Genomic DNA, 46,183 nt, shown 5'->3' on the forward strand with positions numbered 1-46,183 from the left:
AGTGAGATTATATACAGGAATTTTGCCAACCGCCGAATATGGAGAAGTTTCGATTGTATTGTCTTGGATGGTTTTCTTTAACGTGGTACTTTCTTATGGAATGGAAACAGCATTTTTTAGATTCTATAGTGCCGAAGACGACAAGAAAAATGTAATTGCAACTTCTACCATTTCCATTTTTTGGACTTCCATTATTTTTCTTTTTGTTGCTCTGATTTTCAGAAATACATTGGCAAACCTTGCAGAAGTCGATGTTCAATATATTACGTATACGGTTTGGATTTTAGTTTTAGATGCTTTGGTGTTAATCCCGTTTTCTAAATTAAGAGCCAACCAAAGGCCAATGGTTTATGCGGCTATTAAAATTGGAAATGTGGTGATAAACCTATTGCTGAATATTTTCTTCTTAATGTATTTACCAAAATTAGCAGATGCAAATCCAAATTCAGTTTGGGATAACTTATATGTAGAAAACTTTCAAATCGCTTATATTTTCATTGCCAATCTATTAGCAAGTTTAGCCACATTTATTGTGCTTTCGCCTAATTATCTTTCGCTTGGACGCAAATTCGATATGGAACTTTGGAAAAGAATGATGAAATACGGACTTCCAATTTTGGTTGCAGGTTTGGCTTTTGCAGTAAACGAACATTTTGATAAAATTCTTTTAGGTTATTTACTTCCAGAAAATTTAGCAAAATCTGAAGTTGGTGCTTACTCCGCTTGTTACAAATTAGGATTATTTATGGTTCTTTTTGCAACAGCTTTCAGATTAGGAATTGAACCTTTCTTTTTCAGCCATGCAAAAAATGAAAACGCTCCACAGACTTACGCCGTAATTACCAAATATTTTGTGATACTTGGATCTCTGATTTTATTAGGTGTGATTGTTTTTGCAGACGTTTTGAAATATTTATTGTTAGACAACAAATCATATTGGGAAGCCATGAAAGTGGTGCCATTAATTATTCTGGCAAATTTCTTTTTGGGAATTTATAACAACTTATCAGTTTGGTATAAATTGACAGACAAAACAAAAATCGGAGCTTACATTTCTATTGTAGGTGCGATTGTAACTTTGCTTTTAAATTACTTCTTAATTCCAAAATACAGTTATTATGGTTCTGCAATTGCGACCATTTCTGCTTACGGAAGCATGATGCTTATTTCTTATGTTTTAGGAAATAAATATTATCCGATTCCTTACGATATGAACAAAATTGGTGCTTATTTAGGGGTTTCAATATTATTTTCAATTATTTCTTTTTACGGATTTAGAGAAAAATATTATGTTGGAATTCCGCTTCTTTTAGCTTTTATGTATCTCGTTTACCATTTTGAAAAAGATACTATTAAAGGAATAATGAAGAGAAAATAAGACGCTTTTAAAAATTTTATATTTAAAAATGAAAATACAAATTATCAATAAATCGCAACACGATTTACCAAATTACGAAACTATTGCTTCTGCAGGAATGGACTTGCGTGCCAATATTTTAGAACCAATTACGTTAAAACCTTTAGAAAGAACTATTGTAAAAACAGGACTTTTTATTGAATTACCAATTGGATACGAGGCACAGGTAAGACCTAGAAGCGGATTGGCAGCCAAAAAAGGAGTAACAGTTTTAAATTCGCCAGGAACTGTTGATGCAGATTACAGAGGAGAAATAGGTGTAATTTTAGTAAATTTATCTAATGATGATTTTGTAATCGAAAATGGTGAAAGAATTGCCCAGTTGATAATTGCAAAACATGAAAGAGCTGAATGGATTGAAGTTGAAACACTTTCTGAAACATCAAGAGGTGAAGGAGGCTTTGGAAGTACAGGCGTAAAATAGTTTTGTATTTAACAAAATTTAAAAAAAGAAAGACCAAACCCAATGAAGATTTTTTAGAATCTTCCCATAAAATCAAATAAAAAAATGAAGATAATTGTGCCAATGGCAGGCCGTGGATCAAGATTGAGGCCTCATACATTAACTGTTCCAAAACCATTAATTCCTGTTGCAGGAAAGTCAATTGTGCATCGTTTAGTTGAAGATATTGCTAAAATATTAAAAGAACCAATTGAAGAAGTGGCCTTTATTTTAGGTGATGAAGCTTTTTTTGGAGATGACGTTGTAGAAAGTTTAGAAGATTTAGCAAAAGGATTAGGAGCAAAAGCTTCAATCTATCGCCAGGATCAGCCTTTAGGAACTGGACACGCAATTATGTGTGCAAAAGAATCTCTTTCTGGACCTGCTGTAATTGCTTATGCAGATACCTTAATTAGAGCAGATTTCCAATTAGATCCAGAAGCAGATGCTGTAATCTGGGTAAAACAAGTTGATCAGCCAGAAGCTTTTGGTGTTGTGAAATTAAATCAAAACAACGAAATAATTGAATTGGTTGAAAAACCAAAAGAATTTGTTAGTGACTTAGCTGTTATCGGAATTTATTATTTTAAAGAAGTTGGAGTTTTAAGAAATGAACTTCAAAATGTTTTAGATAATAATATTCAGAATGGTGGCGAATACCAGATTAATGACGGTATCAAAGCCATGATGGCAAACGGAAAAGTTTTCAAAACAGGAAGTGTTGATGAATGGATGGATTGTGGGAACAAAGATGTCACTGTAGAAACAAACTCTAGAATGTTAGGATTTCTTCATAATGACGGAGAACATTTAGTAGACTACGGTGTAACTTTAGAAAATTCAACTATTATTCCTCCTTGTTATATTGGAGAAAATGTTGTCTTGAAAAATACTACAGTTGGACCAAATGTTTCTGTTGGAAAAGGGTGCCATGTAACAGATAGTACTATTAAAAATAGTTTGATTCAAACTTATTCTAAAATTAAAAATGCTAACTTAGATAACGCAATGATTGGAAATCATGTGAGTTATGATGGTAAATTTACCAGCGTAAGCATTGGAGATTATTCGGTTTTAGAATAATATAAAAATTTAAAAAGTTTCGTTTTTGTCTAAAATGTTATTTTTAAAATGATCAAAAAAAGAGTTTTTACAGTTTTGTTTTTTGCTTTATTCAGCATATCGTTTTCGGTTTTTGCACAGACAGAACCCGAAGATATTGCTATGGTAAAAGACGAATATCAGGACTCATTTTATGAATCATTAAAACAAAAAGGAATTGAAAATTACGATAAAGCTATTGTATCATTGGAGAAATGTGTTAAACTAAAACCCAATGATGCAGTGGCTTATTTTGAATTAGGAAAAAATTATCTGGCACTTAAAGAATATCGAAATGCACAAGATAATTTTGAAAAAGCGACACAGTTAGATCCTAAAAATAAATGGTTTTGGCTCGGAATTTATGATGTAAGTTATGAGACAAAAAACTATCCGCTGGCAATTGAAACGATTCAGAAAATAATTGTTTTTGACGAAGAATATAAAGACGACCTGATTTCGTTATACATGATTACCAATCAGTACGATAAAGCATTAACAGCGATTAATGAAATGAACGATAAGTTTGGAAAATCGTCTGATCGTGAAATTTATAAACAGCAGATTTTATCACAGGGAAAATATCAAAATGCAGAAATTGATAATTTGATTCAGCAGATAAAAAAAGATCCTAAAGAAGAATCAAATTATTTGAATCTTATTTTCTTGTATTCAAAGAATAACGAAAGTGAGAAATCATTGGAAGTTGCAAAACAGTTAGCCAAAGAAATTCCAAATTCAGAGTGGGGGCAGGTTAGTTTATTCAAAACTTATTTGGATTCGAATCAAGCAGATAAAGCAATAAAATCAATGAATACAATTTTGGCAAGTTCAAAAATTGATTCAAAAATTAAGCATAGAACCTTAAATGAATTTTTGATTTATACTAATAAAAATCCGCAATATGCTCCAGATTTAGAAAAAGCTATTGCTTATTTTGATAATGATAAAGAGGTTGATGTTGCGAAAGAAATTGGAAAATTCTACCATAGTAAAGGTCAGTTTGAAAATGCAATTAAATATTATGAAAAAGATTTAAGAGCCAATTCAGATACAGATCTTGAAACTAATATGTTACTGTTAGAAGCCTATTCTCAGACCAAACAGTTTGAGCCAATGACAAAAAGAGCAATGATGCTAATTGAAGTTTATCCAAGTCAGGCTCAGTTTTATTACTATGCCGGTTTAGGAAGTAATCAGCAGAAACAATTTAAAAATGCAAAAACCGTTTTAGAAATGGGTCTTGATTATGTTGTTGATGATGTAAAATTAGAATCAAATTTTAATATTCAATTAGGAGAAGCATATAATGGATTGGGGGATGCCAAGAAAAAAGAGGAATACTTTTTGAAGGCAAATGAATTATTAAAAAAGAAAAAATAAAAGAGAAATTCAGATGAAAAAATATATAACTATTCTGGTATTGTCTATTGCAGTAGTTTCTTGTAAAACGAAAGCAGTAGCGGTACAAGGTAATACAAGCCAGGTTGTTGCACCAAAAGAGGACAAGAAAGTAATTGAAAAGCACTACGACAATAAATTAGATTTTTCTACTTTATACATTAAAGCGAGTGCAAAATATGTAGATGCAAAACAAAGCCAAAATGTTACTGCCGAAATTAGAATAGAAAAAGACAAACAGATTTTGATCAGTGTGCGTTTCTTAGGAATTACAATGGCAAAAGCATTGATAACACCTTCTGCAGTAAGTTACTACGAAAAAATAAACAGTACTTACTATGAAGGAGATTTTACAAGTTTAAGTAAATGGCTAGGAACCGATTTAGATTATAATAAAGTGCAAAACCTTTTAATTGGAGAAGCTTTTGATGATTTAAGAAAAGGAAAATATACACAGACAATTGTAGAAAATCTTTTTAGACTGGATGAAGAAAAAGATGCTAATTTGAAGAAAACCTTCTTCTTAGACGCAGAAAAATATTTAATTCAAAAAGAAGAAATCTCTCAGCCATCAGAAAACAGAACGTTGCAAATTGCCTATTCTGACAGTAAAGTTTTCAATCAGGGAACACTTCCGACAAGTATAGAAATTAATGCTGTTCAGCCAAAAGGCAAAACAAGTATCAATCTGAATTACAATAATATTTCATTTAACGAAGAACTTTCTTTTCCTTATAGCGTTCCAAGCGGTTATAAAAAAGTTACAATTCAGTAAATTTGCAAAATAAAAATAGAAACATGCCAAAATTTCTCCTAAGTCTAGTTTTAATATGTGCCACTACATTTGTGTGGGCACAGGATTCTCAGCAAGAAAAACTGGAGCAGCGTAAAGCTCAAATTCAACAGGAAATTAGAGATAACGAAAAGATGCTTCAGTCTGTTCGAAAAAAAGAGAAATCTGCTGTGAATGAATATTTAATTCAAGCAAACAAAATCAAACTAAAAGAGAAATTAATCAATACTACAGCAAAGCAAGAAAAACTGATTAGTAATGATATGTATATTAATCAGGTTCAGGTTAATAAACTTAAAAAAGAACTAAAAGTCTTAAAAGAAGATTATGCTGAGATGATTTTAAAATCGTACAAAAGCCGTTCTGAGCAAAGCCGTGCGATGTTCATTTTATCTTCTGAAAGTTTTTTGCAAGCTTATAAAAGAGCTCAGTATTTAAAGCAGTATACCAATTTTAGAAAAAATCAAGGTCTTGAAATTCAGTTAAAAACAGCTCAATTAGTTGATTTTAATGCAAAACTGGATGGACAAAGACAGGCGAAAAAGAAAATTATCGTTGAAAACCAAAAGGAAAAAGTTACACTTGAAGCAGAGAAAAAAGAGCAGCAGAAATTAGTAAATTCACTTAAAAAGGATAAAAATAAAATTGCTGCAGATATTCGATCCAAACAAAGTGAATCCAAACGTATTGACAAACAAATCGATCGTTTAATTCGTGAAGCCATTGCCGAAGCTAATAGAAAAGCAGCTGCGGAAAGAGCCAAAGCAAATCCTGGTTCAAGCGAAGCAAAAGCTCCAGTTTCTTCTTCTAAAATTGTTTTGACACCAGAAGACAAAATTTTGGCAGCAGATTTTAAAGCAAACAGAGGAAGATTACCTTGGCCAGTAGAAAAAGGATTTATTTCTCTTGGATATGGAGATCAACCACACCCGTTGCACCCTTCAATTACAGTACACAATTCAGGAGTTGAAATCACAACCGAAGACGGAGCTAGCGCAAGAGCAGTATTTGCAGGAGAAGTTTCAAAAGTAATCGTTCTTTCTCCGGTAAATAAAGCAGTTGTAATTCAGCATGGAGACTTTTTTACAGTATATCAAAATCTAAGCTCTGTTTCTGTTAGTCAAGGAGATAAAGTAACGATTAAGCAAAATATTGGAAGGGTAAGAACAAGTGGAGATACCGGAAAAACAATTATTAAATTCTTGATTCTTCAAAATACTTCAAACAACAATCCAGAAGGATGGTTGCAAAGCAGATAAAATTTAAGGGAGCAAATTTGCTCCCTTTTTTATTTAATCATATTGCTCCAGAAAATACTTGATCATATCTGTTGTTGTGACAATTCCTTTCAGTTCTCCATTATCAACAACAGGCAATGCATGAAAATCTTGTTTGACAAAAGTCGTTGCGAGATCTTTGATAATAGTATCTGAAGGAAGTGTTTTAGGGTGCGAAGTCATTATTTGTGGAATAGTCAGCATGTCTAAAATAGCTTCGTCAACACCTTCTTGCCCGTCAAACAATGCACTAAAAGTTAAGCGGTTAATATCGGTACGACTAATAATTCCAACAACTTCTTTACCATTTACAACAGGAATGTGTCGAATAGAATTTGATTTTAGTTTTTCTACAACTTTTCTTAAATCATCATTTTGATTTACTGTAACAACAGTTTTAGTCATAATATGACTAATTGGTTCTCTTTTTTTCATGATAGATTAGTTTTAAATTCATATTAAAGATGTAAAATAAATCCCTCAAAAATCATGATCATTATCAGTTTTTAAACCATTAAAAAGAACCAAATAAAACCACTAAAATTTAGTATTTTTGCACTATGGAAACAAATAGACAGAAAAAAATAGGCGGTGTCCTTCAGAAAGATCTGGTTGACATCTTGCAAGGTGAAGTGAGAAAAAACGGAATCACTAATTTGGTGATTTCAGTATCCAAAGTAAGTGTAACTACAGATTTGTCTGTAGCAACAGTATATTTAAGTATTTTTCCACAAGAAAAAGCCAAAGAAACTTTAGAGGCAATAAAAACAAATACAACTTTAATTAAACATGATTTGTCACAACGCGTTCGTTTACAATTACGTCGTGTTCCAAATCTGGTATTCTTTATTGATGATTCTCTTGATTATATCGAAAAAATCGACAATGCACTTGCAGGAAAAGAAAACCCAATAGAAAACCGTGACCTTTTAGAAAAAAGAAGAAAATCGTAATTTGAATTTCCCTTTATACATAGCCAAACGTTATATTTTTAGCAGCAGTAAAAATAATGCTATCAATATTATTAATCGAATTGCCAGCATGGGAATCATTGTTGGTACGATGGCTTTGTTTGTGGTTTTATCGGTCTTCAGCGGATTAAAAGTTTTCAGCCTTTCGTTTACCAACGAAATTGACCCTGATTTAAAATTGACCAATACATACGGAAAGTCATTTTTAATTACGCCAAATCAGGAAAGTCAAATTAAGAAAATTGACGGCGTTGCTTCTTACACTAAGATTATAGAAGAACGCGTTTTGTTTTTATTTAAAGACAAACAACAAGTTACTTATTTAAAAGGAGTAGACAGTTCTTATGCAATTGTCAATGATATAAAGAAAAAACTTTTTAATGGTCAGTGGCTTAAGCCGGATAGTTTTCAGGTTGTAATTGGTTACGGATTAGCACAAAATTTCTCAATGGGAATTCTGGATTTTGAAAATCCGTTACAGATTTTTGCTCCAAAACCAGGAAAAGGAGCAATAGAAAATCCAGAGGAAGCTTTTAATAAAACAGATGTTCTGCCTGTCGGAATTTATTCTATTAGCGAAGAGTTAGATTCTAAATATGTATTTGCAGATTTAGGTCTAGCTCAAGAATTATTGATGTACAAACCGAATCAAATCTCTGGAATTGAATTTAAGTTAAAAGAAAATGCAGATGAAAATGCAGTTAAAAAACAACTTAATTCGATTTTTAAAAACAAGATTACTTTAAAGAACAGAGCGCAGTTAAACGAGTCTTTGTATAAAATGCTCAACACCGAAAATATTGTGGTTTATCTCATTTTTACTTTAGTAATTATTGTTGCGCTTTTTAATTTGGTAGGAGCTTTAATTATGATGATTTTAGAGAAAAAAGGAAATCTTAAAACCCTTTTTAATCTAGGAGCAGAAGTGGGTTATCTTAGAAGAATCTTTTTGCTTCAAGGTACTTTGCTAAGTTTTTTTGGTGGTTTAATCGGACTTGCATTAGGAATTATATTGGTGATTTTACAACAGCAATATGAACTAATAATGATTACACCAACATTGGCATATCCGGTTGTTTTTTCATTAGAAAATGTTCTAATTGTAATGACAACTATTGTTACACTCGGTTTTACAGCTTCTTTAATTGCAAGTAGTCGCGTAAGCAAAAAATTATTGGATTAATATCTTCCTAAAAAATATTACTATATTTGCTTTCTTAAATAACTACAAGCATATGATTGTTTCTGCCTAATCCTACTTTATTTTTTAGAATAATTAGGATACTTACGTTTTACTTTTTGGTTCAGATTTATAAATCTGAGCAATTTTTTTATTTATCCTAAAATATCATGACAGAAACATCTATAAAGAAAAGTTTATTTTCTAAAATTTTCACCACTTTAAAACAGGCCCTAAAAGGCGACGAATCATTTGATTATACTTCTGGAAGTATAAAAAAAGCTGTAATTCTATTAGCCATTCCGATGGTTTTAGAAATGATGATGGAATCGGTTTTTGCCTTGGTCGACTTGTATTTCGTTGGTCATTTGGAACACAGCAGTTTTGCTATTCAAACCGTTGGTTTAACAGAATCTGTATTAACCGTTATTTATTCACTCGCCATCGGAATGAGCATGGCCGCCACCGCAGTTGTAGCAAGACGAATAGGTGAGAAAGATCCAGTTGCTGCTGCGAAAGCAGGAATGCAAGCCATCATAATAGCATTTGCAGTAAATAGTATTCTAAGCATTTTCGGAATTATTTATGCCAAAGATATTTTGATTTTAATGGGCTCCTCTTTAGAATCTGCTGAACATGGTTTCCGATTTACTCAAATTATGATTGGTTCGAGTTTGTGTATCATGCTTTTGTTTCTCATAAATGGAATTTTCCGTGGAGCAGGAAATGCAGCAATTGCCATGAAAAGCCTTTGGATTGCCAATATTTGCAATATCATTTTATGCCCAATTCTAATTAACGGTTTCGGACCAATTCCAGCTTTCGGATTAATTGGTGCCGCTTTGGCGACGACAATTGGAAGAAGCATTGGTGTTATTTACCAAGTGTATCATTTGTTTTTTGGGAAAGGAATTTTAAAAATCAAGGTTTCTTATTTTGCTCCAGACTTTACACAAATAAGAGCTTTGGTAAAAATTGCGGCTCCTGGAATTTTACAATTCGTAATCGCTTCCTGCAGTTGGATTTTCTTAGCGCAATTAGTTGCCACAACAGGTGGAGATCACGGTTCGGCAGGATATCAGACTGCTTTGAGAATTATGATGTTTTTCATTCTCCCAGCTTGGGGATTGAGTAATGCGGCGGCAACTTTGGTTGGGCAAAACTTAGGAGCCAAACAAATTGAACGCGCCGAAAAATCAGTTTATACAACAGCGAGATACAATGTGATTTTCATGGCTACAATTATGATTATTACTTTAGGTCTTGGACAATATATTATTTCGTTTTTCACAAATGATGAACAGGTAAAAACGGTTGCGATCGAGGCACTTCGAATTATGAGTATAGGATTTATTTTCTATGGAATTGGAATGGTTCTCATCAATACGTTCAATGGAGCAGGAGATACCTGGACACCAACTGGAATTAATTTCTTCGGATTTTGGTTGTTCCAAATTCCATTAGCTTTTGTATTGGCAAAACATTTTAATATGGGACCAACAGGAGTTTTTATCGCAATTCCAGTTGCTGAAACTGCGATTACTTTAGCCGGAATCTTTTTCTATAAAAGAGGAAAGTGGAAACGAGTTCAAGTGTGATTTTGTGCAATATTTCCTAAAAAAATTCGTTAAGTCTATTTAACCAAAACAATAGATTTATGAAAACGAAAATTAAAATTTTAGCCGTTTTAAGTATAGCAGTACTAGGATTTATGGCCTTTAAACCATTAGATAAAAAAGTGGTTTTAATTGATGCAGGTCATGGAGGTTACGATGTTGGGAAGGATTTGTATGGATTTGAAGAAAAAGCAATAACAGAAGCCATCGCTAGAAAAATAAAAGAACAAAATAATAATGAAAATGTAGAAATTGTTCTGATTCGTGATGGTGATATGAGTATGAACCTCACAGACAGAGTTACAATAATAAATAAGTTGAAACCTGATTTGGTGCTTTCTATACATATTAATTCAAACTTGAATATGAAAGTTAATGGGGTAGGTGCATATATTTCCTCAAATAAAGCATTTTATGAGGAATCTAAAAAAATGGCAGTAATTGCGGTAGACAAAATTACTTCGACAGGAAAGCTTACAAAGCGATATGTATCAGAAGCTCCATTTCATATTTTAAAGTATGCAAATTGTAATATGGTTCATTTAGAGATAGGATTTTTATCAAATGAAAATGATAGAAATTATATTACAAGTGAAGAAGGACAAAATGAAATTGCTACTAAAATCTTAGAATCGTTAAAATAATAATGGGTTTGTATAGCCCAAAAAAGGTCTTCAATATTGAAGACCTTTTTAGTTTAAAGTTAAATATTTTACAAATTGATCTTTTACAAGAGTAAAATACTGTACATTTGAACGTACAATAAAACGTACTGAATTATGAAAGCAATTACAATTTCTACATTAAGAAAAAATATCAAAAACTATTTTGATGAAGTTTCAGAATCCTCTGAAATAATTGTTGTACCACGAAATTCTGAAGAAGATGCTGTGGTAATAATTTCGATGAAAGAATATAACTCAATATTAGAAACACAACATTTATTATCAACCAAAGCGAATAGAAAACGACTTTCTGAAGCTATTGAGCAAATGGAAAATGGAAAATTGACATCTTATAACATAGATGAATTATAGTTGACCATGGATATTTGTTTTACGAAAAATGGATGGGAAGATTTTGAGTATTGGATTGAAAACGATACAGACACAGTAATAAAAATAAAAGAATTAATTAAATCGATTCGAGAAAATCCTTTTAAAGGAATTGGGAAGCCAGAACCTTTAAGACATGATCTAAAAAGTTTTTGGTCGAGAAGAATTACGGGTGAACATCGATTGGTTTATAAAGTATCAGGGACAAGAGGAATCGATCAAAAGTGTATTATATTACAATGTCGATTCCATTATGACGATAAATAAAAAAGACCTTCATAATTTGAAGGTCTTTCTTTTTAGAGACCTTTGTCAAAGTTTCAAACTTTGACAAAGGTTAATCAATATGTTTTAAACAAACTCATATCCAGCGTAAACCTGTTCAATTTCTTTCATAATAGCAAATAAATCTTCAGAAGCATCAGTGGTAACTAATTTTTGTTTGAATTCTTTAAACGAGTGGATTCCTTTGAAATAATTCGTATAATGACGGCGCATTTCTACAATTCCTAAACGTTCACCTTTCCAATCCATTGACCATTGCAAATGATTTCTAGCAGCTTCAACACGATCAATAACCGTTGGAGCAGGTAAGTGTTCTCCCGTTTTGAAATAATGTTTGATTTCGTTAAAAATCCACGGATAACCAATCGCAGCACGACCAATCATGATACCATCAATTCCGTATTCGTTTTTATATTGTAATGCTTTTTCAGGACTGTCAATATCGCCGTTTCCGAAAATAGGCATTGTAATTCTTGGATTGTTTTTTACACGTGCAATGTGCGACCAGTCAGAATGGCCTTTGTACATTTGAGCGCGAGTTCTAGCATGAATCGTCAAAGCTTGAACACCAATATCCTGAAGTCTTTCAGCAACTTCATCAATATTAATAGAGCTTTCATCCCAACCTAAACGTGTTTTTACTGTAACAGGCAAATCAGTTCCTTTGATAACTGCTTTGGTTAAACGAACCATCAAATCAACATCTTTTAAAACTCCAGCTCCTGCACCACGACAAACTACTTTTTTTACCGGACATCCAAAATTGATATCTACTAAATCGGGTTTTACAGTCGAAACAATTTTAGAAGACATTTCCATTGCTTCTTCATCACCACCAAAAATCTGAATTCCGACAGGACGTTCGTAATCAAAAATATCCAGCTTCATTCTACTTTTTATAGCATCACGAATTAATCCTTCCGATGAAATAAATTCAGAGTACATCATGTCAGCACCATGCGTTTTGCATAATCTGCGAAACGGCGGATCACTAACATCTTCCATCGGTGCGAGTAATAAAGGAAATTCGGGTAATTCTATGTTGCCAATCTTGACCATCTTCAATATTTTTTGCAAAATTACAACATTTAGTTCAATTTGTGCCAAATTGAGGTTCAAAGGTTCATAGCGACAAAGGTTCAAAGGTTTTTTTATCAAGCTATTACATAGCCATTGTACCTTTGAACCTTTGCCTCTTTGTACCTAATACTAAGATCTATAGTCGAAAAATCTGATTGGTTTTCGACTCATCGGGTTAAAAACGATTGGGTTAAGAATTTCTTTTGGAACAAATTCTATTTTTGGAGTTACTCTCAATTTTGCTCTAAAGTGATCTTTTATTTCTTGTAAAAATTCTGGAGATTGATTTTTTACTGCAATTTTAATTAAGATTTCGTCTGTACCTAAATCATTCGTTGAAATTTCGATCAAGTGATTTTCGATATTATCAAAACTGCTCAAAACATCATTCATCGCTGGCGGATACAATGTTGTTCCTTTATATTTAATCATTTGTTTTTTACGTCCAACAACTGGTCCAACGCGCAACGTGTTTCTGCCGCATTCGCAAGGTTCTTCGTGAAACTGTACAATATCTCCCGTTTTAAAACGAAGCAAAGGCATTGCTTCAATTCCTAAGGTGGTAAAAGTAAGCTCGCCGATTTCGCCTTTTTTAACAGGCATATTATTTTCGTCCAAAACTTCAACAATGATTAATTCCGGATGATGGTGTCCGCCTTTTCCATGTTCACATTCTGTAAAAGCGGTACTCATTTCGGTAGAAGCATAAGTCGAAAACAACTTAATATTCCATTTATCTGTGATTTTTTTCGATAGAATGTTCATCGAAAAATCTTGTTCTCTCAAAGATTCTCCAATGCAAATCGCGCCTTTTATGCTCGAGTTATTATAATCGATTCCGTGAATTTCGGCGTATTCAATTAATTTCAAAAGAAAAGAAGGAACGGTAATCAAATAACTCGGATTGTATTTTAAAATCGAATCCCATTGCATTTCTGGAATTCCGGCACCAACACGAATTACACCAACTTTCAATTTTCGAAGACCAAGAAAATAAGCCAAACCGGCCATAAATTTTCTATCAATTGTCGTCATTAATTGTACTACATCGCCTTCTGCAATTCCAGCGCAAGCAAATGAAATAGCTTCATTATAAGCCAAACGATCTAAGTCAGAATCGGTTAAGCCAAAAGTTACAGGATCTCCTAAAGTTCCAGATGTTGTAGCGTAATCAATAATTTTATGTTGCGGAACGCATAAAAAATCATCGTTATATTGTTGTAAATCTTCTTTTGTAGTAACAGGTAAAAATTGTAAATCTTCCAGCGTTTTAACTTTCGAAATGTCAATATTTTGTCCTGCAAAAAGTCTTTTGTAAAACGGAGAATTCTTGCTGATATATTCTAAAAGTTCAACTAATTTTTGTTCTTGAAAAATTTTAATTTCTTCTAAAGAATTTTTTTCTATTGCTGGAATCATTTTAATTTTCTTTTGACTTTTTTTAAATATTTTTCAATTTCTTCTTTTTCAGGAGCCGTTGTAATTTCATGCTTTAAAGCTTTTTCAAAATTCAGCTTTGCCTGAAGAAATTCCTTTTTTTGGTAAAAGTACAATCCTGTCTTATAATATACAACCCAATAATCAGGGTTTAATGCTTGATAATTCTGAAAAAACTCAGGAGAAACGGTTTCTTTCTTTTCTAAAATCAAGTCTATTTTATGATCTTCAATTTTAAATTTTTTAAAATTCTGAAAAGCAGCAGTTTTCAAGAAAGGATCTTTGGCAATATTCAAGTTTTCTTTTTGAAATGATTTTGTTTCATTTCGGTTTTCATTAAAAATCGAATTCAAATCATAACAAACAAATTCGCCCAATTGAAACGGATTTGCAGAAACCCAAACTAATTTTTCTTTTGGTTTAAAGATAATTCCGTGATGCGCCAAAAGCTGATTTAGTGCTTTTTCATTACCAAAACCCAAAGTTTCATTTTTTAAACCGTCTTTATTTCGAAGAATTTCTGAAGCAATTTCAGGATTTACTTTTGGATTTTCAGACAGTAATTCCTGCATTCTTTCATAACGATATTCAGAATGACTGTTGGCAATTTGTTCCTGATTTCTTTTATCATCTTTGAAAGCTTCGCCTTGAAAATGATTGGAGCAAATTAATTGATCACTATTTGGAACATCGTAAACATCCATTTTATTGGGCGAAACTTCAATTAAAATCGCTTTGTTATCATTGGCACTTCCAACCATAATCGATTCAGAAACAAATACTTTTCTCTTTTTTGCAATAGCGATTGCTTCATCAAGATTTTTGGCGTACTGTAAAATTTCACGAGTTAAAATCGAAATCGGAGTTTTTGCAACAAGCGGAATTTTAGATTTTGAAGCGTTTATCGTAACCGTCAAACCTTCGAGATTCATTCCAGAAACAGCGCCAATCATTCCCGGCCAAGTCACCATCATAAATGGATGTCCTTCTTTAGGTTTTATAAAAGCCGCTATTTTATTTTCCGCGAAAGCGTCATTTACATAAAAATCAAAATTGCGAGCTAAGATTAAATTTCCATCTTCCGATTTTTCATTCCAAGCCGCAAAAGAAGAACAGCCAACCAAAGCCAAATCTTGCAGAGCATGTCCAATGTCGTGTGCCGCGTGCAAATACAGGCCACGCTGATATTGCGGTGCGATATTATCAAATTCGGTTGAAGTATATTGCGAAACGCCGTAAATTTCAGTTTGATATTCGTTTGGAACATTCAAATATAATTTACGATTGAACCATTTTAAAAACTGACGAAGTATTTTCTGTTGAAATTTTGACGGAACAAAATCGGTTATTTTAGAGAAAAAAATACGTTGTTGCTTTTGCAAAAGCGAATCGGTTAAAGCACCAGTTGTTAAACCAATTTCTAGAGGATCGCCTTCAGTGTACAATTCCCAAAGACCTTGTTTATTTTTTAAAAGTGAATTTTTTCCAGAGATAAAAATGCTATCTGAAACTTTTGTAACAACAGGTTTTGTATTATTGTAAGCCGTTAAATCTGGTTTATGATGTTTTGATTTTGATGTACCGCAGGAAGTCAGCAAGCTAAAAAAACCGATAAGGAAAAGATAAAGAATTCGGTTTTTCATAATAAAACTATTCAGATGCTTTTTTAATTTTTTCCAGCAGATATTCCTTTCCTACAATTTCTGAGCAAGTTATAACTGCTCCAACTGTAACACCCAAGACACCATGCATGTTAATACTTTGGCCTGTAAGATAAAGATTTTCTACCTTAGTTTTAGTCGGAATCATCGTTTTCATCGGATTATTTGAATCTTTAACATATCCGTACATATTCCCGCCATCTCCGCCAATGTAATCACGATAAGAAAGTGGAGTAGAAGTGTGAACCGATTTGATACAATCCTTTATTCCTGGAAATTTTTTCTCGATTTCGTCTAAAAACTTGGCCGCTTTTTTGGCTTTGAATTCGTCATAACTTTCACCTCTTTCATTTTCTTCAAAAGTAGTGTTGAAGGTGTTTTCCCAAGCTTTAACATCTTCATATTTCATGTACGTTAAAAAGGTCATTCCGTCTGCCCATTCTTCGTCTTTTTTTGACGGATTCATGGACGCCATAAAAGTTTTCGGCCACGAATTTTCGTCGTATTCATACGAAGTCCAAACATCATTGGCACTTTTAAAATGATAATAATTGTGGTTGATGTATTTGAAAGTTTTGGGTTTAAAAACAATATATAAACTAAAAGCTGAAAGGACACTTTCGAGATCTTGAATTCTGTTGAAAAAGGGTTTTCTGAAATTTTCCTGACCTGCCATTTTCAAAGTCGTTTTCGGTTCAATGTTCGAAATAAAATACGTTCCAGAAACCTCTGTTCCGTCTTTCATTTTTACCGAATTTACCTTTTGATTTTCAACTTCAAATTTCGTTACTTCTTTATGTTTGAAGAATTCGCCTCCGTATTTTTTCAGTTGTTTTAAAAGTTGTTTCGTTATCTGACTTCCGCCATTGATGCAGCGCCACGAACTTTCAATGTACGAATTGACCACAAGTGCATGAACGTAAAAAGGCGATTTTTCGGGAATTCCAGCATAAAGAAAATTAGAACCTGCGAGAACCGCTTTTAATTTTTCATTTTGTGTAAAAGAATCGATCGTATCTTTCGCGTTGAGCGTTAAAATTTCATCGTCATATTTTCCTTCCGATTCTAGATTATAAAGGGGAAAAGCTTTGCAAACCGTTTTTATTTTCTGGCAATATTTTTCGAGATTTTCTTTTTCTTCTGGAAAGTATTGTGTTAGATTTTCAATGAAATTTTCGAAACCCTGCGCATGCGGATATTCGGTTTTATCGTCATCAAAAGAAATAATATCAAAACCATTTTCGTCTAATTTTTTCAGATTCAAATGATCCATTATTCCGATATATTTGAAATATTGATGAAGATTCTGGCCTTCGCCTAAACCTCCGATATAATGAATTCCGGTATCAAAAATGGTTTTATCTCTTACGAAAGTCTGAAGATTTCCACCATATTGATTGTTCTTTTCGAGCACACAAACGCTGTAACCTTCTTTTGCCAGAATAACAGCAGAAACCAATCCGCCTAAACCGCTGCCAATTATAACTGCATCGTATTGCTCTTTCATCCTAATTTCTCTTTAATACAGTAATGCCATTTTCTTCTGAGACAATTTCAAAGCCAAAAGCAATTAATTTTGTTTTATAATGCAGACAATATATTAAAATTATGGAAGAAAATTTTGAAATGATTTTTTCAGGATTATCATTATAAGTTTCGTCAGAAATCAAAAGTAAATCATACTGGTTTTCTTCAGCAGATTCCAATTGATCCAAATAGGATATTTTTCGTTTGGATACGATATAGTTGGTTTTTGCTACCAATCGTTTTTCTTCATCATTTATAAAAGAAACTATTTTTCGCTGTGGTTCCTGCAAAGCCAATAAGACATCCAATTGCCCGTAATCATCTCCTAAATGCAGGATTTTTGCTTTTGGCTGAATGTGTTTATTTAAGTTGTAATAGGTTTCCAGATCTTGTTTTACATCTTTTTTAACGCTGTTTCCAACTTCAATTTCTTTATAATCGTAGCTGTTAATCAGCATTGTTTTGAAATACTCTGGACCTTCAAGTTCTTCACGTATTTTACGATATGCTGTTTTGAAAAAAGAACTAATTTGTTTGGTTCGATCGGTATAATTTTTTCCGAATGAAAGATTTTCAGGAGCAATTCTTTCTAAAATTGTAACCGTTAATTTCCCGTGATGAATAACAAAATCTCCTTTAGGAATCAATTCTGAAGCACCATGAATAACCACAGGAATAATATCTAGATTGAATTCTTCGGCAAGGAAAAAAGCACCTTTATGGAATCGTTTCACCACATTATTTTCAGAACGCGTTCCTTCTGGAAAAACCATTAATGAATATCCTTCGTTTACTTTTTTACGCAAATGTTCAACGCCGCCTTCCAATCCTTCAGAAACAGGATAAAAACCAGCTTTTCTAACAACACCGCCAAAAATAGGAGAATTGTAAACCCAGTCACTTACCAAGAAAATGATTTTTGGGCTTAACATTCCGATTGCCAGAATGTCTAAAAACGAAGAATGATTGGCGATAATTACAGCAGGTTTTTCAAAAGTTTCATTGAAATTATTAACGACTTTTTTGCGAATAAACGGATTCGAATACAACACCGATTTCATGAATTTTGAAACCACGTATCGAAATGCTTTCATTTTTGATTTTTTACTAAAAGGTAAAATTGGCATTAAAGTAAAACTGAAAATAGACATTACGATTCCGCCCAAACCATAATAAGCAAACGAAATTACACCATGCACAAATGTTCTTAATTGAAAAGGCGGATTTCCTTTTTTCGGACGATTCGAGAGAAATAATTTGAATAGAATTGGATAGAAAATGAAAGTTATAATCAACGCAGCAAAAACTCCAATTAAAGAAACCGCAGAAATAGATGTCAGTGCAGGATGTTTGGCGAAAATCATGGCACCGATTCCTAAAATGGTTGTGATAACCGCCAAAATAATTGAGGTTCTGTAAATGGCAATTTCGTTCACTCCATTCGAATATTCTTTTTGTAATGCACTGGTCATAAAAATGCTGAAATCAACTCCGTGACCGAAAATTAGGGTGCAGACAATCATACTGAAAATATTCATTTGAATGCCAAAAATGCCCATAATTCCAGCCGTTACAATTCCCGTAAAAGCAATTGGAATACAGCTGATAATAACCAATTCGATTCTTCTGAAAAAGAAAAATAAAATTAAAACTACAGCAACGAATGAATAATTGACAAGTGAATTGAAATCGGTTTTTAAAGTGCTGAAAAACGTTTCGTTCATTTGCTGACGATCGATTGCAATTACGTTTTCTTTTTTAGAAGCCGATTTTACAAAAGCATCACGTTGTTCTGGCGTGACTTTTACTAAAGTCGAAACAGTATAAAAACCATTTTTTTCTGTAATAAATTCTTGTAACTGAAGTGCTTTTATTTGAAGATAATCATTTGAAGAAATTGGTTTGAAGTCAGAATCTAAATGATTAAAAAACAAATTATAGGTCGTTGGTTTAAAGCCAAGTTTAGCACCTTCAGCAATTAATTCTGATGTAACGAATTGTTTTTTCTGTGAAGTCCAAAACGAATTCCATTTTTCGATTTTTTGAAGTTGTGCTGACTTGGAAAGCACAATTCCTCCAACGGAACTAAAGTTTAGAATTTTATGCTGTTGCTTTTCAGTATTTAAATTTTCGAAAAGTCGACTATTATGCTGTAAAGCTTCTTCCATCGTTTTTCCGTACGAAGCCACATAAATGGTTTTGGAAGTTAAACTCGTGCTTTCTTCCAATTGTTTTTCGGCCGCTTTAATTTCTTTTGGAATAAAATTCAGCTGTGATAAATCGTTATTAAAACCAACATCATTATAGGTAAAACAGCAAATAATGGTAATGATAACACAAAGTCCGATTAAGATTTTATTGTTGTGAAAAGAAAAATGAGCCATTTTATCGATCACATTTTTCTTGTGTTCTGCCGGATTTTCTTTTGGTTTGTATAAATGAGGAATAATTAAAAGAGAAAAAATAGCAGAAGCCATTACAATAACCGCAGCGAAAATTCCGAGATCATTTAATGCATCCGATTTTACAAAAAGCAGACATAAAAAAGCAACAGCAGTTGTAGAACTACTCATAATTACAGGCATTGTAATGTCTTTGTACAATGTTTTGACATCGCTGTTATGCTTGTAATGTGTGAGAATATGAATTGAATAATCAATTGTAATTCCTAATAAAATGGAACCAATTCCTAGTGAAATTGCTGAAATCTGTTCTCTGACGAAATATAAAAACGCAACCGCAAACAAACCTCCAAAAACTGTTGGAAGAAAAATAATCAACGGAATTAATACTTTTCTATAAAATAAAATCAGAATCAGCATTAAGGTAAACATCGCGATTGATGTTGTTAGAATAATATCTCCTTTAATCTGATTCGCATTGGCAACCGCAATCAAAGCAGAACCAAAATAACTGATCGAAGTTTTGCCTTTGAATTGCTGATTTAAATTTTCTTGAATTGATTTCAGTTTTTCGGCAAAAATGGTATTTTTTTCTGTTTCGCTCGATGGAATATTAGAAGTGATAAAAAGCAGTAATTTCTTTTTATCCTTTGTCATTACAAAACCATTTTCCAATGTAAAATCGTCACCAATATTTAATTGTTGTAATTTTTTTAAAGCGATAAACGAAATCCCAAACGGATCTTGCAGGATAAAATCTTTAGTGATAAAACCAGATGGAGAAATAATCGATTTATAATTTCCTTGAACAGTTGCTGCAATACTGTCTTTTTGCAGTTTTTGCTCGATGTTTTTATAATCATTATCATCTAAAAAAAGAGGCAGATTATTGTAAACAAAATCAATGGTTTCTTGAATATTTTCTTCGTCAATTTTTCCTTGAATTCCTGTTACATAAGGTTTGCAGGATTTTGAAACGCTGTCTGAAAAAGCAGTTGCCATTTCTTTCAAATCTTCAGCAGATCCGTTTTTTTCGAGTTTGAAAATTACGGTTGTTTTATCGGCAAAGTTTAATTGTTTAAGAACTTTTGCTGTAACATCGGTTTTGTCGTTTGTCGGAATAAGTTTGGTAATATCTTCTTCAAACTTTAATCTTGAAGCAAAAAATCCAAAAACAAGAAGCATCAAAACGGCCAAAAAAACCGAGAGAGATTTTCTTCGGGTTACAAATAAATGAATGGCGTAGAAATATTGATGCATGATTGTTGGTTAAGTTTTTCAGCCACGAATTTCACAAATTTATTTTTATTAAGTATTATTAATTCGTGAATTCGTGGCGAATTGACATAGAATTTTATTCTTTACGTTTCTTGCTAAAAGCCGTTAAAAGCAAATAACTTATTAAACCAACCGTTAGCGCCGAAACGGATGCTAAAATAAGACTTCCGATAATATATTGAGCTGCATTTTTTTGAATATCGTCAAACGTCATTGAACTATCTAAAATTAATGGAGCATCGCTAGTAACAAAAATACTTCCTATTTTTAAAGAACCATATATTATGAGCGGAATGAAAGGAGGAAAACTCACGTTAGAAGTCAAAAAAGCAATGACTTTATTGAGCCTGAATAAAGCTGCAAGTGTAAAAAGCAAGATGGTTTGAAATCCCCAAAAAGGCGAAAGTCCAATGAAAATTCCCAAAGCAATAGCAGCCGATTTTTTAAAATTAGAATCGGAACTTTCTAAAATATCTTCTAGAAAGAATTTTTTAAAACCTTTTTTTTTTGCTTTTCTAAAGAAATCTCTCGGTTTGATATACAACAAAGCGTTGGTTACCAAAACGGTATTTAAAATACTGATTCGAGTAAAATCCTGAAACGGACGAAAATGTGAAACTCGTTCTGCAGGATCATACAAAACCTGAATCGGAATATTTTTAACTACAATTCCTTTCCAAGCGGCGCGAACAATTACTTCAATTTCAAATTCGAATTTATTGGTATAAAAACGTTTTGGCAACAATCTCAGCGGATATAATCTAAATCCAGATTGTGTATCGTCTAGTTTGATTCCAGTTTCAAACTTGAACCAGAAGTTAGAAAATTTGTTTCCGAAACTGCTTTTTTTAGGAACATTTTCCTGAGTCATATTTCGGCTTCCAATCAAAAGCGTATTTGGTTCTTCTTGAATGGCTTCTAAAAAAACAGGAATATCAGATGCAAAATGCTGTCCGTCGGAATCGATTGTGATGGCGTATTCAAAATTCAATTCAAGCGCTTTTCTAAACCCGTTTCTGAGCGCACGACCTTTTCCTAAATTTTTAGGATGATGAATTTGCGTCAGCTGCGAATATTGTTTTAAAATTTCGCCGGTAGAATCGGTTGCACCATCATTAACAATGATAACATTTGTGGTGAAATCTAAAATAGAATCCAGTACTTTTTTCAGTGTTTTTTCATTATTATACGTAGGTACAATAATGCAAAAGTTGGTCGAATTAAGCAATTCTTGCTGTGATTTCATGTGGTATTTTTTGAGCTTATTTTACAAATTGTTTCTCTTTTTCAGAGAAACTTTTAGATTGTAAAACGAAGTCTTTAAGATATTCTTTCAAAGCTGCACCTTGTGCTGCATAATATGTTGTAATGAATTTTTTATCTTCTTTGATATTTTTCTTGTAGCCCGTAATACCAGGAACATCTTCCTGAACACTCAGTCTGATCATTCTCATTTCGATATTACTTGGGTCACTTTTTATGGTAGCTTCAAGAAGTTTTGCACCTTCTTTAAAACGCTCAATTTTTTCACCGATTTTTTTCTCAAACTTAGAATCCACTAAAATAGAAGCCGCTTTATAAGCCACTAAAATTTTATCATCATTATGAGAAACGCCAGCAAGTTTTGCCACAAACTCTTTAGCATTTGTTTCTGATTTTGCAACATCAGGATAAACTTTTCGAATAGAAGCCAAATCTGGCGCTCCCACAAAATTTACCCATAAAAGTAAGGTCATTAGTAATTTCATAATTATATTTTTTTGTACACATTGCTCAGTTTAAGAGCAGTAGTGTCGTTAAAGTAAGTCGTGTTTTTCACTTTTACCAAACCGTCTTCAGTAGTTGTAATATCAAGTTCCAAACGCAATTCTGGATTAACTTCTGGATTAATCAGCGCCATGAATTTTACATTTGCCAAAGACTGAATCATCAAGGAACTTTTAGTAATCGATTCTGTAAGCTCTTTGATAATTTGAATCATGCAAACACCAGGCATAATTGGATTTCCAGGGAAATGTCCTTTAAAAACCTCGTGTTTTTCATTGACTAAAATCGTAACATTATATTTTGAATCGGAGATTTTCTCTTCCGATAGTATTTTGTAAAAATCTTTTAAAATCATAATTTTTATTTTCCAAATGAATAGGAAACTCCCAACTGAAAATTCATATTTGTGTTATAATCTCCAAACAAATAATAATTATTGGAGTCATTTTGATAATAATCGCTGCTCAAAACATCAAGTAAACCTTTCTTAAATCGAGCTTCAAATGTTAAGCCTGAAGGCAGTGCATAAGCAACTCCCAAAACAAAACCAAGATCATTTTGTGCTTTTCGAACCGCAAGATTATCATTCAACAAAACATCTAAAGTTGGCCCCGCCTGAAACTGAATTCCTTGTGGCAGTGTAAACTTATTCATGATGGAAATAGACAAATAGTTTATTTCAAGATCTAAATGTTCTGTTCTATTCGTTTGCGTATTTTCATCAAAATAATTTCGTGCTACATTATTAGAACCTTGTCTGCTGTAATTAATTTCTGGTTGTAATGCATATAACTTAGTAATCTTAATTTCAGCAAAACCACCCGCATAAAAATCAGTTTTATAATCAGCATGCATTTCAGAAATGGTCGAAAAATTAAGTCCCGCTCTTAAACCGGGTTTAACACTCATTTGGGCTTTTAGGTTTAAAACTGTAAAAAAAACAGCAATAAAAAGTAATACTCTTCTATTCATGTTTTTTTATTTTGTCTTAAACTTATAACTGATACCAATTTGAAAAACCTGATTTAAAATTGCATCATCGGTGTAATATCCGTCGTTGTTGTAATAATCGTAGCCATAAATATCAACCAATCCTTGTTTAATTCTCGCTTCAAATGTAAGACCGTTTGGAAGTGTATAACCAATACCTCCAACTATTGCCAAGTCGAAATCTTCTGGCGAAGAATTGATGTAATTATCACCAACTTTTAAATCTAAAGACGGACCAGCCAACAGGTGAAAACCTCCACCATTAAAGTTAAATTTTGCAACCGCTCCAAATGTTATATAATTTAGCTCGTAATTTATATAACGATAACTGCCATCATTGAAATATTCTCTTCCTTCATCACCTTGTCTAGAATACGTAATCTCTGGCTGTAACGAGAAAAATTTATTGAATCTAATATCTACTAATCCACCAACATAAAAATCGGTTTTAGAATTATTGTCATCAATATTGGTTAATGTTGATAGATTCAGACCTCCTCTAAGTCCAGGACTTACTCTTACCTGCGCTTCTGATTTAATTCCGATGAATAAAACAAATGCAATTACAATAAATTTTCTCATTTCTAATTGATTTAAAGTTTATGGTTAGTTTAATTTTCTATTCTGATTTGAAATAATTCAGTTCGATTTTTAATTTAATATTCTGATGAATTATCTGAATCTTCTCAGCAAAAATATTGTTTTCTGAATTGAAAAGCAGTGTAAATTTTTCTTTTGTTTTAGAAGCATGAACGATCTTTTCTAATTTTTGCTCTTTTTTGGAGATGAAAATATAATTGTCTCGTTTGCCATCTTTTGATTTATAAATCTCTGCCGATTCATTTTCAAATTGTTCCTGAATCAAATATTGCTTTTTTAGAAGAAGTCTGAAATCTTCTTTTAAAGTATTAATCAATATTTTTCGGTCTAATTCTGAAACAATCGAATTGACTTTAAAAGCATTTTCCGAAATTTCAAAATCCATTAACTTGTTGCCGAATTCTGTTGTAAAAACAATTCGATGTGTCGTATCATTTATTTTCTTGGCAATGAAAATTCCCGACAATTCATTTCCGTAAACACTGATGTTGGTTTTGTAAACATAATCGGTTTTGGAATCGGAGAAATACGGAACTTCTACAGCCGTTTTGTCTAATTTTTTAGGCGTATAATTTTTGGTGACCGAGCCACAAGAAACTAAAACAATTGCCAGAAGACAATTAATTAGTAAAAACTGAATCGTCGATTTTTGCATTGATCACTTTATTTTTAAGTACAATTCGAGTATAATCTTCAGATGATTCTAAAAGTTTTACCTGAACAACAGTTGCTTCTTCTTTATCAAAAGTCAGTTCAATTTGTTTGATGTATTTTTTCAGCGTTGCATCTTTCGGAAGAAACTTAGCTAGATTTTGCCCTTTTAGTTTAAAGTACGAAATCGTAAATTCCTTATCATCAAACATATTTCCGCTCACACTTCCAACAATCAGTTTATTGATTCGAGCAAAGATTTTACTGTTTCCAATATCAACAGCACTTTTCTTTCCTTCATCATTAATTAGGATTTTTCCGTTTTTGAAAGTGATGCTGTAATTGTATGGTTTTTTATATTGCCATTGAAGCAAAGCAGGTTCTTTAAAAATCATTTTTCCCGAAGTTTCAATGTCTTTCGACAAAAAATCCAAATGTTTGTATTGAACAAAATCGGTACTTAAAGTTTTGATTTTTTTCGCCACTACATTGACGTCTTCTTTAAATTGTGCAATTTCTGAAGCAGTCATTTTTTGTTCTTGTGCAAACAAACTGCTTGAAATAAAAAGAATTAGAAGTGCTATTTTAATTTTCATAATTACTTTAATTTTTTTTGCCACTGATTAAAATGATTTCCACAGATTATTATTTGCTGAATTAAGGATTTAAAAATCCGCTTTTATCAGCGTCTTCGCGTAAGCGAATCCGTTTCATCTGCGTTCAATCTTCATAAGCTTTAAGATTCAAAAGTTCTTCGATCGGAACGACTTGATAATTATTTTGCTGTAAAAATTGCAAAAACTGTTCCAGTACTAACACAGAATGTTTTCCTGTATCATGCAAAAGTACGATTCCGCCGGGAGAAACGCGTTTTTTAATTCGATTCAAAATCAATTCCACATCTGTAGTTCCTCCGTCAAGCGAACGAATATTCCATCCAATAACTTTGTGTCCAGTGATTTTTAAAGCTCTTCGAATCGAAGGTGTCGTAACTCCATAAGGCGGACGAAAAAAGTTTATTTTTTTGGAAGTGAATTTCTCCAGAAGTTGATCTGTTTTCTGAAGCTCTTCGGTTATTTGTTTTGCATTATAAAAATCAAAAAATTTAGAATGCGAATACGAATGATTTCCAACCAAATGACCTTCTTCAATTACTTTTTCAATAATTTCAGGATGCGTTTCGATATTTTTTCCAATGCAGAAAAAAATCGCTTTGGCATTGAATTTTTTCAGAAGCTCTAAAACTTCCAAAGTATAAATGCTTGGACCATCATCAAAAGTAAGGGCAATTTTTTTTTCTTTTTCTAAAGGATTATTACAAAAAGCTTTTACATGATAATTGGATGAAATTCTAGAAGAACCAAAGGCATTTATTCCGATCCAGAGAAAAATTACAGCCCAATAAAACCATACATTTATTGGCATCAAAAAGTTTCCGAGAAACATTAAAAGCAATAAAAGGATAAAAAATATCGAGATGTTTTTATGCGTTATCATTTTGCAAGTAACGTAAAACTATGATTTTTCCCGCTTAATTGGTTGTACAATAAAATAGTTTTGTAAACTGGTTTTGCAACCGAATTTACTTTTATAATTTCTGGAATTTCCTGAGTTTTTAAAATTTTAGAAGCCATCCAAAAAGCAAAAGCCGAGGCTGTATCATATTCACCACTCAAATGTTTGTAATACAAAACAGGAGTTTGGGCAAAAGCATTTTCAGCTAGATTTCTATAATAATTTTCGAAATTCACATTTCCGTCAAAACCTAAAACTAAAGCATCAATATCTGAGACTTCCAAACTATTAGCTTTTAGAAAAGATTTTATTTCTGTTTCAATTTCATTTTCTTCTAAAGTATTGATAATCGCAACATCCAAAAGTTCGGCGTATGTATTGTCTTTTCTTTCATTTTCTAAAACAAAAAAACTTGCACCTTCACCATAAACGGCTCCGCTTGTAGAAGAAGTTAAAACATCGTAAGGAGCAGCATTATCTTTTTTAATTCTTCCGTTTAACTTGAAAAGGGCAGTCGTATAATCGCCGTTTTCATCTACACCGCCCACTAAAATTGAATTTGCTTCCTCTTCTTCAATCTGCATTTTGGCATCCAAAAGTGCCGACTCAAAAGAAACTGCACCATTCACATAAGTGAAATTATAACCTTTACATTGCTGTAAAAGTGCAATCTGTGCGCCAACGGTATTATGAGTAGATTGAATAAAAGAAGTTGGAGTTAAGAACTCTTCTTTATTATCTAAAATACTTTTCAGGAATTTTTCAGAATCTTCAATACATCCTAAACCAGTTCCGGTAATAATAGCATCGACATTCTCAATGTTTGCATCTTTCATGGCTAAAGCCGAAGCAACAATTCCGTTTTTTACACCTTTCGCCATTCTACGACTTGCAGCAGGCGATATATATTCTTTGTAAGCAGGCGAAACAATTGCCAGTACATTTTGATCATGATTTACAACAGCTTCTTCCAAAAAAACGGTATCAAATGTTTTTTGAGTCGAAATACAGCCTACTCCATTTATATATGTTTTCTTCATTAGCTTTTTGAAAATATAAGGGTTGAACAGTTTCCTCCAAATCCGAAAGAATTCGATAAAACATGTTCGATAGTTTTATTTTTTGCAACAGTTTGTGGCGTCAAATCAAATTCTTCCATTTGAGTTTCAAAATTCAAATTCGGATAAACGATATTGTTTTGAATGGCCAAAACACTGTAAACAGCTTCAATTGCAGCAGCGGCAGCTAAAGTGTGTCCCGTAAAAGGTTTTGTAGAACTGAAATCAGGAACTTTTTCGTCTTCATAAATACGACGTAAAGCTCTTCCTTCAGATAAATCGTTGTTTGGTGTTGCCGTTCCGTGTACGTTGATGTAATCAATTTCAGAAGGTTTTAAACCTGAAACTTCAAATGCTTTTTTCATTGCCAGATAAGCACCGTCTCCATTTTCTGAAGAAGCAGTTTGATGATAAGCATCATTTGCATTTCCGTAACCCGAAACTCTTGCCAGAACTTTTTTATTTTGTTTGGCAACAACTTCATCTGATTCTAAAACCAAAAAAGCGGCTGCTTCTCCAAGATTTAATCCTTTTCTATTATTATCGAAAGGTTTGTTGTAATCATCAGATAAGATCATCAAAGTTTTAAATCCGTTGATGGTGAATTTTGCCAAAGCATCGGCTCCGCCTACAATTACGCGATCTAATTTTCCTGTTTTGATTAATCTTGCACCCAGCATAATAGAATTGGCTGCAGACGAACAAGCGGTACTAATGGTGGTTACCATTCCTTTTAAACCTAATTCTTCCGCAATTTTTTCGGCAACATCACCGCCGTCGTGGCAAGTAATATATTTTACTAATTCTGGTTTTTCGAAATAATCGTAATAATGTTTTTCTGTCATGTCCATTCCGCCCACACTTGTAGCCGAAATAAGTCCAGTTCTAAACTCATTGATAGCAGTAATGCCGGCATTTTCAACAGCTTGTTTTGCTGCCAAAGTGCCAATCATAGCGGTTCTGGAGAAATTATTATTCTCGTTTAACTGAAGTTCACTGATAAGTTCATCGTTGGTTTTTTTGATTTCGCCAACTTTGATAACATCTGCATGAACAGTCGAAATATTTTGAATGCGAGAAACGCCGATTTTGTTTTCGATCAACGAAATATAATTTTCCTCAACCGAATTACCAATCGCAGAAATAATTCCCATTCCCGTTATAGCAACACCTCTTGTCATTTTAGATTTTAGATTTATGATTTTAGATTTTCTTGAACTTTGTCAAAGTTTTGAACTTTGACAAAGTTGATGTAGTATCTGAATTAGATTTTAATATTTCGGTTTAAGAAATCTAAAATCTAAAGTCTGAAATCTAAAATTTATTTAGTTCTATTTGCGCTGATATAAGCTGCCATAGTTTCGATAGATTGGAAAATAGTTTTTCCTTCTTTCGGATCAACTAATTTAATTCCGTAATCTTTATCTAAAATCACGATCAATTCAAGTGCATCAATGGAGTCTAAACCTAAACCGTCTCCAAACAAAGGATCGTTATCTGCAATGTCTTCAACTGCGATATCTTCAAGGTTTAAAGTAGTTATGATTTTGTTTTTTAATTCTTCTTTTAATGCTTCCATGATTATTTATTATATAATGTATTGATAGTTTCGTTTTTATATTCTGTGTTTTCTGTTCTACTAATGGTACAAAGAAAAGCTTTATAACTGTCATTAAAAAATTCTACCCAACCACACAAAACTGTATCTGCTTTATTCGTATTCAAAAGAATATTGGAATAATTCGACATAAATTCGGTGTTAAAGGTGTCAAATATAAAGAAAGAATTTTCACTTTTTAGCTGATGACGAATACTTATTTCGCCCAAACAAATATTTGGCAGTGTATAAACAAAAACCGCCGGACTCGGAAAATAGTTTTCTTTGTCTGAAATGGATTCCTGATATTTTACATCGGTATCTAAACTCGATGATTTATTGGCCAAAACCAAAGCGATATTATTTTCCTTTTCCGAAGAAACAATCGGACTCAAAAGCAGTTCTGATCCTAAAAAAGCCAGTTTGCTCAAAGCATCCATTTTGAAAAATTTTGGATACTGCATTTCAAAATTACGATACGCTTGTTTGGCAAAATCTGCAAAATCGGTTGGCTCGATTTTGAATACAGCAGTTCCGTTGAGAACAATTTCGTTGTTTTCGATTTTGATGTAGGATTGTATGTTGGTTTTGTTTGTCATTTTTTTAATTTAAACACGAATTTCACGAATTGACACTTATTATTTCGTGAAAATTTGTGTAATTAGTGTTTCACTTTCTCAAAAACCACAGCCGTATTACAACCTCCAAAACCAGAAGCTGTTTTCAGGAAATATTCAATATTCTTTTCTTCGTTTTTCTCAATCACATTTATAGATTCGCTTACGCCGATTTCATCAAAACCTTTAGATTCAAAAAGCTTATTTTGATTGGCAGATTCTATGGCAATTACAGTTTCTAATAATCCCGAAGCGCCTAATGTATGACCGTAAAATCCTTTTAAACTATTAATTGGAACGTTTTGTAAATCTAAACGATTTAAAGCAATCGCTTCCATTTCGTCGTTATAAGGCGTTGCGGTTCCATGTGCTGAAATATAATCTAGTTTGTTCGCTTCAATTTGAGCTTCTTTCAAAGCATTCTGAATACTTCTAAACAAACCTTCACCTGTTCTTGAAGGTCCCGAAATATGATTCGCGTCGTTTATTGAACTGTCGCCAATCACTTTTATTTTGGCATTTTTGGCTTCCGCCGAAACTAAAACTGCTGCAGTTGCTTCGCCTAAACTTACGCCGGTTCTGTTTTTAGAATACGGTTTGCAAGGCAGTTCGCTCATCGCTTGGAAAGCATTAAAACCAGACAAAACAAATTCTGAAACTTCGTCGCCAGCAACAACAAAAATGTTATCATAAAGTTCAGATTGAATCATTCTTTTAGCAACAGAAACGGCTAAAACTCCAGAAACGCAAGCATTTGAAACTACGATTGGTTGTGTTTGAAACTTGAAGAAATCGGCAACATTTTTTGCCAAAACATCTAAATGTGCGTTGTTAAAACTTTCCTCAGAATTGTGTTGTAAAGCTGTTACATTTCCTTTTGTAGTAGAAAGTATAAAAGCGGTTTTTGAATTTAATTCGACTTTAGCATTTTTGATAATAGGCTCTAAAGCTAAAATCATCATTTTTTCTAAACGGGAATATTTTGTTTCGGTGCTGATTTTTGCAAAAGCATTGTTTATTTTTTCATCATTGATAATAGAAGCATAAAACGAATTTGGCATTAAAGAAACATCATTATGCAACTGAATTCCAGAATCGCCACGAAGAATCGCTTCGATATTTGATTCCACATCAAAACCTAAAGGCGTGATACAATTCGTTTCGGTAATGTATATTTCTCTTATCATTTTCAATTTTAATTTTCTTCTCCTGCAAGGTTTTCAAAACCTTGTAGGTTTCTTTGATTTCGTTTTATTGATTTGTTTAGAAATTATACCTACAAGGTTTTGAAAACCTTGCAGGAAAACGTACTATTTCAACAACCCAACTTTCCTTTTCCATTCTTCATAAAAAGGAGGATTTGTCAGCATTAAATTTCCGTCTTTATCTAAAAAAACCTGAGTCGTTTCGCCAGTGCAAGCTACTTCTCCTTTATCATCAATAATTTTAAAACGATAAATCATTTTGGCGGCTGGCGTGTCAACAACCGTTGTTTCTATAGTAACCACATCGCCATAACGCAAAGACAATTTATGTTCGCAGGTCGATTTTACAATTGGCGTGGTATAACCCGTAGCGGCAATATCTAGATAAGTAAGTCCGTGTTCACGTCCAAATGCTTCGCGTCCATCTTCAAAATACGTGATATAGTTTCCGTGCCAAACAATTCCAAGCGGATCTGTTTCGTTAAAACGAATTCTAATTTCGTGTGAAACGGTCAAGTCTGTAGCCTCGTTAAACTGCTCTTTTCTTTTTATCATAAAATAATGCGATGGAAGTTGTAATAATGAAAAACAAAAATAACAAAGTTATTCTTGGAATGATTTCGACGAAAGAAACGCTACGAAGCAACACGTCATAAAAAGCTTCTAATCCCCAATTCATAGGAGAAGATTTTGCAATATACTGCATGACTTTTGGCATTGCAAAAACAGGAACCCAAACGCCTCCAATTGCAGCTAAGATAATCACACTTGTAGCGCCAAAAGGAGCAGATTGTTCTTGCGTGCTTGCAACAGTTCCTAATAAAATTCCGAAGCCGATTGCTGCAAAACCTGAAAATAAGGCTACAACACTGGTCAAAAAGAAATGTCCTTCGATATTTAAAGAAGGCAATCCGATTGATGGAAATAAGAAAACGGCAACGGCAACCATCATATAAAACTGAATCATACAAATGATCGAGTAGGTGATGGTTTTTCCAATAATCACAATCAAATTGGAAACAGGATTGGTTCTTAATCGAACAAAAGTTCCTTGTGATTTTTCTTTTACAATATTGATCGATAACGGAATAACAATAAAAAAGATAGCAAATAGTGTCCAAGCGGGAACGTTGTGTTGAACGGAATTCGGACGTACTTCTTTGTTGTTGATTCTCGGAATTATTTCTTTAAAAGAGATAAAACTTTTTTGCTCAAAATCGATTGTGTCTTCTCCTAATTGCTTTTGAAAAGTCGAATAAATCGATTTGGTTTCAATCTGCGAAATCATTTTGTCGATCGAACTCATTACTGCATTTTTGAAACTCATTTGAACTGCTGGATCAAAATACAGTTTTACTTCTTTTTCTTTAATGACACGTTGAGGTTCAGCAGTTGCAATGCTATCGGTCAAACCTAAATTGCTGACAATTTTTTCTACATTCTGATCCACTTTGGCTTGTAAATCAGAACTTAGATTTTCTGGAATTATGATTGCTAGTTGAAATTTTCCTTTGTACACATTTTCTTTGGCAATTTCTTCGGTAATCGGTTGATTGTCAATTTGTGTTACAACGGTAAAATAGTTGCTTTTTTCTAAATTTTCAAAAACGGTTTTCGAAACAGCTCCTTTGTCTTTATCGACCAAAAGAATCTGGATTTTTGAATCCGTAACAGCTTTAAAAGTGCTGTCTTGAATTAAGGTTACGGCAATGACCAAAACCAAAGGCATGACAAATAAAATAATCAATCCGCCTAAATCTCTTTTTAGCAAAAGGAATTCTTTTACTACCGACATCCAAATTTTATAAACCATCTCTCAAAGCTTTACCAGTTAATGAAATAAAAACATCTTCGAGATTTCGAGCCTCTTTTGTAGCTTCAATTAATGCCGACGGAGTATCTTGTGCATAAATTTGTCCTTGATCTAAAATGGCAATTTGCGTACAGAAATCTTCGGCTTCAGCCAAATGATGCGACGTATAAATAATCGTAGTTCCGTTTTGATTTAGAACTTTTAAATAATCAATAATAGCCGTTTTAGAATGCACATCGACACCAACAGTAGGTTCATCCAAAAACAAAACTTTTGGTTTATGAAGAATTCCTGCAATCAGGTTCACACGACGTTTCATTCCGCCAGAAAAAGTCTGAACTTGTTTATCGGCAAATTTCAATAAACCCAAAAGATCTAAAGCTTCAATTACTTTGTCTTTCAAGTCGGAACCTTTCAAACCGTACATGCTTCCAAAATAAAGCAGATTTTCTCTAGCTGTTAAAGTTGGATAAAGTGCATATTCTTGAGGAACAACGCCAATAATTTTTTTAATTTTTGAAGAATGATGCTGATAGTCTAAACCATCAATTGTAAAATGTCCTGAAGTTGGTTTTACCAATCCGCAAAGCATAGAAATCAAAGTGGTTTTTCCAGCGCCGTTTGGTCCAAGTAAACCAAAAATCTGACCTTCATTTATGTTTAACGAAACATTGTTCAAAGAATACATTTCTGCATTTTTGTACTTTTTCGAAAGGGATTCTATTTGAATGATAGACTGCAAAATATGATTTTAGCTGATCGCTTTTTTTAATTTTTTGAAAAAGATTTCTTCTCTATTGGCAATGTCCAAAAGTTCATCGGCAATAGTATTGTAAGCATCTTCTTTGGCACTTCTGTTTTTGTAAATTCGCGAAGCTTCAACAGCAAAATCTCGCCATGAATCTCCAATTTTTGTCATTTCTTTAGAAAGTTCTTTCAGTTCTTCATTAGCCAAAACAACAGAAGCTTCCTGTAAAAATGCCGCATAAATAAAACGGAAACCACCGCCTCCAGTTCCAATTTCTTCCTGCATACGAACCATTTGCGCCAAATAATGATTGGCTTTTTTAGTTCCGTGTTTTATCGGCCATTTTCTAATTTGCTTGGAAACAAATTTGATTCCGCGAACACCAACAATTGGCATTGGCGCCAACATATCTCGACACGTATTTTTGATTCCTTTAATGATGGCACTTTTTAAATCAACGTCTTTTGGAATCTGAATTGGATAATACATTTGTCCGCGAGGTGCAAAAGCGCCTTTGGCAAAACGTACTTTATTCATGTCTTCATAAGTTAAAGTCGTAACGGTTTCCATTACAGGATCGCTCACCAAATATTCGGTTTCGGTTTTTCCGTAAACCACTAAATTGTGTGCGTTGAAATGAAAACGATATTCGTCTGGAAAATAACTTAAATTGTAAACGCCAACTTGTAATCCGGTTGGAATATTATTTTTTAAATTTTCGTCTAAAGCTTTGTTAGCATTTGCTACAGAAGAAAATTTTTGTCTTTTTATTTTTAAATGTAAACGATTGGCAACTTTATTGAAAATCTGTCCAGGCAAAGTTCTATAACTAATTGCTGGCGCATAATTGACTTTTATGAAAGGCAGATAAACAAAAAATAAACCTGAGCCAATACCAAAAACCATCGGTTCGCTAATGTTTAGTCCGCTGTTTTTTAGCAGATTTGAAGCTACTCCATTCTCGCAATGAGCAGACTGATGATGTGTGAAAGTTAATTCCATTTATTTGGTAATGCTATTTTTTAATTCTTCAATAGATACTCCAAAAGTATCGGCGTATTTCTGCAAAATCTTATCGCTTAAAGTTGCAAAAATGCTTGGTTTAAAATGCCTTTTTACACGCCATTTCCAGAATCCTACATAACTGGATAAAATCGTAAGATCCATTTTGTTGACTTCCATAAAATACACAATCGGACTTACTTCGCCATCTAAAACTTGTTGTTTGGCATCGGCAATTCTTTCGTTTATTTCGTCAATAGAATTTGAAAGTGCAATTGTTTTTGGCTCCCAACCCGTACTTAAAGTTGTGGTATAATTACCATTTTCGTCGGTTGCGTATAAAAGCTCTTTTACGTTATTTTTCGTTAAATTGCTTTGATCTTGTGGTACTTTGTCTTTTTCCATTTTGCTAATTTAATTCATTAGAAGCGTACAGACTGCAGCTATACTTAAACTAATTATTAAAAATCCGAGGTTTGCGAAAGCTAGAACTTTCTTTTTCTTCACAAACAAATAAATCATTTCTATCAGCATTCCGATATAAAACATCTGGGTTATTAAAAATCCAATGATGAATAATCCTAATCCTCCGTCTACATGTCTGTGTCCGGTTTCGTCGCAATATTTATGAGGATCATAAGTGAAATACCAAAATAAGAAAACAGCTGTGAGTAAGAGAACCAAAATCCCGATGCGGATTGCTAAATGTAAAATGATTTTTTTTAAATCCATTACACCGAAACTGTTTTCTGAATGAACAAGTTAATTTCACATTCTAAGAGTATCTGGTCTTCGACAGAACTTTGACAGTTCATCGTGCATAAAGTGTAATCGTCTCCAGTAAATTTAGAAACCAAATCGGCTTTGGTTATAATAGAATCACCAACTTTTGGTAATGCATGAATTTTTACATTTTTTAAAGCACTGATAAACCCAATTACATTTATGTTCTCATTTTCTGTTCCGTCTTCCTCAAAAAAGTACTTTTTTCCAACAATTGCAGAACAAGTCTGTGCAGTGTTTTCGATTAAACCTGCTTCATTAAAAACATCATTCTGAACAAAAATATTGTCTTCTTTGATCAAAAATACAGTTTCTACAAAGTTGGCATCAATATCCAAAATCAAATCCACCATAAGCATTGGCGCTCGGTGTGGTAAGTAATTTTGTATGTCAACAGCAGAAGTAGTTTTCATTATTGCTTTTATTTTGCCAAAACGGTTTTCATTTGTCCTCTGGCAATTTCTTCATTATTTAAAAAAGTAACAATATCAACTAAAGTAATTCCGGCAAATTCCTGTAGAATCGTTACTTCAGACTGAATCGTATCGTTTAGTTGTGGGAGCTTTTTAATTTCAATTTCTTTAATAGATCCAATATAGCCCGTTGGAGCAATTTCGTTTTTTAAAAAATATTGATAACCCGTATGCAATGCCACAGATTGTGCCATATGTTCGATTAAACCTGCTTCTAGAAATGTATTTTCAACAGTAAAAATATTATCGCTTTGAATTTTTAAACCCGAAACCAAAGAAGTTTCAGTATAAGAATGCATAGCATCAACCATCACAAAAGGAAACTTTTGAGGCAGTAAATTTTCGACTGTTTCTTTTTCTAAAAGCGCCATTGTTTCCATTAGCAAACTGTTAAATACGCATACGCGAAAGAAAATCTTCCACTTTCTGGAACAGATAAAAGAATGTGATCTCCTTTTTTCAAGTTTCCTGAATTCATTAATTCTTCTAAAGCCAAGTAAATAGAGGCAGAACCTACATTACCTACTCTAGAAAGATTCATGAACCATTTTTCGTCACTCATTCCAATTCCTTTTTCGTTTAGTCCTTTTTTCAATCCTTCAACAAAGAAGTTAGAAGAAACGTGAGGAATGAAATATTGAATATCTTCAGATTTGATATTGTTTTTATCCATAGCGTCTTTCATGCTTTCTGCACCTTTTGACAGGATAAATTCATCTAATAATTTTACATCTTGTTTGATTGAGAAAACAGATTCGTTTAACCATTGTTCTGGCGCATAATCGCTCCATCCTTTGATTTCTCCATTTTCTAATTTATCTCCTCCAGCATACATGCAGGTTTCTAATTCGTAAGCATACGAAAAAGCTTCCATCCATTCTATTTTAAGAGAAATTGGCCCTCTTGGTTTATTTTCTAATAAAAAAGCGCCAGCACCATCAGAAAGCATCCATCTTAAGAAATCTTTTTTGAAAGCAATGATTGGCTGTTCTTCCAGATTTTTTAAGTTTTCTGCTTCGTGATTGTATTTTTGAGCATTCAGCCAAGTTGAAACTTTTTCAGATCCTGTGCAGATTGCATTATTTGAATTTCCAGATCTAACAGAAAGAAAACCAAATTTTAAAGAGTTCATTCCAGCACAACAAACTCCTGTTGAAGAGTTTAATTCTACCGATTTATTTTTTAATAAACCATGAACCATTGCAGCATGAGAAGGCAAAAAGATATCCGGGGTTGAGGTTCCGCATGAAAGTACTTCTAAATCCTGAGGCGTAAAATTTTCGTCGAATAATGGTAAAATAGCATTTCTCGTTAATTCAGCATTGCTGTGAGTGCTTTTTCCGTCTTTATCAACAGCATAATATCGGCTTGTAATTTTATTGTTGCGCAAAATAATACGTCTTGCTTTTGAAGCAGTATCATTTATAAGACCTAAATAGGCTTCCATTTCATCGTTAGAAACAGCTTCGTTTGGCAAATATTTTGCAGCTTTTGTAATGTATACTTCAAACATAATCTAAATCTCTTCTAAACTCCCTGATAATATTGAGTTTCTTTTTTTATGGTATTTAATTTTAAAGGGTAGGAAATAAGGTGCAATATATACACTATTGGTGAAATTAACCATATTGCAAGGAATAAATAAACATTAAATACTTTAAGCAGCTGTTTTCGCTTTTTTTCATTTTTATAAATGATATTTGACCACTTATTAAAAATTTTATTGGCCGTTTTGTCAACAGTCACTAAATAGGAACTTATTTTTACAGCTCCCGCATTTACTAATTTGGGTTGTAAATCGGTTAAATTATTCTTGTTAAAAGAATCCAGCATAATTTCTCCAAACTGACTGGATTCCTGTATGTCTTTATCTGAAACCCCTGGAAGCGGAAAAATACCTAAATATTTTTTCTTAACCCCAGAAAACATCCATTCTACAATTGTAATTACGCTGATTAAATTTCCAACACGATCTACCAAAGCTACATTTCCAACCAAATTGGCATTTGCTTCTTTTAGTAATACTTTGATTTTTTCCTGAGCCATGATCCACATGTTTCTGGAACCGCTGATAGTGATAACTGGTGTATTGTTTAAGATTTTCTTACCATCTTCACTTTTCAGAAACGAATTAATAGGAATCGAAGGCGATAAATACCAAACCTGATAATGAAAAAGAACCAAATCGAATTTTGTATTTAAAATTTCATCAGGAACAGGTTTTAATGCGGTTGGGATCTGTAAAAAAGATTCTGGGAAAGCATCAAAAAAGGAGTCTTTATTCCAAGGAAAAGGAAATGGCTTTTCTAATTGTATTTCATGAAAAGTCAGTTTTATGTCATCTGAATTTAGAAAAGGCTTTGCAATGTTTCGTGCAATAGATTCTAGTTGTCCAGATTGAGAATAATAGACTATGAGTACATTTTTCATTTAGGTTTTTGGCTTTGGTGGTGAGCAAAAATAAGTAAATTTATTTAAACGAATTTTCTTATTTCGATGAAGGGTTTTTTTAGCCACTAATTCACGAATTATTCAAAATATAGGAGTGATGAGTACATTATATTGTAATTAATTTTACGAATTACAATTTATGTAAAGAATATGATTGTATGGAGACGCTAATTAGGGAAAATTAGTGTAATTTAAATTGAAAAATCTGTCTAAAGAATTAGAGAAATTCGTGATTTTGTAGCTAAAAAATCAAGATTTTATATCGTTCCAAAAATCAAAATAATTAAACCACTGCAAAGGATATTTCTGTAGAATGCTTTCTACGCTTTTTACATATTCTTTTAAAAGTCCTTTTTCGTCACGGTGTTTTACTTCGGCTTCTCTGGCATATAAATGATAATGAAGATTTGGTTCTTTCATTACATATACAAATACAACTGGTACTTTTAATCTTGAAGCAATTAAAAATGGACCTGCCGGGAAGTTGGCTTCTTTACCTAAAAAGTTTTCCGTTAAAGATTTTGTTCCTTCAAAATAACGATCACCAGTAAAACAAATTAATTCGTTATTGGCCAAAGCAGCGTTAATCTCAAAAATGTGAGACAAATCTTCTTTGATGATAATAAATTTTACAGTTGGTTTTTGAGAAACACTTTCCAGATAATTTTTAATGGCAGAATGTTCTAAATCTGTAGTAACAAGGTTGATTTGGAAATTGAGATCAATATCTCCCAAAAAATGTTCGGCAATTTCAAAATTACCCACATGAGCACTAATTAGTACACCACCTTTTTTCTCAGCCAATAATTTTTTGAGAGTTTCGATTCCGTCAAATTCGTAAGTGAATTTATTTCGCATTCCGGCAGAAATCGAAACTTTATCAATAATAGTTTGTCCAAAAGTGTAGTAACTTTTGAAAACCATTTTTTTGGATTTGAAATAGGAGTATTGAAGTCTTTCTTTAAAGTAATAAAAAATAGCTCTGTTGCTTTTTCTTAGAAATAAAAAATAATAAGAAGCAACAAAGTAAAGTAAGACGTAGGCGGCTTTGACACCCGCTTTCTGAATTAAGAAAACGAATATTCTATAACCTAAAACAGTTCCTTTGGATTTGCCATCCCATTGACTCATTTAAGCTGATTTGGCTTTGATTTTAGTTTCGATTAGGTCATAAAAACTTTGAAAATCAGAAATTCCAACAAAATCTGCTTCAACCAGTTTTACACCAAAGTTAGATTCAATTGAAACAACTAAGTCTACATAATCCAGACTATCTAACCCAAGTGTATCTTTTAAATTAGCATTTGGTTCAATGTCGTCATTGTCTACTTCAAATTCATCAACTAAAAAACCATTTATTCTTGCTATAATCTCTTCTTTATTCATCGTTCAATTTAAACTTTTTAACCACCAACGCCGAGTTGGTTCCTCCGAACCCGAAAGAATTGGACAAAAATATGTCAAATTTTTTGTTTAACGTAGTTTTAACTAAATTTAATTTTGAAGCATCTTCATCAGGGTTTTCTAAATTGATGTTTGGTGCGATAAAATCGTGCTGCATCATTAAGATAGAATAGATTATTTCGCTGGCTCCCGCCATCCAGCATTCGTGGCCTGTCATAGATTTTGTAGAACTTACAGGAGGATTTTTTTCTCCAAATACTTCAAAAATAGCTTTGGCCTCGTTTGCATCACCAACAGGAGTTGAGGTTGCATGTGCATTTATGTATTCGATATCTGAAGCTTTTAATTTGGCATCATCCAGTGCGCGAGTCATTGCTGTCGCTGGGCCTTCAACGTTTGGAGTAGAAATATGTCCACCGTTTGATGAAAATCCGTAACCGACAATTTCTGCGATAATATTGGCGCCACGTGCAACAGCCGATTCGTAACTTTCGAGAATTAAAGTAGCACCACCACCACTCGGAATCAATCCGTCGCGATCAGCATCAAAAGGTCTTGAAGCTTTTTGGGGATCAATTTCTCTGTTAGAAAAAACACCTAAGCCGTCAAAACTGCTCATGGCGTATTTGTTGATTTCCTGAGCACCGCCAGTAATTACAATATCTTGAAAACCGCTTTTTATTAAAAAATAAGCTAAACCGATAGAATGCGAACCACTAGCACAAGCAGCACTTACGGTAAGATTGATTCCACGAAGTTTAAAAATCGTAGAAAGATTCATTGTTACGGTAGAATTCATCGATTTAAAAATGGCACCAGAACCAATAAGAGCGGTGTCTTTTTTCTCGCGAACAATATCTGTTGCGTCGATGATTGCTTTAGAAACAGAGTCGTTTCCGTACATAATACCAACTTCGTGCTCATCAAAAAAAGCATCGTCGATATTTGCATTTTTCAATGCTTCTATAGTAGCCATATAAGCATATTCGGTTTCTTCACCAATGCTCATACGTTGTCTTCTAGTCAATAAATTTTTAAGATCGGCTTTTGGAACCATTCCCGTTAAGGCTGATTGAAAACCAAATTCTTTACGTTCAGAATCAAACTGAATACCAGATTTTCCTTCGTATAGCGAATCTTTTACTTCGTCTAAAGAAGTTCCGATACAAGAATAAATTCCCATTCCAGTAATTACAACTCTTCTATTCATCGTCTTTCAAAGTAATTTTTTAATCCTTAAAGTGTAATTTTTTGAACAAAGGCACAATTTTTTATCTCGCAAAGTCGCAAAGACGCCAAGCTTTTTCTTTTTTAAGTTTTTAAATAAGACTTAGCGACTTGGCGTCTTTGTGAGCAATTTCAAATTTTTTACAAAAACTTAAAATAATATGCAAACATAGTATTCTTAAGAATAAATTCCTCCGTTTATGTTTATAATTTCTCCTGTAATATAACTTGCTTTTTTAGAAATCAAAAAGCTTACCAAATCTGCCACTTCTTCGGCTTCGCCAAAACGGTTTACCGGAATTAGTTTTAGTAATTCTTTTTCGTCCAATTCGCTTGTCATATCCGTTTTGATAAAACCTGGAGCTACTGCATTTACAGTAATATTTCGTTTTGCTACTTCTTGTGCCAATGCTTTTGTAGCAGCAACAATTGCACCTTTTGCAGCCGAATAATTAGTTTGTCCTGCAGTTCCTTTTACGCCAGAAACTGAAACGATGTTTACAATTCGGCCATATTTATTACGAAGCATTTTTTGAATGAAAAACTGTGTTACATTAAAAAAACCGTTCGTACTTGTATTCATCACACTATTCCAGTCTTGTGGCGTCATCCACATAAAAAGACCGTCTTTTGTAATACCAGCATTGTTTACAATTGCTTCAACAATAGCGTTTGGATTTTCTTCCTGCCACTGTGTAAGAACGTTTTGTACTTGTTCAAAATTGGCTACGTCGAAACCTAAAATTTCTCCTGTTGCACCTAAATTTTGTATTTCTTGTAATGTTTCTTCGGCAGCTGTTTTGTTCGAATGATAATTAATCAGAATATGATAATCAGATTCTACGGCTAATTTTTTGCAGATAGCACTTCCGATTCCTCTAGAACCGCCTGTTACTAATACACATTTCATAAGTGAAATTTATTTCTTTTTCTTAACTGCAGTTTTCGTTGCCGATTTAGCAGCTGGTTTGGTTGTTTTTGTTTCTTGTTTTGGGGCTTCGGCTGGAGCAGCAACAGGTTGAGCTTTCTCTGATTTTGAAAACAATTCAGCATTTTCAAACCATTGGTTGGCTAAAACTGTTCCGTCTGGTTTAAGAAATCCCCATTTTCCTTCATTTTTTACTCTGGCAACACCATCAATAAATCCTTTATCTTGTTGCGTAAACATCGCGATAATAGCGTTTGTCGTAATTCCGTATTGTGTTGGAATAACCAATTTGCCAGATTCGTTGATGAATCCCCAGTTGCTTTCTTTTATTGGAGCAAGACCGTTTGTACTAAAAACTTCTGCATCATTGTAAGTTGGTTCAATAACAAATTTTCCTTCTGGATTGATGAATCCCCATTTTTTTCCAACTAAAACAGGAGCCAGATTTTTTGAGAATGCTTTTCCTTTATCATAAATAGGAAGAATTGCCCAATTTCCTTTTAAATCAATGTAACCGATTTTTCCGTTCTTTTTAGCATAAGTCAAATCTTGAGTTTCAAAATCCCAGATTTTTTCTGCGCCATCAACTGGAGTAAATTTTCCACCAATCACTAGACCAAAAGTTTTCTCTTTTCTTGCCCAAGTTGTGTTTTTAAAATAGTTTCCGATTTCAGCATAAGCTGGTTCAACCATTTCTTTTCCTTGCGTATTAATGATTCCCCAGTTTTTGTTCAGTTCAACTCTGGCATAACCATTTTCAAAAGATTTGATCTGATCGTATTTTGGTTCTAAGACAACAACCATTTTATTGTTGATCAGTCCAACCTTATTATTTTGTCTGATAAAAGCAACACCATCATTAAAATCAAATACTTTATCTGTAGCAGGTGCTTTTTGGATTTCTCCTTTTGTATTAATATAAACCCATTCTTTATCTTTTTGTACAACAGCTATTCCGTTGTTAAAATCTTTAGCATCTTTAAAATCGGCTGGAATTACCCAAGTTCCTTTGGTATCGATAAAACCCCATTTTCCGCCATTTTCTACAGCAGCCAAACCTTCAGAAAAACTTCTAGCCGATTTGTATTGAGGCTCGATTTTAAAAGATCCGTCTTTAGAGAGATATCCAATTTTGGAATTCTTTTTAACTAATGCTAATTCTTGGCTATTAACAAATTGAATACTTACCAGCAGTAAAAAAATAAGTGTCTTTTTCATGATTTTAAAAATTCAATGTTTAACGATTAAAAAACTAAAACTTTTGGGGCCTATTTTGTATGTCAATTTCTAGCTGTTGATCAAATAATCCTTAACTTTTTGAACAAAAGGATACATTACTTGATCTTCCTTAAATGTTGGAATTATATTTCTGATATCGTCGTACCATTTTTTAGTAACAGACGAAATTTTATCTTTTTGATCTAAATAATCAATGGCCTGAACGATTGTAATTAATTCGATAGCCAAAACTTCAAACGAATTTTCAATCACTTTTGATGTAATAACAGCAGCATTTGTTCCCATACTTACAATGTCTTGATTGTCATTGTTGTTTGGAATACTATGAACATACATTGGGTTTGATAACATTTGGTTTTCTGCAGTTGTTGAAGTGGCAACGAATTGAACTCCCTGCATTCCGAAATTAAACCCTAATGTTCCTAAGTTTACAAATGGAGGCAAAATTTCGTTGATTTTTGAATTCAATAAATAATTTAATTGACGTTCTGCCAACATTGTTAATTTAGTAACAACGATTTTTAGTTTGTCCATTTCTAACGAAATATAATCTCCGTGGAAATTTCCGCCGTGATAAACGTGTTTATTTTTAACGTCGATAATCGGATTATCGTTTGCAGAATTAAATTCGTCTTCCAAAATAGAAGCTACATTATTGATCGTTTCTAAAACTGGTCCTAAAATTTGAGGAACACATCTTAAAGAATAATATTCTTGAACTTTTTCTTTGAATATTTCTTCTGTATTTTCACCAGAATATAAGTGATCTTCTCTTTTACGGATCAACGTACTGTCAGAAAGATTTTTTCTCATTCTTTCAGCCACTTCTTGTTGTCCTTTATGACGTTTGGTTTGATTTAATTCTTCAGAGAAATGATCGTCATAAGCTTGAACCAATTCATTGATAGCACAAGAAGCTTTTAATGACCAATCTAATAATTTTGAAGCATAGTGCACATTTACCACTCCAATTCCTGTCATTACAGAAGTTCCGTTGATTAATGCCAAACCTTCTCTAATTTCTACCTGAATTGGTTTTAAACCTTCAATTTCGAAAACTTCAGCTGTTGGACGTCTGTTTCCTTTATAAAAAACTTCACCTTCACCAATTAAAACTAAAGCTAAATGAGATAATTGAACTAAATCTCCGCTGGCACCAACGCCACCGTGTTCAAAAATTAAAGGTGTAATATCTCTATTGATTAATTCTGCCATTAAATGAATAACAGAAGAATGAACACCTGAATTTCCTAAAGAAAGGGTATTAAGTCTTGCAAGAATTGCCGCTTTTGCACATTCTGGATTTAAAGGTTTTCCAGTTCCCGAAGAGTGGCTTCTAATTAAATTATATTGCAGTTGAATTTGATCAGACTCTTTAATTCTATATTGAGCCATTGGACCAAAGCCAGTATTTACTCCGTAAATTACTTTGTTTCCTGAGAATTCTTTCAAGAAATTAAAACTTTCGTTTACTCGATTTAAAACCACATCGCTTATGGCAACTTTGTTTTTACCAAAGATTATGGCTTCAAATTCTGCTAAACTTAAATATTCATTTATTGTATTCATCAAATCGTTTTTGGTTGTGCTAATTTAATTTTATTTATCAAAATAAATGTAGTTATTTTGATGATGGCAAATGTAGGTTAATTAATGATAATAATTCTAATATGACAAAGGAGTTTGTTGATGTTTTAGTGATTGGTGCAGGACCGTCCGGATGTGTTTCGGCATCGTATCTTTTTAAAAACAACGTAAAAGTTAAAGTTGTAGAAAAAACAAAGTTTCCGAGACTTGTGGTAGGTGAGAGCCTTATTCCGCGTGTTATGGATCATTTTGCTGAGGCAGAATTGTTTGACGCGCTTGATGCAATGAACTTCGAAAAAAAATTAGGAGCTCGTTTTATTAGAGGTGAAGAAATTTGCAATTTCGATTTCAGTAAAAAATTTGGAGAAGGTTGGGATTGGACTTGGCAGGTTCCAAGAGCTGATTTTGACAACACAATGGCTCAGGAAATTGTGCGAAAAGGAATTGATTTGGAATTTGAAACCGAAGTTCTGGAAGTTTCTTTTGAAGGAAAAAATTCAAAAACTATTGTAAAAGACAAAGACGGGAATTTAAAAGAAATTCACGCCAACTTTATAATCGACTCAAGCGGATACGGACGCGTTCTTCCTAGACTTTTAGATTTAGATACGCCGTCAAAATTAGATCCGCATTCTTCTATTTTTACTCACGTAAAAGATATTAATAGGGAAGAAGGAGAAGAAGGAACGCAAATTTCTTTTGATATTTTGGAAACTGAAGTTTGGCTTTGGGTAATTCCTTTCTCAAACGGAAATACAAGTTTAGGAGTGGTTGGTCCGACAGATTTTATCAATTCTCTCTCTGAAAATAAAGATAATGCTGAGGCGTTGCGAAATGCTATTCAAAAATCAGATTATTATATTAAAAGATTTAAAGGAACAGAATTTTTGTTTGATCCAGTTAAATTAGAAAACTATTCAAGAGCGGTGAAAAGAATGTATGGCGATGGTTTTGCTTTAACAGGAAACAGTTCAGAATTCTTAGATCCAGTTTTTTCTTCTGGAGTAGCTTTTGCAACAGAATCTGGAATGTTGGCAGCAAAATTATATCTGAAAGAATCACAAGGAATTCCGGTTGATTGGGAAGTGGAATTTACACAATACATGAAACGCGGAATTGCCGTTTTCACTACTTATGTACAAGAATGGTACACAGGAAATCTTCAGACGTTATTCTTCCATCAGCCTGAAAATCCAGAAGTAAAAGAAAAAATATGTGCTGTTTTAGCAGGATATGTTTGGAACGAAGAAAATTCGTTTGTCAAGAAACACGATCACGTAATAGCAAATATGGCATATTTATTAAATATGCAAAAAGAACAAAGCCCTGAATAATCAGGGCTTTTTTTATGAAAAGAAATTTCATTTTCTAGATTTCATTCCGTAGGATTGTTTCGTTGGTAGAACGAAATAGATGTTCCGTAGGAATGTTTTATTAATTGACGAATGCATTTTCGTAAAATCAAATGTCCCTACAGGACATATTTACAATGGCAATAATTTTTTTTACCGACGAGATATTCCTAATGGAATATTTTTGATGTCTGAATATATAAGAATAACAAAGCCCTGATTATTCAAGGCTTTGTTATTCATTCCGTAGGAA

General features: G+C 33.0%; 48 protein-coding genes. 13 read left to right on the forward strand and 35 right to left on the reverse strand.

Annotated features, from left to right (window positions below; genetic code table 11):
- From VGE71_RS13195 to VGE71_RS13220, 6 genes are all read left to right on the forward strand, one after another.
- Nucleotides 1–1,378 (forward strand): lipopolysaccharide biosynthesis protein (locus VGE71_RS13195; RefSeq protein WP_331138753.1); only part of this gene is annotated, 1,378 nt, incomplete at its 5' end.
- Nucleotides 1,379–1,406: 28 nt separating this feature from the next.
- Nucleotides 1,407–1,841: a dUTP diphosphatase gene (dut, locus tag VGE71_RS13200; protein ID WP_111368395.1), complete on the forward strand. Its 435-nt coding sequence runs from the start codon at nucleotides 1,407–1,409 to the stop codon at nucleotides 1,839–1,841.
- Between the two features lie 84 nt (nucleotides 1,842–1,925).
- Nucleotides 1,926–2,942, forward strand: a complete 1,017-nt coding sequence (locus tag VGE71_RS13205) for a sugar phosphate nucleotidyltransferase (protein ID WP_331138754.1) — start codon at nucleotides 1,926–1,928, stop codon at nucleotides 2,940–2,942.
- A gap of 48 nt (nucleotides 2,943–2,990) precedes the next feature.
- Nucleotides 2,991–4,343, forward strand: a complete 1,353-nt coding sequence (locus VGE71_RS13210; RefSeq protein ID WP_331138755.1) for a tetratricopeptide repeat protein — start codon at nucleotides 2,991–2,993, stop codon at nucleotides 4,341–4,343.
- Between the two features lie 13 nt (nucleotides 4,344–4,356).
- The gene (locus VGE71_RS13215; RefSeq protein WP_331138756.1) at nucleotides 4,357–5,136 is read left to right on the forward strand and encodes a DUF4292 domain-containing protein; all 780 of its coding nucleotides are present in this window, start codon (nucleotides 4,357–4,359) and stop codon (nucleotides 5,134–5,136) included.
- Between the two features lie 23 nt (nucleotides 5,137–5,159).
- The gene (locus VGE71_RS13220; protein ID WP_331138757.1) at nucleotides 5,160–6,413 is read left to right on the forward strand and encodes a murein hydrolase activator EnvC family protein; all 1,254 of its coding nucleotides are present in this window, start codon (nucleotides 5,160–5,162) and stop codon (nucleotides 6,411–6,413) included.
- A 33-nt stretch (nucleotides 6,414–6,446) separates the two neighbouring features.
- Here VGE71_RS13220 and VGE71_RS13225 read toward each other — a convergent pair whose 3' ends face one another.
- Nucleotides 6,447–6,866 carry a CBS domain-containing protein gene (locus tag VGE71_RS13225; RefSeq protein ID WP_331138758.1) on the reverse strand — a complete coding sequence of 140 codons (420 nt, stop codon included), beginning with the start codon at nucleotides 6,864–6,866 and terminating at the stop codon, nucleotides 6,447–6,449.
- 125 nt (nucleotides 6,867–6,991) lie between these two features.
- On the opposite strand from VGE71_RS13225, the gene rbfA reads away from it, so the two are divergent.
- From rbfA to VGE71_RS13255, 6 genes are all read left to right on the forward strand, one after another.
- Nucleotides 6,992–7,384: a 30S ribosome-binding factor RbfA gene (rbfA, locus tag VGE71_RS13230; protein WP_144216310.1), complete on the forward strand. Its 393-nt coding sequence runs from the start codon at nucleotides 6,992–6,994 to the stop codon at nucleotides 7,382–7,384.
- A 1-nt stretch (nucleotide 7,385) separates the two neighbouring features.
- Nucleotides 7,386–8,585: an ABC transporter permease gene (locus VGE71_RS13235; RefSeq protein WP_331138759.1), complete on the forward strand. Its 1,200-nt coding sequence runs from the start codon at nucleotides 7,386–7,388 to the stop codon at nucleotides 8,583–8,585.
- Between the two features lie 167 nt (nucleotides 8,586–8,752).
- Nucleotides 8,753–10,180, forward strand: a complete 1,428-nt coding sequence (locus VGE71_RS13240) for an MATE family efflux transporter (RefSeq protein WP_331138760.1) — start codon at nucleotides 8,753–8,755, stop codon at nucleotides 10,178–10,180.
- A 59-nt stretch (nucleotides 10,181–10,239) separates the two neighbouring features.
- Complete coding sequence (locus tag VGE71_RS13245) at nucleotides 10,240–10,842, forward strand: N-acetylmuramoyl-L-alanine amidase (RefSeq protein ID WP_331138761.1); 603 nt, start codon at nucleotides 10,240–10,242, stop codon at nucleotides 10,840–10,842.
- 135 nt (nucleotides 10,843–10,977) lie between these two features.
- Entirely contained in the window at nucleotides 10,978–11,235 is a 258-nt protein-coding gene (locus tag VGE71_RS13250) for a type II toxin-antitoxin system Phd/YefM family antitoxin (RefSeq protein ID WP_331138762.1), read from the forward strand.
- 6 nt (nucleotides 11,236–11,241) lie between these two features.
- Nucleotides 11,242–11,520, forward strand: coding sequence for a Txe/YoeB family addiction module toxin (locus VGE71_RS13255; protein ID WP_331138763.1), 279 nt, complete (start codon nucleotides 11,242–11,244; stop codon nucleotides 11,518–11,520).
- An 84-nt stretch (nucleotides 11,521–11,604) separates the two neighbouring features.
- Here VGE71_RS13255 and dusB read toward each other — a convergent pair whose 3' ends face one another.
- From dusB to VGE71_RS13425, 34 genes are all read right to left on the reverse strand, one after another.
- Nucleotides 11,605–12,597 (reverse strand): tRNA dihydrouridine synthase DusB, encoded by a 993-nt coding sequence (gene dusB / locus VGE71_RS13260; RefSeq protein ID WP_331138764.1) that lies wholly within the window; start codon nucleotides 12,595–12,597, stop codon nucleotides 11,605–11,607.
- A 150-nt stretch (nucleotides 12,598–12,747) separates the two neighbouring features.
- Nucleotides 12,748–14,037 carry a phenylacetate--CoA ligase family protein gene (locus VGE71_RS13265; protein ID WP_331138765.1) on the reverse strand — a complete coding sequence of 430 codons (1,290 nt, stop codon included), beginning with the start codon at nucleotides 14,035–14,037 and terminating at the stop codon, nucleotides 12,748–12,750.
- Nucleotides 14,034–15,698, reverse strand: a complete 1,665-nt coding sequence (locus VGE71_RS13270) for a C45 family peptidase (protein ID WP_331138766.1) — start codon at nucleotides 15,696–15,698, stop codon at nucleotides 14,034–14,036. The genes VGE71_RS13265 and VGE71_RS13270 overlap by 4 nt, the downstream gene beginning before the upstream one ends.
- A 7-nt stretch (nucleotides 15,699–15,705) precedes the next feature.
- Complete coding sequence (locus VGE71_RS13275) at nucleotides 15,706–17,223, reverse strand: NAD(P)/FAD-dependent oxidoreductase (RefSeq protein ID WP_331138767.1); 1,518 nt, start codon at nucleotides 17,221–17,223, stop codon at nucleotides 15,706–15,708.
- A 1-nt stretch (nucleotide 17,224) separates the two neighbouring features.
- Nucleotides 17,225–20,905: a 1-acyl-sn-glycerol-3-phosphate acyltransferase gene (locus tag VGE71_RS13280; protein WP_331138768.1), complete on the reverse strand. Its 3,681-nt coding sequence runs from the start codon at nucleotides 20,903–20,905 to the stop codon at nucleotides 17,225–17,227.
- Nucleotides 20,906–20,999: 94 nt separating this feature from the next.
- Nucleotides 21,000–22,169: a DUF2062 domain-containing protein gene (locus VGE71_RS13285; RefSeq protein WP_331138769.1), complete on the reverse strand. Its 1,170-nt coding sequence runs from the start codon at nucleotides 22,167–22,169 to the stop codon at nucleotides 21,000–21,002.
- Between the two features lie 16 nt (nucleotides 22,170–22,185).
- Nucleotides 22,186–22,671, reverse strand: coding sequence for a hypothetical protein (locus VGE71_RS13290; RefSeq protein WP_331138770.1), 486 nt, complete (start codon nucleotides 22,669–22,671; stop codon nucleotides 22,186–22,188).
- Nucleotides 22,672–22,673: 2 nt separating this feature from the next.
- Nucleotides 22,674–23,045: a 3-hydroxyacyl-ACP dehydratase gene (locus VGE71_RS13295; RefSeq protein WP_144216288.1), complete on the reverse strand. Its 372-nt coding sequence runs from the start codon at nucleotides 23,043–23,045 to the stop codon at nucleotides 22,674–22,676.
- Nucleotides 23,046–23,050: 5 nt separating this feature from the next.
- Nucleotides 23,051–23,662: an outer membrane beta-barrel protein gene (locus tag VGE71_RS13300; RefSeq protein ID WP_331138771.1), complete on the reverse strand. Its 612-nt coding sequence runs from the start codon at nucleotides 23,660–23,662 to the stop codon at nucleotides 23,051–23,053.
- Nucleotides 23,663–23,668: 6 nt separating this feature from the next.
- On the reverse strand, nucleotides 23,669–24,262 hold the full coding sequence (locus VGE71_RS13305) for a porin family protein (RefSeq protein ID WP_331138772.1): 594 nt from the start codon (nucleotides 24,260–24,262) through the stop codon (nucleotides 23,669–23,671).
- A 37-nt stretch (nucleotides 24,263–24,299) separates the two neighbouring features.
- Nucleotides 24,300–24,935, reverse strand: a complete 636-nt coding sequence (locus VGE71_RS13310; RefSeq protein ID WP_331138773.1) for a hypothetical protein — start codon at nucleotides 24,933–24,935, stop codon at nucleotides 24,300–24,302.
- Nucleotides 24,901–25,527, reverse strand: a complete 627-nt coding sequence (locus VGE71_RS13315) for an outer membrane lipoprotein carrier protein LolA (RefSeq protein ID WP_331138774.1) — start codon at nucleotides 25,525–25,527, stop codon at nucleotides 24,901–24,903. The genes VGE71_RS13310 and VGE71_RS13315 overlap by 35 nt, the downstream gene beginning before the upstream one ends.
- 124 nt (nucleotides 25,528–25,651) lie before the next feature.
- Nucleotides 25,652–26,356, reverse strand: a complete 705-nt coding sequence (locus tag VGE71_RS13320; protein WP_331138775.1) for a polysaccharide deacetylase family protein — start codon at nucleotides 26,354–26,356, stop codon at nucleotides 25,652–25,654.
- A 68-nt stretch (nucleotides 26,357–26,424) separates the two neighbouring features.
- Nucleotides 26,425–27,486 (reverse strand): beta-ketoacyl synthase N-terminal-like domain-containing protein, encoded by a 1,062-nt coding sequence (locus VGE71_RS13325; protein ID WP_331138776.1) that lies wholly within the window; start codon nucleotides 27,484–27,486, stop codon nucleotides 26,425–26,427.
- The gene (locus VGE71_RS13330) at nucleotides 27,486–28,685 is read right to left on the reverse strand and encodes a beta-ketoacyl-[acyl-carrier-protein] synthase family protein (RefSeq protein ID WP_331138777.1); all 1,200 of its coding nucleotides are present in this window, start codon (nucleotides 28,683–28,685) and stop codon (nucleotides 27,486–27,488) included. Before VGE71_RS13330 ends, VGE71_RS13325 begins: the two co-directional genes overlap by 1 nt.
- 140 nt (nucleotides 28,686–28,825) lie before the next feature.
- Entirely contained in the window at nucleotides 28,826–29,083 is a 258-nt protein-coding gene (locus VGE71_RS13335; protein ID WP_068841663.1) for a phosphopantetheine-binding protein, read from the reverse strand.
- A gap of 2 nt (nucleotides 29,084–29,085) precedes the next feature.
- A complete protein-coding gene (locus VGE71_RS13340) occupies nucleotides 29,086–29,700 on the reverse strand; it encodes a 3-oxoacyl-ACP synthase (RefSeq protein WP_331138778.1) in 615 nt (204 codons plus the stop codon).
- A 62-nt stretch (nucleotides 29,701–29,762) separates the two neighbouring features.
- The gene (locus tag VGE71_RS13345) at nucleotides 29,763–30,905 is read right to left on the reverse strand and encodes a beta-ketoacyl-[acyl-carrier-protein] synthase family protein (protein ID WP_331138779.1); all 1,143 of its coding nucleotides are present in this window, start codon (nucleotides 30,903–30,905) and stop codon (nucleotides 29,763–29,765) included.
- Between the two features lie 123 nt (nucleotides 30,906–31,028).
- A complete protein-coding gene (locus VGE71_RS13350) occupies nucleotides 31,029–31,478 on the reverse strand; it encodes an acyl-CoA thioesterase (RefSeq protein ID WP_331138780.1) in 450 nt (149 codons plus the stop codon).
- Nucleotides 31,453–32,736 (reverse strand): ABC transporter permease, encoded by a 1,284-nt coding sequence (locus VGE71_RS13355; RefSeq protein WP_331138781.1) that lies wholly within the window; start codon nucleotides 32,734–32,736, stop codon nucleotides 31,453–31,455. Before VGE71_RS13355 ends, VGE71_RS13350 begins: the two co-directional genes overlap by 26 nt.
- The gene (locus tag VGE71_RS13360; RefSeq protein ID WP_331138782.1) at nucleotides 32,726–33,424 is read right to left on the reverse strand and encodes an ABC transporter ATP-binding protein; all 699 of its coding nucleotides are present in this window, start codon (nucleotides 33,422–33,424) and stop codon (nucleotides 32,726–32,728) included. The genes VGE71_RS13355 and VGE71_RS13360 overlap by 11 nt, the downstream gene beginning before the upstream one ends.
- A gap of 63 nt (nucleotides 33,425–33,487) precedes the next feature.
- On the reverse strand, nucleotides 33,488–34,486 hold the full coding sequence (locus VGE71_RS13365; RefSeq protein ID WP_331138783.1) for a BtrH N-terminal domain-containing protein: 999 nt from the start codon (nucleotides 34,484–34,486) through the stop codon (nucleotides 33,488–33,490).
- Entirely contained in the window at nucleotides 34,487–34,891 is a 405-nt protein-coding gene (locus VGE71_RS13370) for a hypothetical protein (protein WP_331138784.1), read from the reverse strand. It abuts the gene before it with no gap.
- Between the two features lie 9 nt (nucleotides 34,892–34,900).
- Nucleotides 34,901–35,218, reverse strand: coding sequence for a hypothetical protein (locus VGE71_RS13375; protein ID WP_331138785.1), 318 nt, complete (start codon nucleotides 35,216–35,218; stop codon nucleotides 34,901–34,903).
- Nucleotides 35,218–35,682 carry an ABC transporter permease gene (locus VGE71_RS13380; protein ID WP_331138786.1) on the reverse strand — a complete coding sequence of 155 codons (465 nt, stop codon included), beginning with the start codon at nucleotides 35,680–35,682 and terminating at the stop codon, nucleotides 35,218–35,220. The genes VGE71_RS13375 and VGE71_RS13380 overlap by 1 nt, the downstream gene beginning before the upstream one ends.
- An 8-nt stretch (nucleotides 35,683–35,690) precedes the next feature.
- On the reverse strand, nucleotides 35,691–36,122 hold the full coding sequence (locus VGE71_RS13385) for a hypothetical protein (protein ID WP_331138787.1): 432 nt from the start codon (nucleotides 36,120–36,122) through the stop codon (nucleotides 35,691–35,693).
- Nucleotides 36,122–37,255, reverse strand: a complete 1,134-nt coding sequence (locus VGE71_RS13390) for a beta-ketoacyl-ACP synthase III (protein WP_331138788.1) — start codon at nucleotides 37,253–37,255, stop codon at nucleotides 36,122–36,124. Before VGE71_RS13390 ends, VGE71_RS13385 begins: the two co-directional genes overlap by 1 nt.
- 14 nt (nucleotides 37,256–37,269) lie before the next feature.
- Complete coding sequence (locus tag VGE71_RS13395; protein WP_331138789.1) at nucleotides 37,270–38,172, reverse strand: dialkylrecorsinol condensing enzyme DarA; 903 nt, start codon at nucleotides 38,170–38,172, stop codon at nucleotides 37,270–37,272.
- A gap of 270 nt (nucleotides 38,173–38,442) precedes the next feature.
- Nucleotides 38,443–39,324, reverse strand: coding sequence for a lipid A biosynthesis acyltransferase (locus VGE71_RS13400; protein ID WP_331138790.1), 882 nt, complete (start codon nucleotides 39,322–39,324; stop codon nucleotides 38,443–38,445).
- On the reverse strand, nucleotides 39,325–39,579 hold the full coding sequence (locus VGE71_RS13405; RefSeq protein WP_111284457.1) for an acyl carrier protein: 255 nt from the start codon (nucleotides 39,577–39,579) through the stop codon (nucleotides 39,325–39,327).
- On the reverse strand, nucleotides 39,572–40,807 hold the full coding sequence (locus VGE71_RS13410) for a beta-ketoacyl-[acyl-carrier-protein] synthase family protein (protein ID WP_331138791.1): 1,236 nt from the start codon (nucleotides 40,805–40,807) through the stop codon (nucleotides 39,572–39,574). The genes VGE71_RS13405 and VGE71_RS13410 overlap by 8 nt, the downstream gene beginning before the upstream one ends.
- A 195-nt stretch (nucleotides 40,808–41,002) precedes the next feature.
- On the reverse strand, nucleotides 41,003–41,734 hold the full coding sequence (gene fabG / locus VGE71_RS13415; protein WP_331138792.1) for a 3-oxoacyl-ACP reductase FabG: 732 nt from the start codon (nucleotides 41,732–41,734) through the stop codon (nucleotides 41,003–41,005).
- Nucleotides 41,735–41,743: 9 nt separating this feature from the next.
- Nucleotides 41,744–42,970: a WG repeat-containing protein gene (locus VGE71_RS13420; RefSeq protein ID WP_331138793.1), complete on the reverse strand. Its 1,227-nt coding sequence runs from the start codon at nucleotides 42,968–42,970 to the stop codon at nucleotides 41,744–41,746.
- A 69-nt stretch (nucleotides 42,971–43,039) separates the two neighbouring features.
- Complete coding sequence (locus tag VGE71_RS13425; RefSeq protein WP_331138794.1) at nucleotides 43,040–44,560, reverse strand: aromatic amino acid ammonia-lyase; 1,521 nt, start codon at nucleotides 44,558–44,560, stop codon at nucleotides 43,040–43,042.
- A 101-nt stretch (nucleotides 44,561–44,661) separates the two neighbouring features.
- Here VGE71_RS13425 and VGE71_RS13430 point away from each other — a divergent pair, with 101 nt between their 5' ends.
- A complete protein-coding gene (locus VGE71_RS13430) occupies nucleotides 44,662–45,912 on the forward strand; it encodes an NAD(P)/FAD-dependent oxidoreductase (RefSeq protein WP_331138795.1) in 1,251 nt (416 codons plus the stop codon).
- The last annotated feature ends 271 nt before the right edge of the window (nucleotides 45,913–46,183 follow it).

Origin of the sequence: Flavobacterium sp. (assembly GCF_036405015.1) — a bacterium.
Classification (GTDB): Bacteria; Bacteroidota; Bacteroidia; order Flavobacteriales; family Flavobacteriaceae; genus Flavobacterium.

Excerpts from the sequence above, each read along its gene's own strand:
- VGE71_RS13275 (WP_331138767.1), bottom strand. The coding sequence starts at position 17,223 with ATGAAAGAGCAATACGATGCAGTTATAATTGGCAGCGGTTTAGGCGGA.
- VGE71_RS13405 (WP_111284457.1), bottom strand. The coding sequence starts at position 39,579 with ATGAATAAAGAAGAGATTATAGCAAGAATAAATGGTTTTTTAGTTGAT.
- VGE71_RS13365 (WP_331138783.1), bottom strand. The coding sequence starts at position 34,486 with ATGGAATTAACTTTCACACATCATCAGTCTGCTCATTGCGAGAATGGA.
- VGE71_RS13425 (WP_331138794.1), bottom strand. The coding sequence starts at position 44,560 with ATGAATACAATAAATGAATATTTAAGTTTAGCAGAATTTGAAGCCATA.
- dusB (WP_331138764.1), bottom strand. The coding sequence starts at position 12,597 with ATGGTCAAGATTGGCAACATAGAATTACCCGAATTTCCTTTATTACTC.
- VGE71_RS13355 (WP_331138781.1), bottom strand. The coding sequence starts at position 32,736 with ATGGTTTATAAAATTTGGATGTCGGTAGTAAAAGAATTCCTTTTGCTA.
- VGE71_RS13340 (WP_331138778.1), bottom strand. The coding sequence starts at position 29,700 with ATGACAAACAAAACCAACATACAATCCTACATCAAAATCGAAAACAAC.
- VGE71_RS13305 (WP_331138772.1), bottom strand. The coding sequence starts at position 24,262 with ATGAGAAAATTTATTGTAATTGCATTTGTTTTATTCATCGGAATTAAA.
- VGE71_RS13410 (WP_331138791.1), bottom strand. The coding sequence starts at position 40,807 with ATGAATAGAAGAGTTGTAATTACTGGAATGGGAATTTATTCTTGTATC.
- dut (WP_111368395.1), top strand. The coding sequence starts at position 1,407 with ATGAAAATACAAATTATCAATAAATCGCAACACGATTTACCAAATTAC.
- fabG (WP_331138792.1), bottom strand. The coding sequence starts at position 41,734 with ATGAAATGTGTATTAGTAACAGGCGGTTCTAGAGGAATCGGAAGTGCT.
- VGE71_RS13330 (WP_331138777.1), bottom strand. The coding sequence starts at position 28,685 with ATGACAAGAGGTGTTGCTATAACGGGAATGGGAATTATTTCTGCGATT.
- VGE71_RS13380 (WP_331138786.1), bottom strand. The coding sequence starts at position 35,682 with ATGAAAACTACTTCTGCTGTTGACATACAAAATTACTTACCACACCGA.
- VGE71_RS13385 (WP_331138787.1), bottom strand. The coding sequence starts at position 36,122 with ATGGAAACAATGGCGCTTTTAGAAAAAGAAACAGTCGAAAATTTACTG.
- VGE71_RS13360 (WP_331138782.1), bottom strand. The coding sequence starts at position 33,424 with ATGTATTCTTTGAACAATGTTTCGTTAAACATAAATGAAGGTCAGATT.
- VGE71_RS13280 (WP_331138768.1), bottom strand. The coding sequence starts at position 20,905 with ATGCATCAATATTTCTACGCCATTCATTTATTTGTAACCCGAAGAAAA.
- VGE71_RS13285 (WP_331138769.1), bottom strand. The coding sequence starts at position 22,169 with ATGAAATCACAGCAAGAATTGCTTAATTCGACCAACTTTTGCATTATT.
- rbfA (WP_144216310.1), top strand. The coding sequence starts at position 6,992 with ATGGAAACAAATAGACAGAAAAAAATAGGCGGTGTCCTTCAGAAAGAT.
- VGE71_RS13430 (WP_331138795.1), top strand. The coding sequence starts at position 44,662 with ATGACAAAGGAGTTTGTTGATGTTTTAGTGATTGGTGCAGGACCGTCC.
- VGE71_RS13240 (WP_331138760.1), top strand. The coding sequence starts at position 8,753 with ATGACAGAAACATCTATAAAGAAAAGTTTATTTTCTAAAATTTTCACC.
- VGE71_RS13250 (WP_331138762.1), top strand. The coding sequence starts at position 10,978 with ATGAAAGCAATTACAATTTCTACATTAAGAAAAAATATCAAAAACTAT.
- VGE71_RS13255 (WP_331138763.1), top strand. The coding sequence starts at position 11,242 with ATGGATATTTGTTTTACGAAAAATGGATGGGAAGATTTTGAGTATTGG.
- VGE71_RS13400 (WP_331138790.1), bottom strand. The coding sequence starts at position 39,324 with ATGAGTCAATGGGATGGCAAATCCAAAGGAACTGTTTTAGGTTATAGA.
- VGE71_RS13220 (WP_331138757.1), top strand. The coding sequence starts at position 5,160 with ATGCCAAAATTTCTCCTAAGTCTAGTTTTAATATGTGCCACTACATTT.
- VGE71_RS13325 (WP_331138776.1), bottom strand. The coding sequence starts at position 27,486 with ATGAAGAAAACATATATAAATGGAGTAGGCTGTATTTCGACTCAAAAA.
- VGE71_RS13290 (WP_331138770.1), bottom strand. The coding sequence starts at position 22,671 with ATGAAATTACTAATGACCTTACTTTTATGGGTAAATTTTGTGGGAGCG.
- VGE71_RS13390 (WP_331138788.1), bottom strand. The coding sequence starts at position 37,255 with ATGTTTGAAGTATACATTACAAAAGCTGCAAAATATTTGCCAAACGAA.
- VGE71_RS13210 (WP_331138755.1), top strand. The coding sequence starts at position 2,991 with ATGATCAAAAAAAGAGTTTTTACAGTTTTGTTTTTTGCTTTATTCAGC.
- VGE71_RS13370 (WP_331138784.1), bottom strand. The coding sequence starts at position 34,891 with ATGGAAAAAGACAAAGTACCACAAGATCAAAGCAATTTAACGAAAAAT.
- VGE71_RS13245 (WP_331138761.1), top strand. The coding sequence starts at position 10,240 with ATGAAAACGAAAATTAAAATTTTAGCCGTTTTAAGTATAGCAGTACTA.
- VGE71_RS13345 (WP_331138779.1), bottom strand. The coding sequence starts at position 30,905 with ATGATAAGAGAAATATACATTACCGAAACGAATTGTATCACGCCTTTA.
- VGE71_RS13420 (WP_331138793.1), bottom strand. The coding sequence starts at position 42,970 with ATGAAAAAGACACTTATTTTTTTACTGCTGGTAAGTATTCAATTTGTT.
- VGE71_RS13395 (WP_331138789.1), bottom strand. The coding sequence starts at position 38,172 with ATGAAAAATGTACTCATAGTCTATTATTCTCAATCTGGACAACTAGAA.
- VGE71_RS13225 (WP_331138758.1), bottom strand. The coding sequence starts at position 6,866 with ATGAAAAAAAGAGAACCAATTAGTCATATTATGACTAAAACTGTTGTT.
- VGE71_RS13335 (WP_068841663.1), bottom strand. The coding sequence starts at position 29,083 with ATGGAAGCATTAAAAGAAGAATTAAAAAACAAAATCATAACTACTTTA.
- VGE71_RS13310 (WP_331138773.1), bottom strand. The coding sequence starts at position 24,935 with ATGCAAAAATCGACGATTCAGTTTTTACTAATTAATTGTCTTCTGGCA.
- VGE71_RS13295 (WP_144216288.1), bottom strand. The coding sequence starts at position 23,045 with ATGATTTTAAAAGATTTTTACAAAATACTATCGGAAGAGAAAATCTCC.
- VGE71_RS13315 (WP_331138774.1), bottom strand. The coding sequence starts at position 25,527 with ATGAAAATTAAAATAGCACTTCTAATTCTTTTTATTTCAAGCAGTTTG.
- VGE71_RS13215 (WP_331138756.1), top strand. The coding sequence starts at position 4,357 with ATGAAAAAATATATAACTATTCTGGTATTGTCTATTGCAGTAGTTTCT.
- VGE71_RS13320 (WP_331138775.1), bottom strand. The coding sequence starts at position 26,356 with ATGCCAATAAATGTATGGTTTTATTGGGCTGTAATTTTTCTCTGGATC.
- VGE71_RS13265 (WP_331138765.1), bottom strand. The coding sequence starts at position 14,037 with ATGATTCCAGCAATAGAAAAAAATTCTTTAGAAGAAATTAAAATTTTT.
- VGE71_RS13350 (WP_331138780.1), bottom strand. The coding sequence starts at position 31,478 with ATGATAAAAAGAAAAGAGCAGTTTAACGAGGCTACAGACTTGACCGTT.
- VGE71_RS13375 (WP_331138785.1), bottom strand. The coding sequence starts at position 35,218 with ATGGATTTAAAAAAAATCATTTTACATTTAGCAATCCGCATCGGGATT.
- VGE71_RS13300 (WP_331138771.1), bottom strand. The coding sequence starts at position 23,662 with ATGAATAGAAGAGTATTACTTTTTATTGCTGTTTTTTTTACAGTTTTA.
- VGE71_RS13205 (WP_331138754.1), top strand. The coding sequence starts at position 1,926 with ATGAAGATAATTGTGCCAATGGCAGGCCGTGGATCAAGATTGAGGCCT.
- VGE71_RS13270 (WP_331138766.1), bottom strand. The coding sequence starts at position 15,698 with ATGAAAAACCGAATTCTTTATCTTTTCCTTATCGGTTTTTTTAGCTTG.